This is a genomic window from Pyrinomonadaceae bacterium, assembly GCA_036277115.1.
In the GTDB taxonomy this organism is placed as follows: domain Bacteria; phylum Acidobacteriota; class Blastocatellia; order Pyrinomonadales; family Pyrinomonadaceae; genus UBA11740.
The window spans coordinates 1-40703 of the sequence record DASUNM010000030.1 but is presented as its reverse complement, the minus strand read 5'-3'; the positions used below and the strand labels follow the sequence as shown (position 1 = coordinate 40703).

Here is a 40703-nt window from a genome sequence, read left to right as displayed (position 1 = left end):
TCCTCCTGGCGCTTCCTGAAGGTGTACGGGAAGCGGACCATGGCCAGGCGACGCCACGTGGCGTGGTCGGTCTCCACCACGGCGGGGGCGAAGTTCGTGTTGACGAACAGGGAGTGGCTGGCCGCGAACGTGACCGAGTCCTGGCGGATCTTCCGGGCCGTGATCTCTGGGGTGCCCACCACCTTCTTGAGCTGCTGCACGTTCAGCTGCCGTGCCTCCGGGGTCTCCTCCATCAGCGCGTAGCGGGCGCCCTTCAGCTCCATCAGCTCCGTGGGGTGCTGGTCGTGGTTGCCGAGGATCACGCGGTCGGAGACCAGGCAGGCGTACGAGCCCGCCGCCCGCTTGAGCGGCACGGCCAGGGTCGACTTGCCGTTCTCCCCGCCGCCCTGCTGCACGACCATCAGGTCGTCCGGCGGCATGTGGCCGGTGAAGGCCTGCCCTACGCGCAGCTGGTACCAGGGGTGCAGCTCATCGGGGAGGGCGCGTAGGGCGGTGCGGAAATCCGGGTCGTCCAGCGCTGCCGGGTCGTACGCCACCCCCGTCACCTTGGTCATCAGGTACGACGGGTCCGGCTCCAGCAGCTCCCCCGTGGTCAGGTCGACGACTCCGTTGGGACAGTTGAGCAAGTCCGGGTGGTTGTCGAACTCGGTGGCCTCACAGTGCAGCGGCCCCTTGGCCAGCCCCGCCAGAGCCCGGAGACGGTTGCTGGTCAGCACCAGGTTCCAGGCCTTCATGCGCGCGCGCACGTCGCTGCTCTGGTCCGTCTTGAACTCTTCCACCACGTCCTCCCAGTGCCCCTTGGCCCACTGGCGGATCGCTTCGACGAGCACCGCGTCCCCGGTCTCGGTCCACCGGGACCCGTCGTACCTCATCCACCCGAGCCCACGGGCGAACAGGAAGGACCCGTCCAGAGCCTCGGCGCACACGGTGTCGGTGAGGTAGGCATCGGTGAAGGACGCGTCCGTCGACACGGGTGCGGCCGGGGCCTTGGCGCTGCGCAGGCGGCTGAGTTCCTCCAGCGTTCCGCCGGCCGCAAGATAGTCGTCCACCCCCTTCACCGGCACACCGTTGATCTCGGACGGCACCGGGAGGTAGGTCGGGACCGCGTTCTTGGACCGGAGCCACTCGACAAGCCTCATCATCGCGTGGCGCACCTGCGGGTTGGTCGGCGCGTCGGAGTCGAAGCACACGGCCACGTGCCGTCCCTGAAGGGGGACGTCCTCCCAGTCGGCCAGGGTCCCTTCCTTGCGGCGCCAGTTCCACACTCCGGTGAGCGCGACCACAGGGGCTCCGTGGGAGGCGAGAGCGTCCGCCTTCTTGATTCCCTCGGTGATGATGAGACCGGCGGACGGGTCACGGACCAGGTGCGCCACGGCGGGAGGCACGTCCAGCCGGTTGCCCATGCCCGCCGGGGTCGCGTACTTGACCGGCTTGTCCTTGCCGGGCTTGTGCTGGGGCACGGCGGGCTTGAACTGGAGTCCGATGTACTCCCCGGTGACCCGGTACATGGGCAGCACGAGCCCGGGGAACGCGCTGTCGTCGCGGATGGCCCACGCGGGGATGCGCGCGGCGGCCAGCTTCTCCCGCGCGTCCGTTCCGACCGTCCGGTATCCCCGCTGCTCGATGAGCACCGAGTCGATGCGTGAGCCGTTCAGCTCTTCCCGGTGTTCGGGAGAGAGCGCGGTCAACGGGTCACCCCCGCGCGCGCGTCCAGGAACGTCTTCACCAGGTGATCGAAGGTGTCGTCTCCCTCGTTCTCCCGGGCCCTCTTCTCCTCCGCCTTGAGAGCGGCTCGGAGCCCGAACGCGGCCCCCGTCTCCCCCTCGAGACAGGCCAGGGCTTCCGCCACGGCCCACTCACGGTCGTTCAGTCGTACGCTGCGCTCTCGGCGCGGCCCGGGTCGTGTGTTCATGGCGGAACCGTAACACGCTCATGCTACGGTTCCGTCATGGCGACAATGAGAGAAATCATGACGGAGAAAGAGCCCGTGTGCCGGGCCACGCTGGCTGTCAGCTGGGTGGTCAAGCACGCCTACGACTGCGTGCGGCCGCAGAACCACGAGGGGCCCCACCGGGACGCTGACGGGGACACCTGGGACATCACGTACCGGGACGTGCCGCAGTGCCCCGCCACCACGGTCTGCGGGGAGACGCTACGTGATCTGGGTGACCGGCTGGACCGGAACGTGCTCGGGATCATGGAAGAGATCCGGACCGTGGTACGCCGGATTGACAAGCTGGAACAGACCAGCGCGACCGGCGCCGCTGAACCCGGACATGCGTAGAGCCCCTCCGCGATCGATCGGAGGGGCTCTTGCCCGTTGCACGCGGTGCCTACTCTACAGGCTCGTACACGTTCATGGCCTTGATCTGGACCAGCGAGAACGCGACCCGCCCCCTGGCGTCCTCGTACTTGGTGATGTACCCCAGGGCAGCCCAGCGGCCGATGGTGCGCGGGTCCACGCCGCAGATACGCGCGGCCTCCGCACGCGAGACGACTTCCAGGCTGTCAGGAGCCAGGACCAGCTCCCCCCGCCGGCGCTGGTCCTGAGCCAGCACCCGGCGCACGGGTATGCCGGCCCCGTTGCAGCCCTTGTGCGGCAGCACCGTCTTCGTCTCCCGGTCCAGGGGCCGGACCTTCCTGCACTTCCCGCACACACCACTGGGCACGGGCGCGGTGCTGTGCCGTGGCTTCTCAGTCTCGTTCATGGCCACTACGTTACCGGCCGTGTCCCTATTTGACGAGTCGCTCAACTGCCTTTAACGTGGGATCCATGACGGAACTTACCCCAATCAGACCCCGGCACAGCTCCGTGCTCCCGTCCGGCAAGGGCCTTGACCTGCTGGTCATCTGGGCAACAGAGGGCCCCCGCAACCTGGCCCCGCCTCCCTCCCAGCACGACGGAGGGCGCCGCAACGAGAGCCGGGTGCACGCGCTGCAAGCGCTGCGGCGCCTGGTCAACACGCTGAAGATCGAAACGGCTGAGCTGGAACCGAACCGGGGCCAGGCCCGCAACTTCGGCGCTCTGTCCGACCACCTGCTGAACGAGATCGCGTGGCGCGCCCGGTCCTACGGCTACGTCACGGCCGGGTGCCGTGGCCGCGTCCCGCTCTCCCCGCTTCAGATCGACGTGCTGTACAGCGTGTCGTGGGGGATGACCCTGGCGGAGATCGCCCGGGAAAGCGGCTGGAAGAACTCCACCAGCGTGTCTGGAATCCTCACCCGGGCCCGGGAAGCGCACGGCTGCGCCACGGTGGCGCAGCTGGTGGCCACGGCGTACCGCAACGGGTGGTTTCCCGGGGCCGAGGAGACCCGCGTTCTGCTGCGCGGTCAGATGATGTGGGACCCGTCCCGGCCGGGCTACAACCGGCCTCCGTACAAGGGGAACGTGGAATGAACAACGACCTGTCGGCCCTGGCCGACTTCGACGACGACAACTTTGACGAGAACGCCATCCGGAACTGGGCCACGGAAACGGGTGGCCTCCCCGACGAGAGCGCGTTCCCGTTCGCTTCGTGGCTGAACGGTGTATGGAACGGCTTTGACGACGGCTCGGGCGCCCAGACCAACGAGGACATCCTGAAGAGCGCGCTGGGGTTCTGGACGGGCCGCTCATGATGAGCCACCGCCGGCGCCGGTCATGGGCGTACACCACGCTGTACGTCGTGTGGGCCGTCGTCACCGCAGTGGCCCTGGTGCTCGCTCTGACCGGGTGCCGGGGAGAGGACACACGCCCGCCGGGCAAGAACGACGTGGTGCGAGAGAGCGGTCACCCGTGCAGGTGCGGGGACCGGGACACACTGAAGAGGAGCGGACGATGAGTGAAGAGACGTGCGGGAGCCGGACACCGAACGGGGTGGCGCTCTGTACTATCCAGCCCGGACACGACGGGGACCACTTCGACCTGAAGCTGGACGTGAGCTGGCCGCCGGAGCCGGTCAGTCCGCCGCAACCGGAGGACGGCCCCGACTACGTGATCCCGGATTCGGTGCGCACGCGCGTGGAGCTGCACCGGGCACAGACCGCGTACGACTTGACCCTTCTGCGGGCGCAACTGGACACCAGCACGGTCAGTTCAACCGTCTCCCGGAGGCTGCGGGCCCGGCGTGAGCAGCTCACGGCGGAGCTGGACGCGTGGGCGTACCTGGCCAAGGTCTCGAGGAGCCCGAGATGACCGACCGGTGCTGGTGCGGGCGGGAGTATCCGTGCCTTGATCACCGCTGATTCTGCGGAGCCCCGGTCGCCGGTTGCGGGCCGGGGCTCCGTTGTGCTTATAATTGGGACAGACGGAGACACGAGAGAGGAGACGGACATGAGCAAGTGGACGCTGCGTCAGCAGCGCACCCGACAGTTGCCCGACGGCGAGACGCAGGAACACTCAGCAGCTCTACGCGCGGCCCGGTACGCGCTGCGGCACGCGTGGCAGTTCCACGGCGCTGGGGTGGCGGACGCGCTGTCGGTCCTGACAGCGCTCCAGGTTCCTGCGGAACGGGCGTTCGGGGATGCCGTGTGTCTGTGCACGCACCCCCGTTCCACCCACAACCTGAACGGTCTGTGCATCGCGCTTCCGGGCGTACTCGGGTGCGGGTGCATGGGGTGGTCGGAGAAGCGGCCCGCCGTGGCTCCGGCCCAGTGTCCCGACTGCACGCACGCGCACGTGGAGGGCCAGAACTGCATGGCCTCCATGGGCCCGGGTTTCTGTGGGTGCACGGGATGACGATCAAAGCAGTGTTCCGTGTCCAGTGCGACGGGCCGTGCAAGGGGTGGCTGAGCCTGCCCAGCAAGCACCACATGGGGCACGAAGACCTGATCGTGCGCCCCACGACCGTGACAGCGGGCCTGTGGCCGGGGGAGCGCGCGGCGCGGACCGCAGCCCTGAACAACGGGTGGGAGGTGACGGGCCTGTCCCGGAACCCGGTCAGCTGGCTCTGTCCCACGTGCAGGCTGAACCCGCTCGATATCCGCATCCCACACGGCCGGCTCGGTGCCCGGTGCATCGTTACCGGCAAGTACGCGTCTGGGATCAAGGGCATCCCCTACTCGTCGATCGACGTGCCCGTAGACATGTACCAGGACAAACAGCTTCGGTACAGCGTTGAACACGACGTGACCAAGCACTTCGAGGGTCACACCGCTGGGACCGAGGTCACGGACATCGAGATCTTCTGGGTGTGGATGCCGGACGGGGACCGGATCTTGGAACTGGACCCGGATGACGATGGAACCGACGCGTGCGGCCACGGCGACGACCCGGACGAGAACTGCGATGGGTGCTACGGATGAGCACGCAGCTGAAACTCCGGGACTACCAACGCGGGGCCATCGACGCGGTGTTCGACGCGTGGTCCGATGGCATGCGCCGGCCCGCGATCGTCCTCCCCACGGGCATGGGCAAGACCGTGGTGTTCGCTCACCTGATCCAAGAGTTCCGTGACCACTACGTGAGCGGCGGCATGGGCTCCCCGGCCGACTCCGCCCCCGGGGGCCGTGTCATCGTGCTGGTGCACCGTGACGAACTCGCGGACCAGGCGATCAACAAGATCCGTGCCGTGGCCCCGGAGCTGTCCGTGGGCAAGGTGAAGGCGGACGACAACGAGATCCATGCCGACGTCATGGTCTGCTCGGTGCAGACGATCAGCCGTCACGGCCGGCGCGCCACCCTGGTCGCCGCTCAGCAGCGCGCTGGTGCCGTGGGCCTGATCATCACGGATGAGTGCCACCACGCGGCGGCCGTGTCGTACCAGGAGGTCTATGCCGCGTTCCCGCACGCGCTCCAGCTGGGTGTCACCGCGACCATGGCGCGAGGTGACGGGGTCGGGCTCGGAACCCAGTGGGAGGACGTGGTCTATACCCGCTCGATCCTGAACGGCATCGCCAACGGCCACTTGGTCGACGTGAAGGCGCACAACGTGGACGTGGAGGGGTTCGCCCTGGACCGGGTGAAGGTGTCCCGGGGCGACTATCAGGCCAGTGACCTCGGAGAAGCGCTGGAGGACTCGGGCGGCGACCTGGTCATCGCCAAGGCGTACCAGGAGCACGCGAGTGACCGGCCGGGGATCGTTTTCACTCCCACTGTGGCCACGGCTGAGTTGACCCGGGACGCGCTGAGAGCCACCGGCATCACCGCCGCGTCCATCTCCGGCGAGACGCCCCGGGAAGAGCGGCTCGGGATCTTTGAGGACTTCCGCACGGGCCGCACCCAGGTGCTGGTGAACTGCATGGTGCTCACGGAGGGGTTCGACGCCCCGTGGGCCAGTTGCGCAGTGATCGCGCGCCCGACCCGCTCTCAGCCCCTGTATATCCAGATGGTGGGGCGTGTGCTGCGCCCGTGGCCGGCGGGCGGTAAGAAGGACGCGCTCGTTCTGAACCTGAACGGCGCCGGCGGGAAGCTGTCCACGCTCATCGACCTGGAACCCGGGCTCGTCGAAGAGATCCGGGAGGGCGAGACCCTCACCGAGGCCGTGGAGCGGGAAGAGGCCGAGGGCCACACGCTCATCACCCGGGGCCACCCCGCGTTCGGGCTCAAGATGAGCGAGGTGAACCTGTTTGCCGCGTCCGGCACCGCGTGGCTGTCCACGGCGGGCGGGATCATGTTCATCGGCGCCGGAGACTGGACGTACTTCCTGTGGCCGTCCAAGGCGGAGGCAGGCGGGTGGGACGTCTGCCGGAAACCGAAGCGGGGGAAGTGGGAGCGGACCGCTCACACGGGGCTCACGGCGGAGCTGGCCATGTCGTGGGCCGAGGCCGAGGCCGAGAACCACGGCTCGTTCTCGGTGTCCCGAAAGGCTTCCTGGCGGGGCGGGAAAGCGAGCGAGGCTCAGCTGACGTTCGCGTACGGGCTCGGCATCGACACCACGGGCATGGGCAAGGCGGACGTGTCCGACGCCATCTCCGTGGCGCTGGAGTCCCGTGCGTTGGACCCGTACATCGGTGTTGTCTGATGGACACTCCGGAGATTCGTCGTGAAGCCAAACGTCAGGCCGGTCTCATGCTCGTCGGTAACCTGAATGGTTGGGAACCGGATGATCTGGTGCGAGAGCTGGGCCAGGACAACGTGGACCGGATCGCGCTGGAGATGAGCATGTTGGCACGTCGTCTCATCCGGGACGGGAGTCCCAAGTGACCCGTCCGCTACTCCTGGACCTGTTCTGCTGCGCCGGCGGGATCGGAAACCGGTTCCTGGCACGTGCTTGACTCTCCCGTCCTCCCGTGTCCATAATAGAGACACAGCAGGACACGGGAACGGAACAGGGAGACGGACATGGCTGATCAGGTGCTGGGAGATATGGCGGTAACCGAGCTTCTCCGTAAGGCTCAAGAGGATCTGGCTGGTCTCCGTCTATCGATGGGCAGTGACGCAACGCTGGTTCAGCGCGCGTACCTCGCTTCCCTCGGAGCCAAGCTGTGTGTAGCTGAGGACAAGCTGACCGAGTACCTGGTCACGGACCGTTCCTGACCAGCAGACGCCCCACCGGCCCGGATACCCGCAAGGGGTCCGGGCCTGAGGCAGTGGAAGGGGTCGGGCAGACAGGTAAGGATCCGGGGGAGAGCGTCGGTCTGATCGGACGCTGCTCGTTCTCCGTCCCCCGGATCACCCCACCTTCGACGAAAGGAACACAGCATGGGCAAGCGCGCGCGCAGGAAGTCGGACCCGTACGTTCCGCCGAAGTTCGGTGAAGCCGGCAAGCCGGAAGAGGTCAAGAACTTCGACGGGAACGTGTCGAAGCACGCGGTAGCGGCGGCTGACAAACGGCTGACCGGGGCCTACCCGTACGACAAGGACCCGGGCAGCAAACCGGCCATCGACCCGTCCACGGGCAAGCGGCGCGAACAGTGAGCGAGCGCAAGCCGTCCAGCACGGTGGACGCACTGACCACGGCCTACTGCATCGTGCTCACCGCGTGGTGCTTCCTGAACGGCTACGCGCTGCAATGGCTGATCGGCGTGCCGTTGGGCTCGGTGGCGTATCTGGTGGGCCGCCGAGTCCGCCACTCGAAGAGGAAGGAGAAGTGATCATGTTCTTTCTGCCGTGGTGGATCTACGTGCTGCTGGGCACGGTGGTGTTCATCTGTGCGCTGCTGGGCCAGTGGCTGGCCAATGTGGCACAGCTCGGGGTCGAACAGCCGGACGACGGGCCGTTCCCCTGCTTCGAGCACATGGGCACGGACGAGAACGGACGGGAACTGTGGTGCTGGCTCCTGCAAGGGCACGAGGGACGCCACGAGGACCAGTCGGAGCTTCCAGAGACGGTGTTCACGCGGGCGGGACCTCCCGCGTTCCTGCTAGACGAAATGCTGGCTGAGGCCGGGGACTCTCCCGAGGACGTGACCCTCCCGCCCCTGCCTCAGCGGCTGAGCAAGGTGCCGGTCCAGACTGAGCACAACGATCCGTGGCCGCAGTGCGAGGAGACAAACGGCACGGACGAATGGACGTGCCGACTCGCCAAGGCCCATTTGGGTGATCACAGGTACTGACACGACCACGGGCCCGCTCACGGCAACTGAGCGGGCCCTTGCCCCATGATGAGGGAGACTTCTCCCGTGGACGACGAACGAGGAGCAGCAGTGGACGACATCGAGGCCGTAGAGCTGAACGGTCCCACCAAGCAGGAGAAGCCCCGGGGAAAGTGCACCGGGTGCGCGTTCAGCTACCAGCTCGGTACCGCGCGCACGGGCGAGCACAAGGGCAAGCCGGTCATCCGCAAGCACAACTCGCGCACGGGCCCGGGGCTCTGCTCGGGGGCGCAGCAGCCTCCGGAGGTGGAGCACACGACCGGTTGCACGGAAGAGCAGCGGTTCGGCCCGTCCGTGTGTGCGGGGTGCGATGACTGCCTTTCGTGTCAGGGGGACCCGGATCACTGCGAGGAGCACGCAGCCACGGGCTACAACGGGCTTGTTCCGAGCGACGTGGTGGGGGTGGCCCCCGGCGGCACGCCGATCGTCGCGGACCCGTGGACGGCCCCGCTGGCCGTGGCGGAAGGAGACGTCTCCGACAACATCACGCGTGGCCCCTGGGTGCTCGCCGCGTTCGACGGGGAGTGCGACGGCACGTGCGGCGGATCGATCCTGGAAGGTGGCGAGATCCGGGCGAACGGTGAAGGCGGATGGCTGTGCGGGGACTGCGGTGCCGACGAGCCGCTCCCACATGACCACGGTCCGCTACCGTATTCCCTCAGCGACGCCGTGGCCGCTGCTCCGCTGCACGAGCCGCTCCCGCATGACCAGTGGACACCCACTGGGACTGTGCTCGACCGCATGACCCCGGAGCAGCGCGTGGAAGCGCTGGGTGTCTCGCAAGTCGCGTACGGGGCTCAGACAGCCGCGTTGCCCCTGCCCTTCACCGCGCCGGCGGCCGCCTCAGACATCCCCGAGTCGACGACCACGGTGAGCGGTCAGCCGGAGCCGGTCAGGGACCGGTGGGGCCGGTACCTGATCATGGGCACGGCGCACACGCGCGCGACCACGTTCGCCAAGCTGGGCGCCAACACCAAGGCCATTGAGGCATGGAACGAGCGCAACGTCATCCGGGGTCTGACCCTGCGCCCAGACCTGCTGATGCTGGCCAACGGGCTGGAGGTCAAGCGGGACCGCAACGACCTGAACTCCATCGCGGCTCAGGCCAAGGACGCGGCCGGGTCAAAGGTCGCGGCCAACATCGGCACCGCGTACCACGCGTTCAGCGAGCGTATTGATGCGGGTCTCATGTCCCTGGCGGACGTACCAACCGAGTACCGTCATCGAGTTGACCAGTACTTGTGCCGTATCAATGGCGCCGGACTGCGCACGCGCCCGGAGTGGATCGAGCGCACCACGGCCGTGCGCGCGGATCAGGTCGGCGCGCCGCTCCCGGTGGCCGGCACCCTGGACCGGATCTTCCAGCTGCCCGACGGGTCGCTGGTGATCGGGGACCTCAAGACGGGCTCGGACCTCAGCTACGGAGAGATGGAGATCGAAGTCCAGCTTGCGCTGTACGCGCACGGGGTGAACACGCACGGGCTGTTCGACTGGAACACGAAGACCTGGGAGCCCCTGCGGCACTTTGACTTCCTGCCCGGGTCGGTGAAGGTGCGCACGGACATTGCGATCGTGGTCCACCTCCCGGCGGACGGGGACGGCTGCACGCTGTACGTGGCGGACATCGAGCGGGGCTGGAGGGACGCTCAGCGGCTCGGGCCGCTGCAAGCCAGCCTGAAGGAGAAGAAGCGCTTCCGGACTCTGATGATGGCCGATCTTCACGGGCCGGTTTCGGCGCCCGGGCCGACCACGGAACCGCTTCCCTACCCGGCGCCGCTTACTGCGGACGACGCGTGGGGGCTGGCCAAGGAACTGATCTCCACGGCCCAGGACCAGTTGGCCGTGTCCACGATCTATCAGTTCGCCATGGACAGCGGGAAGTTCCACCAGGACCAGCTGGCCGTGCTGGTGGGGCTCGGCAAGGACAGGCTGAACGCGCTCGCACGCGCCTGAACGAACACGCGGTGAGGGAAGTGTGAGGGGCACGGGCTCAGCTTGTGCCCCTCTGACCACGCGCGGGACACTGGAAGCCCCTCACGACTGGAGTTCCCCATGACGAAGATCTGCATCGAGATTGACCCCGAGGACTCCACCAACCCGCCGGCTCCCGCCGTACGGTCGTACACCCAGACCATCGGCAACGGGACGCAGACGTCGTTCAACATCGCCCACGGGCTGAACACGGCGGACGTGGTCTACTCCGTGCGCAACCTCGCAACCGGTGAGGTCGACACGTACGACGTGTCCGGCACCGCGTCGGTCTCCGGTCTGGCGCTGAACTTTGCCTCGGCTCCGGCGGCCAACGGCGCTCGGGTGACCGTGCTCGCTGTCTGACCCACTGCTCCTCGTACGGCCCCGGAAGAATCTTCCGGGGCCTACTTGCGTTCCGTGTCCTCTCGTGTCCATAATAGAGACACAGAGGGACACGGGAACGGAAACAGGGAGACGGACATGGCCGGTCGCAGCACTTACGTAGTCGCTCACCCGGACAACGAGCAGACGGTGACGGAGCTGAAGGGCGGGAAGGTCCCCACTTTCGCTACGTGGGCGTTCTACCCGGACACGAACGAGTGGAAGCGGCTCGGCTGGAGCTACCTGGCCACTCTGGAGGACGCCAAGAAGAAGGCTCTCCCCGACTTCCGCAAGCACGGCATGAAGGTGACCGCCACCCGGGTGCTTCCCACCGCTCCCTGAACGACACAGCCCAACCGGCCCGGATACCCGAAAGGGGTCCGGGCCTGAGGCAGTAGAAGGACACGGAACCGGACACAGGAGACGGACATGAGCGAGCGATACCCGGTCGGTACAAAGGTCCAGGTCAAGAACGACGGACACGGTTCGCAGTTCCGCAGCGAGTCGGAGCGTGTCGGCGAGTTCGCGGGAACGGTCGTCGACACCGGCGCTCTTGACCACAACGGGTGGAAGATCCCGGAGGTGTGCGTCGAGTCGGCCACAGGAGAGCGTCGGATGTTCCTGGTAGGCGATCTGGAAGAGGCCCCCGCCGCGACGGAGTCGGCCCCGGCCAAGAAGACCCCGAGCACGATCAGGATCTCGGACCGGATGGCAGAAGCGCTCACGGATGCGGCACGGACCGAGGACGGGCACGAGATCCGGGTTGGTACCCGCGTCGGAACCACGGTCGCGCTGATGGACCGGGGTCTCGTGGAGTACAACCGGGAGCTGACGCGGGAGAACGGGTACGAGACCCACACGCTGACCGCGCGTGGTCTCTGGGTGAAGGGCTACCTGGAAGGGAACCCGGACGCGCGGGAGTTCCTCACGTCGATGGTGGACGCGGCGGTGAGGAAGGTGGGATCGGACACGGGCGACAAGCGCACGGAGACGATGACCAAGACGCAGCCGGCCCCGGAGCCCACGGAGCCGGTCCGCTACTGCGGCGAGCGGGAGACACAGACCGGGTACGACTACACGTGCACGCTGAGCGGTCCCCACGACACGCACAAGGCTCAGGGAATGAACGACCAGACGGTGTACGAGTGGCCCACGGTCATCGAGTACAGCGTCAAGATCTGGTACCGGTCCGGGGCATACGAGGGAGTCACGCACAGCCCGGAGGACCTGGCTCGGGAGATCTTCGCGGACGCGGTGGAGAGCGACGGTGTGCAGTTCGCTGAGCTGCACGGGCCGTCCGGCAAGCTGGTGGAGAGCAAGGTGCCGGTCCCGTCCGAGCCGCTGTCCTGCGGGCGGCTGTCCTGCGGGCGGGTGTTCACCGAGGACAGCTCCCGCGCGTGCGTGCGCGTCCGAGGCCACTACGGTCTCCATCGGGACCGGATCAACGCGTCCAGTTCCCGGGTCGTGTCGTGGGGAGACAACGAGTGCCGTACGGCTTGACCTCAGGCCAGTAACCTGGCTACAGTGGGACACGCACCGGGAGCCGGAGGGCGAAATCCTGGCCCCCGGTGCGGCCAACTGAATATCAAGGGCGAGTAGCTTAAGCCGGGGTCGGACCGGACACAGTGAAAAGCCTTTCGGGCTCGTACCGACCGAGTATCCGAGAGAGATCCTGGGGCAGATCCAGGCTCGTCCACTGGGTGATAATGCTGGGATCGCAGCAGGAGACTTCCCAAGACACGAAGCCCACGGGTGGATACGTCAAAAGACAACAGCATCTGCGACGTGAGGACCGAACGAGACGGTGGTCCCGAAGGGAGAGGCTGGCCTTAGGGCAACAGGAGATTCCCGGGTGACTGGATAGCACTGTGGGTAGTGCACGCCCGACGGGCGGGGCGATGGTTCGAATCCATCTCCAGTCACGGTGGCGGCGCGGGTCAAACCGTAGGGCGCCTATTCCACGGATTTACGTGGAGCGCTGCCACGTTAAATCGAGTTGGCTGAGCGGCCTAAGGCGCCGGGGAAGCCCGGTAGGACGATGATGCTGGACGTGGGCCCGGGTAAACCACGGAGCGGAATCTGACTCGGGGGTTCGAATCCCTCACTCGATACGCATGCTGGGAAGCAAACCGAGGGGCTTGATCACCCCGAGAAGTAGCTTCACGTGGTGTCCTCTAACGGCTAGGACCCTGAGGTGATCAGGAAATGCGGGTTCGAATCCCGTCCACCACACGGATTGGCTGACCTAAGAGGAATCCGCTTAATGAATACCCCCGCGTCAGCCGGGGATTGACCAGCGGTACAGAGTGCGCGTCCATGCGGGCCTACGCGGCGCACTCTGTACCGTGAGCACCGCCTGAAACCGCAACCGAACACAGGAGCAGCAGTCGTGACCGACCCCTTTGCCGGACCCGCAATCCTTCCTTCCACCTTCCCCACGGTCGCTTCGTTCCGTGGCCGGCTGGTGCTGATCAAGCCGCTGAAGCAGGAGACCGTTCCCAACAACCTCGGCGCCCCCGGCTCCACTCAGGAGCGCGTCACGGCGGACATCACCGTCGTGGACGGCCTCGGCCCGGTGCCGCAGATGAAGGGCAACCCGCCCACCCCTACGGGCCAGATGTTCGACGGTCCCGAGTACCGGGGTGTGTACGTCCAGTCCGAAGTGATCGTCAAGCAACTGGCGGACGCTCTCGCCGCCCGCACGTCGGTCCTGGCGTGGATCGACACCCGCAACCCGGGTACCCAGCCCATGAAGGGCAACCCGTGGGGCCTGATCGACGCGACTCAGAACCCGGACGCGGTGAACACCGCCCGCCAGTTCCTGGCCACGCAGATGGTTGGCGCCGCGTCGGCCCCGGCCGCTCAGAACCAGGCTCCGGTCTACGCGCAGCAGACGCCCGCCGGGTACCCGGCCGCTGCTGCCACGATCACCCCGCAGGCGGCGCAGTACGTCCCGGCTCAGCCTGCCACCTACGCGGCGGCCACCCCCGCTCAGGCGGCACCAGTGGGACCGGCCACCAACCTGGCCACGGAGCTGGCCCACGAACAGCTCCGCCAGAGCGTCCCCCAGAACGTCCCGTACCAGGCGCCCCCGGCGGCACAGCCCCTGCCGCAGCCTGGTTCGGCCCCCGCCGGAGTCAACCCGTTCGCGTAGGGGTCCAGCCCTGAACGGATGACCCGCACCGAAGCCCCGTCGACTCCATGCGGCGGGGCTTCGGCCATGAACGGAGGACCGGTGGACGAGATTCGCTACCTGTGGAACGAAGAGCGTCTGACGCTCCTGTGGCTGGCCGGGAACTTGCTCGGGTTCCTGGTGGCCGCCGTTCTCATCACGGTCGCCTAGGCGCGGTCACAGACACACGAGAGCCCCGCTCGGGTTGATCCCCGGCGGGGCTCTCGTGCTGACGGAACAGACGCGAACGAGGTTCACGCGGACACGCTTACACCATACGTCAGGTGTTCGTGAGCCGGAAGCACGCCATGTGCTTGTTCGAGATCCGGTACTCGGACGTGGCCGCGATCGGGTTGAACGTCAGGGAGAAGTAGTCCGTGGTCCCGTTCGCGGTGCCGACCGAGCAGATCGTCCGCATGACCGTCTCCCCCTGCGGGTCGTCGTCGTGCGGGGTGTACCGCGTCAGTTCCAGCCCGTTCTTGCGGATCATGAACTCGTCGCCGTTGGCGAACGCGTTCGGCACTTCGATGGCCCCCCACACGCACCACAGGCCGGCGCTGGTGGGGGTCATGCGTGTGTTGAACGACCCGAGATCGACGATCCCCGCGTTGTCCACGTCAACGAAGTCGAACGTCAGCTCGGTCTGGACGGAAGCGGGGAAGAACTGCTTGACCGTGGAGAGGTTGCGGACGCGCGCCATGCGCCGGGGCAGCACGCTCGCCATCACGGCGGCCATGTCCAGGTCAATGGCACGCGCCAGGGCTTCGATGTCCCCGGCCACGTCGGCATCGTCCGTGGACTGGCTGTAGGGGTAGTTCCGGTTCGCGGTGAAGGCCACCATCAGAGATCACCCATCTTGGCCACTTGCAGCTGACGGAACACGGAGTTGATAGCACCACCTGTGTTCTGGCGCTGCACCATGGTCACGGTGGTGCCGGCCACGGCGTGGAACAGGGAGGCGATGTGCACGGTGGTGGTCGCGGCAAGTCCTTCGTTGCCCCGGATGGCCTTACGTGCCAGCACACCGAGCACGCCACTGGAGACGAGACGGATGCTGCGGCCGGAGGGGGCGGCGGCGGCACTGGCGAACGTGGCGCGGCCGATGGCCAGGTAGAGCCCGGTCACGACGATGTTGACCGTGGTGTTCGACACGCCCAAGTTGACCATGGCCCCGTTGTCGTACAGCTCCGTGTCGTACGTGGCCGTGACGTCGGTGTTGTTGGCGATGGCCTGGTTCACCCCGCTGGCCTGGACGGAGCACGCGGGGAAGTTGTACCCGGCCGCGATCCGCAGGTCCAGCGCTTCCATGTCCGCGTCAATGTCCTGCGCCAGATCCTGTATCTGTGCGGGGAAACTGTTCGCGTCGGTGAATACCGGATACGTGTAACCACGGCTTGTGTTCTCTGGCATGTCAGCCCACGATCCTTGCCGTTGCGAAGTCCCAGTGGAGTCCGGTGCCGTCCAGGAGCACGGACCGCAGCCCGACGCGTACCGCGTTGGTCGCGGCTGGCACCGTGGCCGTGCCGGAGAGGGAACGCATGGGTGTGTCCTCCAGCTCGGGGATGTTGGTGAAGGCTTCGATCACGGTGTCTGCGGCGGACGTGGTGGGGTAGGCGTCCAGCGCGTTGGCGAACCAGAGCGCGCGTAGATCCCCGTCAGCCGTGTTCGGTGAGGGGCTCGGGTAGTACCCGTTCACGTACGCGCTGAGTTCCACCACGTCGCCCGGGGCCACCGCCATGGGGCTGGAGTAGACGATCGATGTGCTGGTCAGTGCCGTGGCCGCGACGACTTCGAGCAGACGCGTGCCGTCGACCGCCTCTTCGGTGTCTTCGATGCTGGTGAAGAACGCGGTGTTCGTGACGTTGTACAGGGTCCAGCTGGACGGGGTGCCGATGTCCGTGACCAGCTCGAACGACCCGTTTTCGATGCCGTTGCCCCCGGTGGCGGAGGACGTGCCGAGGACGAACCAGGTCGCCCCCTGCCGGATCACGGCCACCAGGTCGTTCACGGATGGCCGGGACTGCACCACGTAGGCCGCTTCAATGACCGTGTCACCCACGTCCACCAGCACGAAGAACGGGTTGACCGAGGTGACCACACCCGTGCGCATGAACGAGAACCGGTCGATCATGGAACTGAGCTGCTGGTTTTGCCCGTTGATGGCCACGGCTCACACGTCCAGCGGGAGCAGCAGGATGCCGGACAGACGCGCTTCGAACGCGTAGGTGCCGTCCGCCGGGGACAGCTTGATCTGGGTGCGGACCAGATCCCCCGCGTTGCACGGGAAAACGTCCATCGTCTCCATGCTGGTCTCGTTCACGGTGTCCACGGGCAGCGACGGACCTTCGAACCGGCGCCCCTCCGTACGGGCCAGCCCGTTCCGCAGGTGCCGGACCTGAAGGTCAGTGGCCGCCGCGTTGGTGCAGCGCACGTACGAGGTGAACGCGTAGAACCCGCGCACGGGGATGCGGAGGCCGAACGCGGTGAGGTCTGAGAACGAGGCAGGCTGCGCGTACGTGGTGGAGCTGTAGGGGATCGTCAGCACCGCGTTGCCGAGGGAGGACTTCGTGATCACCAGGTTGCCGGCGAACGCCTGACGGGCCGCGTCCGGCTTTTCGATCAGGTCGACGATGGACGCGTCCAGCGCCGTGGCGTTGGTGTTCACCTGCTGCGCCAGGTCCCGCAGGAAACCGATGTCCGATCGGTCCTGGACCAGCGGCGGGTCGCACTCGGGGAAGCTGTACCCCTGGTTCGGTGTGCGGTCGGTCATGTGTGTCTCCTCTGTCGTCCCGGCCAGCCTACGCGGCCACCGAGGAGCGCGCTGTAAAGCTCATCGGTGTCTGCGGGGAGAGCGGGTAGATCAGGGAGTCGATCACCTGGGTATCGGTGAAGCCCCGCCATTCCAGCCCGGCCACGTCCCCCGGCTCAAGCGTCATGTCCGGCACGCACGTGGCCGTCCACTGGCGCTGTAGTGCGGCGGACGCGGCCAGCTGGGAGCGGGCCACGCGCTGGGCGTCGAAGAACGCCAGGGACTCCTGGGATCGGATCTTGCGCACGCGCTTGCCGAAGTAGCCATAGAAGTAGGCCGGGTCCGCCGGATTGAGCACGCGTTCGGTGACCCGGATGGGAGTGGCTGTGTCAGGCCGTTCGGCGAGCACGACGATCGAGTTGTAGGCACCGTCCGCCGTGACCGTGGTGCGCGCGTTGGACAGGATGCCGGACGGTCCGTCGGTGAGCGTGACCACGGCAGGCTGGCCCACGTAGTTCAGGGAGCGCACGACGAACGAGCCGTCCCCGAGCGTGTACCAGCGTCCTTCCACGGTGGCGGCCAGGTCATCCAGGGCCTTTCCCCGGTCGTCGTCCCATGCCAGCTTGGGCACGGTGCCGTCCACCACGTCATTGGTGCCGAACACGGCCCACTCGAACCCGGCCGTGATCAGCCGCTGCATCTCGGCCACGGTCGACGCGCCCAGCACGGAGCGTTCCGGTTGCTCGAAGTCTGCGGCCAGCACGTCTGCGGCCAGGTCGTCTGCGCGGAAGGTCACGGCGCCGTCGCCCTCCCGCGTCGCGTCGTACACGCGGCCGGTGAACACGGGGAACAGCTCTTCCTCCCCACTGGGATAAGCGATACCGGTCTCAATGGTGACGATCGCGTGGAAGGGACTCAGCGGGTCCGTGTCGAGAGCGGGGAACCACTCGTCGGACGCGGTGAACGTGGCCGTGCGTGTGACGCGGGAGGTGAGCCGGGCGTTGACCTGGCCCCCGCCGATCGGGACGTCCTCCGCCAGGAGATCCCCGTCCGGGTTGCGCACGGTGAAGCGGCTCACCCGGTGGTGGGACTGCAACAGGGCGATCTTGTACGCGGGGCTGGAAGTGAGCATCAGGCTGCCCCTCCCGCCGCGATCTGCCCCCACGTGAGCCCGGTCGCGGTGAGATCCGCGTACGTGGGGTACTTGTCCTTGACCGCGCACCAGTTCGCGTCGTCGGTCCCCTGGGGAAGTCCCACCGGCAGGTCCACGGCGGTGAGCGGGGCCGACCACAGACGGACCGGCTTGCGCTGGTCCTGGCTGATGTAGCCCTCGTTCAGGTCCCCGGGCTGGAAGTACCGGTCCTGCTGCCCGTACGGCTTGTCCATGCCGTAGATCTCGGGAGTCTGGAAGAGCAGCGGGCCCCCGGCGGTGTACAGCTCGTACACACGGTTGATCGCGTCCAGGGACCGGGAGAGGAACAGGCAGCTGGTGACGATGTCCTTGCGCCGGGCGTACACGTCCGCCGGCCGCTCACGGTCCAGTACGGGGAAGAGTCCCGCGTCCATCGCCCGGACCTTGTCCCGGTATCCGACCCACGCCAGGTCGTCTCCGATCGCGGACGGGGCCGGGAGAGCGCTTACTGACAGGTTGTCGTACAGCGCGAACGGGCCGGCGTTCGTGCCCGTGCTGAACGAGCGCATGCCCACGGACCCGGCTGCGGCGAATGAGGAGTCAACCGCGACCACGGCCCAGTCGTCGGGCTCGGCCGTGGTCGCGGGCCACACCCGGGCGCGTAGGGAGTTCCCTTCCACCTGCATGCGTACGGTGAACATGCCCCCGGCGGTGTACGGCAGCTGTGTGGACCATCCCGCGATCTGTGTCTGGACCCCTGCGACGATCCGGCGCAGGGAGAAGACCATCAGACCGGACGGGAGGAACTCCAGCCGTGTCATGTACAGGTTGTTCACGTCGACCATGCGCGCGATCAGGCACGCGCCGATGGAGTTGGTCAGTGCCAGCTCGTTGATGCCGACGTCGGCCACGATGTCCACGTCCGCTTGCGGCTGAGCCACGGAGGTATGCCGGACGACTCCGCCGGGCGGGATCAGGTGCCGTCCCTGGCCGCCGCTCACGCTGTAGTCCGCAGCCGCACCGCCCGCCGTGGTCCAGGCGAGCACGGCCCCCGGAGGCTCTGTGCTGCCCCATGATGCGGCTGTGGTGCGTGTGAACGTGTCGGTGAGGAGCGCCGGCACCGGGCACGGGTCCGCCACGGAGGGGGTGAGGCAAAGGTCGAGCCGGAGATCTGCCCACGGGCGCCCCGGGTCTTTCATCCACACGTAGCCGTTGGACGGGATGGTGAACGGGCCAGCGACCATGGTGTCGCTGGTCTGGTTGTTCACCGCCACGTACCAGATCTGCTCGTCCAGCGGTGCCTCGTGGTCCGAGACGTACGCCTGTTCCCCGAGCAGCGACGATCCGAAGTGCCCGCGCACGTATTCGTTGTCCGCGTCCGGGCCCCCGACGCGGCGGTGGAGCGTGCCGGAGGTCTGTGTTCCCGCCGTAGCGGTCCAGTCGATGAACAGGTCGATGCGTGCGTTGGCCACGTCGACCGTTCCGGTCAGCGGCATCAGAACCTCACTCCCTGGCTTGCCTGACGGTCCCGGTCCCGGTTCGCGTCGTCAACGACCACGCGCATGCGGTCGGTGAGCAGCTCATTGCCGAGGTAGACGCTCACGTTCGGTGCGGCCACGGTGGTGCTCAGCGCGCCACTGACGGCCCGGCCGAACCCTCCGGAGGTGCTGGTGCCCGCGAGTGCGGGCGCGGCCAGGGGGGAGCCGCTGAGAGCCGACTGCATGGCGGCGGACACCAGCCCGGAACGGGAGGTGATGCCCTCCGCCAGTGACTCCATGATCGCTTGCCCGGAGTAGAGCGGGTAGCCGCGCCCGGAGAACGGTCCGCGTTTGGCCGGCGAGAACGGCAGCAGGTCCCGGGCCCGGCCCACCGCGTCCCCCACGGCGGAGACCACGGAGCCGATCTGGGAGACGATGCCGGATGCGAGCGAGAGCATCAGCCGCTGGCCGGCGCTGAAGAAATCCCCGGCCGCGTCGAAGATCCGGGCAACCGCGTCGAAGGTGAAGCGACGGATCACGCTCAGGGCGCCTGAGCCGCCGGAGCGGAACGCGTTGATCACCCCGCTCATCGCGGTGTTGACCATGCCCGGCAGGCGGATGGACAGGAGAATGAACTGGTTCTTGATCCCGTCCAGCGTGTCTCTGACCGAGGTGGCCATGCCGATGCCAGCGGTCACAGCCACGTTCTTGGCCCCCTCCCAGGCTTTTTTGTAGTCCCCGTCCAGGAAAGCCACCAGCGCACGGAACGCGGGGAGCAGGATCCGTTCGATCGTCTTACCCGCTAGTTCCTCGTATTTCGCGGCCAGATCCCTGATCCAGTCGATCACTTCGATCAGAGCTTCAACGAGCTTCTCCGTGAGGAACGCTGCGAACTCAAGGATCTTGTCGATCAGGGGCGTGAGTTCTTCCAGAACCTTGGCGATCACGGGAGCCCACCGGGTGAACCAGTCCACGACGATCGGCAGGATCTCCTCGATCAGCGGGGCGATGGCCACCACCACGTCGGCGATGAACTGTGCGAGCAGCGTGATGATCGGGATGAGTGCTTCGATCACCGGGACCAGCGCCGCACCCAGTTCCTCGGCCAGCACCTGGATGATCGGTGTCAGGGCGATGATGATCTCGTTCAGCGCGCTGAGCAGCGGATTGAGCACGGGCAGGATGGCATTCAGCAGCGTGAAGAACAGATCCACGATCGGGCTCAGCGCCGTGATCAGGTTGGCCACGGCCTCACCCAGAATGGCGAAGGTGGGTGCGAGCAGATCAAGAGTCTCGATCAGCCGCGCGCCGATCAGGTTGATCAGTGCCTGGACCGGCGGGGCGAGTGTCGTGATGACCGGCCCGAGGATCTCGAACGCGCGCTGGAGCAGCGGCAGGATGTTGGTGATGAGGGTCTGGCCCGTGGTGATGAGCGCGGTGAGGACGTCCTTGAACCCGTCCGTGGCGGTGAGGTCCTCCAGTGCTTGAGTGATCCTCTCCAGCGAACCGAACAGGCCTCCCCCGGCCTCCGACGCGGTCTCCATGATGTTGCCGAGGGCACCGAACACATTGCCCGCGATGCGTCCCAGCTGCCGGATGGTCGCCGCAGCTTCGTCGATGGCTTCCTTCAGCGCGCCCGACTTCGCCGCCTGGTCCAGCTTGGCGGTGAGGGAGTCGGCCACGTCCGCGATGCGGTCGGTGAGCCGGATCAGCAGCGGGCCCCCGCCTACGGACAGCTTGATGATCGCGTTCAGCAGCTGGCCGGGGATGCGTGCCAGGTTGTTGAACGCGATACCGCCCGAGCGCAGCGCGCGCCCGAGCGCTCCCGACTCACTCAGCCCCTGCGCTGATGCGGCGGTGTTGGCGGCCACCGTGTTGAACGTTCCGGCGAAGTCGAGAGCGGCCCGGCGCAGCACGGGCAGCGATGAGGTGGCCGTCTCCTTCAGCTGCTCGTCAAGGTCCCGGAACAGGCGGTTCTGGACGTCAAGCCGGATATCGTCCAGTGCGGGCCGGAGCCGCTGCATCTCCAGCACGAACGCTCGGGCCTCCGGAGCGAGCCGCTCGAGAGCATCGGCCAGTGCTTCCGCGTCGGGCTCGGCCGCGAACACCTGGCCAAGCGCGTCCTCAACACCGATGAGCCCGACCTTCAGCGACAGCGTGGCCGCCTTCAGCCCGACGAACGCGGTCACTCCCGCAGCTGCGGCGGGGGCGATGTTCAGGAGGCCCGCTACCAGCGCGCCCACTGCCGGGAGAGCGGCGGCGGCGAGCGAGGAGATGGCCCCGAGCCGGGCCGCACTGGTAACGGCGGACAGTGCGGAGCGCCCGAGCCGGGAGAACGTGTCCCCGAGCCGGGAGACCTCATTGTCCGCGTCCCCGGCCCGGCGGCTGGTCTCGTCCAGCTGGTTGATGGTCTGGTTCAGCGTGTTGTTGACGGTGCGCTGATCAATGACCAAGTTGATGTTGACTGGTGGTGCGGTGCGTTCCGCGTCGTTGACTATCTGAGTGAGCTGTGCGCGTACTTCCGCTTGCGCTCCGGTGGCATCGACCACCAGATTGACTACGGCGTCCGATGCCATCCGCCCCACCTCCGTCTCAGGTGCAGTGTCTCATCCGATGCTGACCCCGGGCATGCCCCGGAGCCGTTCGACCATCGGTCCCATGTCGTCGTCTATGTCCGCACGCTCTTCAGGTGTCGCTTCTGCGGGCGGGATCAAGAGTTCCGCCTCCAGCTTGACGATCTGTGTGGCGTCGGCCCCCTTGGTCAGGGTGGCCCACACGCACGCCAGGAACGCGGCGAGCGTCATGCGTTCCGGGTCGGCCCCGGACAGCAGCGCGGTACCCAGCAGCCGCCCGTTGTCGTTGAAGCACGCACCGGACAGACGCTGCGCTTCCCACCACGGGCGCCCGGCCGCGCCCGCGAGAGCGGCATGCGCGAACGCGCGCACGTGCGCGGGCTCCAGCTCGCCGCTCTCCACCAAGTCCACGAACCGTTCGTGGGTCTCTTCGTCCAGCTCACCGACCGTTGCCGAGACCCAGTTCTCGGATGACAGCAGAGTCAGCCACTGGCGGCCGGTGAGGGAGGGGAAGTCGAAGGTGTGGCCCCCGGCCGGGACCGGGAACGGGCTGTGGCGGAAAACGGCGGAGCCGAAGTCAGCCACCGGAGATGATGCGCGGGCCGGCGTCGGGTGCGGCGGGGGTGCCCACGACGTCCACGGGGGCGGCCACCGGCTTGCGATGGTCGGCCCACGGGAACTGAAGGACGGCCGAGGCCATTTCCATCAGCTGCGTGGGGGAGATCTCCCCGTTGATCAGGCCGTCTTCGATGACGTCGTACCACTGCTCAGGCCCGGTGAGCGTTTCCAGCACCCGGCACAGGCGCCGGACCAGATACGCCTGGTCCGCGTCACTCGACTTGCGGGAGAGACCGAGGGCGAAGAGCTGGCTCGGTGTCGGCTCACTGACAACGATCTTCAGGTCCCCCAACGGGAACTCTGCCTTCAACTGCTGCGTGTCGTCCATAGTCCCGATTCTAGTTCGTGATCCGGTATCCGCGCCCGGCCGTCTCTTCCCGGAGAGCACGATCAAGGAACGGGCGCGCGCGCGTACCCGGGTGGTGGACGACTTTCGCGAACACGACCTGGCCCCCGACCGTGAACTTGAGGGCCTGTTTGGTCCTGGGGCGGATGATGTGCGGACGTGTGCCGTCGTGCACCATCTCCGCGTAGTCGACGTTCGACGACACGGTGAACTGCGGGCGCAGGGTCCAGGTCCGGTTGGCCTTTCCCTTGATCGACGCGCGGAGCCGTCCGGTGTCAACCGGGCACAGGATCTTCCCCCGGTTCACCACCCGGCGCCCCGTGTTCTCCAGCTCCCGCAGGCTCGCTCCCCGTATCACCCGTCTCAGGTCCGCCTGATCGATCTGGATCCTGGCCATCGTCGATCACCTCCAGCAGTCCAGCCCCCGCGTACGCGCGCGCCCGCGCGGCCGATCCGGCACCGTGGGCGGTACCCGTGGCACCTTTGACCAGCCCGTTGAACGAGACCAGAACCCGGAACCTCAGCATTCGGAGCACTCCATCCATACGGCCACGGTCATGATCCCGCCCGCGCACAGGCCCGACGCTTCGAGCGGCTCCCACGCCCCGCCACGCACGCCGGGGATCTGCTCCCCGGGGCCGACGTTCGGCAGCTGGGAGAAGCAGCAGACGGCCCGGCGCATGGCGGACGCGTCCAGGTCCATCCGCAGGGCGAGTTCCGTCCACGCCCCGCAGTCAGGCCCCTTGGCCGCCGTGCCGAACGGGTTGCACCGGGCCACTCCGAGTTCCAGCGTGACGCGCTTGCGGAATACATCGCAAGGACTCGCACCGGGCTCTTCGAAGCCGAGCGGATCCTGTACCGGATCGATGCCCGCGATCCGCACCCATGCCAGTCCGGAGCAGCACTCATCCTGGGAGAGGCCGAAGCTGAGCGGGGCTTCCCCGCCCGGCCTGTGGCAGATCTCCGCCGGGGCTCCCTCGTCTTCCTCGAACGCGGTGACCAGGCACGCTCTGAAGGCGTCCGCAATCTCGAACGGGGTCATCCGTAGTTCACCGGAGCTTTCGGGAGGTCCGGGCTCAGCACGCGTGAACGGCGCTGGAGACCGGAGGGGTTGACGGCACGTACGAACAGGTCCACGTCACGGATACCGGTCAGCCCGTCCGTGAGCACGTCCGTGGGGCTCACGAACTCCACGTCCACGCCCTGGCGAGAGAGACTCGCGACCTGGGCGGGGAGCCCGCACGCGGCGCCGGCGCACGCCTTCAGGAACTCGGCGGCCAGGGCGCCGGCCGCGATCTCCCCCGCGCGCGGGAGCAGACGGCCGGGCTGGAGGGTGACGGAGAACGTGCCGTCCTCGGTGTCCGGCACGGCCGGGTCCTGGCAGGATGGCCAGCACTCTCCCCCGTCCACGCGTGCCAGGTGCTGTCCGACCATGACGTAGGCGGACGGGTCGAGAACGAGCCCGTTGACCTTGACCTCGGTGATCTCCGCCACCGGGGCACCGAGCAGCGCGCGGCACGCGGGCAGGCAGGAGCATCCGCCCCCGCACATGCAGTTACGCCACGCCCCGGTGGACCCGATGTAGGGCGTCATCCACGGCCCCGGGGTCCCGGCGGGCCACGTCTGGTAGCCGGACGCGGCGCGGCATCCGTCGCCGCACGGGCGCACGGTGACGGGACACTGGCCGAACTGATGGCCTGTGAGGCCGTCCAGGATGAACGTGGCCCACACGGTGGCCCGCTCGATGTCCTCGGCCGAGTAGTCAGCCAGGTTGGGGATACAGCCCGTGTCGATGGTCCATGAGCACGGCCCCGGGGGAGGGGGTGTCGTCATACCCTGTTCCTCTCTCCTTACGGGAGAGGGTCCGTGCGACGCTCAACCACGCGCACGGACCCTCTCACCACAGACTACGCCAGGGCCACGGCTCCACAGGCTGCGGCGGGCGGGGCCACGGTGACCACCTCGTAGTGCATGTGGGTGTCGTCCGTGATGGCCGTCAGCAGGACCTCGGGCGCGTCGGACACGGCGTCCCGGCGTACGAGGTACGCGGCCGGACCGGTGCCCCACCCGGAGTCGATCTCCGTGCGCGCGGTGAGGGTGAGGTTGACGGCCGCGTTCGCGAACGACCAGTCCCCGAGCCGTGCTTGCTTGACGTACGGGAACAGGAAGTACCCGTACTCCCGGTTACCTTCCGCGTCGCAGGGCTGGCCGGGAATGCCGACCCACACTTCGAGAGCGAAGTTGGCGGTGCCGGTGAGCGAACCGTCCAGTCGGAAGCCGACCGTGTTCGGTGCCACCGCGTCGTCAACCACCAGCGGGTTACCGGTGATGATGTTGACCGCGTCCGGGTCGATCTGGCAGATCACCATGGTGAGGTTGACCCACCGCAGCTGCGGGGTGCCCTGGTCGGAGATGCAGATCTCGCCGTTGCCGTTGAGCTGAGTGATCTCCTCCGGGTCCAGGTACTGGGGGGAGCCGTCGATGTTCACGTACGCGCTGGATACCAGCGTGCCGGTGGGGCCCGGGTCGGGAGCGCCACACTCGTCCAGCCGCGTCAGACGGACGCGTGCCAGGCGCGAGAGCGAACGACAGAGCGTAGCCATGTGTCATCCCTCCATATCTACGCGCGGCGCGCGGCCACGTCGCTTGACCGGGCGGGCGGGCGCCGCGTCCGGTGTCTTGTCGGCCGAGACCGGTGTGTGTACGGGGTCCCGGCCGTGGTAACGGTCTGCCAGCTCGTCAGGGACTTCGAACTCGGTCCCGTTGCCGGTGGTGCGCACGTCTCGCGGGTTGTCCGCGAGATCGAGCAGTACGCGTGCGGTCTCTTTGAGCTTGCCCTTGGCAGGTACGACGATGGCCATCACACCACCACACTGACCACGGCGGGGGCCACGATCGGCACCTCTACCGCGAACACCGAGTCGCACGCCCACGTGTGCGCGTACACGCGCTCGGCCAGGGCCATGAACTGGTTCGTCGACCGGTCCAGCGTGGCCACGCCAGGGGGAGTGATCACGGAACTGCGCCGGATCAGGACCGGGGGCGTCATGAACGCCCACACGTTCCCGGCCGCCGGGGCGACCCCCAGCGGGCCCGTGATGCCGTACCCGGCACCGATGGACCAGACGGATCCCATGGGGGTGGTGAGCTGGCCGCTCCGCCGCTCCAGCATGTTGCCGTAGGCCAGGTTGCCGTACGCGCGCATGCTGATGTGGATGGTGCCCACGTACCCGTAGGTGTCGTAGAAAGCGTCCTCCAGCGCCGCGATGGCGGCCGAGGAGCCCACCGCCGTGGGAACGACCGTGGTGACGCCTACGGCTGTGGTCAGCTGCGGGTCGGTCGCCAGGGTGCCGCCGCCCCACAGCTGCTCTTCCACGGCGCGCTGCTCGCCGGACGCCAGGCGCCGGCGCACGGACGCCTCCATGGCGCCGGCGGACGTACCCACGGCGCCGCACTGACGCGTGGCGTACACCCAGTAGGGGTCCGCTTCCTGGTAGCCGAGTCCCTCGTCGAACGTCTTCTCGTCGAAGGGTCGCACGCACGTCGCGTCGTACGGGCGCACGGTCCCGCAGTCCTCGGCCGGGAACTGGAACCCGGACGCGATCTCGCGCGGGCCGAGGTCATCACTGACTGTGGCCGCACTGAAGAGCCCGTAGCGCGTGAGCCCCGGGGGCGGTGCGCTGGTCTCCTGCGGGTTGCTGATGATCGCCATGTCGTCCACCTCCTTTCTGTGGAAGAGCGGGCCCCTGCCTGGACGACAGAGAAGGGGCCCGCTCAGTCAGGGGAGGGTTACGCAGCGTCCAGGCAGTCAATGTTCTGGACGCCCGTGGGGCCGGCGATGCAGCCCGTGATCGTGTAGAGCCGCTGACCGGGGCACGGGTAGACGGGGGCGAACCCCTCTTCCGCGAACAGAGCCGTGAACTCGTTGGTGGAGAGGCTGGCCGCGTCGTAGACGTTGGTCAGGGTGACCACATCCTGGCGCGCGACGGCCACAGACCCGGCCGGGTAGGCCAGGAAGCTGACCGTGGACGGAAGCGCAGTGAGGAACGGGGTGGCCGCGTCGCCGCCGGGGAACGCCGCGTTCAGCGCGCCACCCGTGATCAGGCCATCCTGCCAGCCCCGCACGAACTGCACGCGGACGTTGCGCACTGAGAACATGTTCGCGATCTCGCTGTCGGTCACCGCGAGCATGCTCACGCCGTTGCGGCGCGAAAGGTCGGCCCGGATCTGGGGGAGGACCCAGTGCGGGAGGACGATCTCCACCGTGGCGCTCCACGGCATCATGAACCGGTAGCGGATGTCCTCGGCGGCCAGCTCCACGCCGGCAAGCAGCGCGCTGGTGAAGCTGTCCGTGCCATCCGGGTCCACGGCGGCGGCCACCGTGGCCGCGCCCGCGCGCGCGATCAGGTCCGCCAGGATGAGGCGATTCATCTCCTGGCCGTGAGCGGCGAGCAGACCATCCTGCCACGCGTTGACGACCTCGGGGTAGCCAGCCGCCTGAAGGAAGCTGACGCGGATGCACAGCGCCATGACGTCCAGGCGCCGGTTCTCGAAGGTGGGACAGGGGATCTCCGAGCACGTCTTGACCGTGTCGGCGATCACCTGCGCTTCCGTCAGGAAGTTGGAACCGCCGCCCGCCGCGACCGCGTTCGCGTAGATGGTGGGGAAGTCGGGCTCGTCGGTGTAGTTCAGGCCGCCGCGCGTGACGGTGACGGTCGGAAGGTCCAGGATGCCGACCCCGTCTGCCCACTGGCGGCACAGGTCGTAGTCGTTCTCGGACGGAGCACACCAGCCGGCGGCGGCGGTGAGACTCACGCCCTCATCGATGTTCTTCTGCCACTGCTTGGCCAGCGACCCGCCGTGCAGACGGCTCTCGTCGCGCGCGTGCTTGAGCTTGGAGTAGGCCTCCGACTCGCTGTCCGTGTCGATGCGGAACTCGGTTCCCCGGTCCCGGCGGAACTGCGCTATGGCCTGACGCGATCCCTGGCCGCCGCCCACGCGGCCCATGGACTGCGCGTTGGCGATGAGGGCCTTGCTGATGTCGGTGAGGCCGTCGAACTCTTCGTTGACCTGCTTGCCCGCGTACCCGGCCGCGCCCGAGGACACGAACGCGCTCACGATGCCGCGTGAGGGGCGCACGGGAGCGACGGGAGCCGGCGCCGGGGGAAGCTGAGCGACGGAGGGAACGGACGCGGTGACCACGGCGGTCGGCTCGATGACCGGCTCGGCCGGAGCAGCGGGCGCGACCGGTGCAGGTACGGCGGCCGGGGCCAGGTCGGGCAGCGTCGCGAACGTCTCGCGCGTGGCCTGAAGAGCGGCGGCGGCCTCGGTGCGCGCGCTCAGCTCGGTGTTCACGGCGGTGACGTGAGCGGCCAGGGAGGTGAGCTCGGTCGTCTCCTCCGGGGTCAGCGTGTCCTTGGCGGACAGCTCCGTTCCCCGGTCACGGACGCGCGTGTACTCACTGCGCAGTTCCTCGTCGGAGAGAACGGAAGCGTTGAAGGCTTCCGGTGTGGTCTCGTCGGCCATGGCTGACTCCTCGGGTCGGCTCGGACGGATGGTCTACACGTCAGAGCCGCACTCCCAGTACAGCACTCCTGATCGGATGGTAACAGGAGAAGCCCCGCACACCAGAGCACTGGTAATGCGGGGCTTCGGGGCGTCCCGGACTGGACTGCGGTCAGCCTACTTCTTGTCCGCGTCAGGCTTCACTGGTACCGACCGGTAACTTCCCCCGCCGCCGGCGGCCAGCTTGAGCTTGACTTCGGCCATGGTCGTGACCCGCTCCACGCCGTTCTTGGCCGTGGTCACCTCGTACTCCAGCTGAGTGGCCGCTTTCCTGTTCCCGCAGCATCCCATGATCAGCTCTCCCTCGCGATGGCGGCGTTGGCCCAGAACATGGCCTCTTCCAGCTTCGTCATGGCGACGCTCTTCTCGCGCCCGGCCGGGAGTTCTTCGTCGAACTTGCCCGCAACCCAGCGCAGGGTCTCCCGCACGAACTCATGCGCCTTGACCGTGTTCTCGTCCCGGGGCGGGTGGTGCTTGAACCGGTTAGCGATCTCTTCTGTGGGCATGTGGTCTAGGCCACCTTCCAGTTGGCACGCGCCCATGCGGCGCGCGCGTCGTCCACAACCGGACCGGGGTCCGGTGCCGATGTTTCACGTGAAACATCGTCCGACCGACGGGCGAACCGTCCGATCAGAGTCTGCTGCCCCCCGAGTTCCAGGCTGAAGTACACGTGGCGGGGCTGAGTGTAGGCGCCGGTGTTGACCGCGCACGCGGCAATGAGTTCCAGGTTGCCGCCGGTCTGGCGCCAGTCCCCGGACACGTCCAGGTCCTTCAGCATCTGGACACGGGTCGGGTCCGCGTACGGCAGGATCCACCCGCTCACCCAGATGCCGTGCTCGTCCTCCCCGGCGAACACCTTCGCCACGGCCAGCTCCGGCCGGTCGTAGTGATCCTGCGCCGGCCGGATACCGAACTTCGGGTCCGCGTGCCCTTCCCCGGCGGTGAGCACGCCCACGGGCACCGTGGTGCCGTCCGACGTGCGCTGTGGCTTGGTGAGGAAGTGCGCGTACCCGGTCATGGATGCGGGCGCCGTGGTGCAGCCCGGGAGACCGAGGTGGCAACTGGTCCAGTCGGCGATGTGACCGCTCACCTTCGTGCCCCACGCGAATTCCTCGTACCGCAGGTGCGTGTACTCGGTGAAGCCCGGGTTGGCGAACGCGTCCAGCGGGGGCAGTGTTTCACGTGAAACATCGGCCGCACTTGCGAGGACCGGGTGCGATGTTTCACGTGAAACATCGTCCAGCAGCGTGATGGACACGTCCGCGAACGCGGGGATCTGGACCAGGGTCGCGCCCGCGATGCGCGCGTTCGTGATGACAGTCATGTCGTTCTCGTCGACCACATACTCGATGTCGTCGAAGTTGCCGGTGAGGTCCGGCCCGACAACCCGGGCTTCGATGAGTGTCTGCACCTCGGCGATGTCGAAGTCGTCGAACAGGTCGACGCTCGGGCCCGTGACCCCGGCCTCGGTCTGGCGCTCGGCATCATCGGCCCCGCGCACGTCCAGGAAGTGACCGGTACCGGTGACCATGCCCGACTCGTTGTCGATGGTCAGTGTCTCGATGGCACCGACCGTGACGGCCCCGCCGTGGCCCTCTCCGCTCACGCGCTGCCACATGAGCGGGAGCGGGAGCGCGCGCGTGGTGAGGGCGCCGGGTGCGATGATGCGCCGGTCCCCGGTCGGTGTTCCGATACGCGCGAGAACCGCGCTCCATGGCCTACCCATGCTGCATCCCTTCCCCGCACGGGCACTTGGGCCCACAAGCGAACCCGTGCCGATGTGGCTCCGGGTAATCGCACTTAGAGTCGTGACAGTCTGTGGTCATGGGTCCTGCCTGTCTGTCCAGTCGATCGTCTCACCGAGAGTGACGGGTAGAAACGTACAGCGACAGTTGATCACTTCCTGAGCGGGCCCGCGCGGGTCGCCCGGGAACTGAAGCTGCGCCCCTCCCACGATAAACGGGGACGTGAGCAGCGTGCGTTGCTTGTCAGCTTCGTGGTGCGTGGGACGCGTGCGCGTGTCCTCCGTGGCCAGCCAGACCTTGAACGGCGCCGGGTCACCCCGGCGCTCGGCGTCCCGCACGGCGCCCGCGTACGCGCCCGCGTTCACCGCCGCCATGACCTCGGTGCGCGCCACGGTGACGGCCCGGTGCGGCCAGCGTTCGGACCCGGTGGCGGTGAGCACGGTGTTGACCCGCTGGGTGACGTCGGGGATCGACTCCCCCCGCGCGACGCCCTCTTCCACCTCTCGCACGATCAGCGCGTACACCTCATCGGGCAGCCGCTTAAGCCGGTTGCCGGCCTCGTTCAGGAACTGAGCGGCCGTGGGATCGGTCACCGGCTCGGCGCGCCCCGTGATGCGGCCCCGCACACGCGCGAACAGGGACGCGGACTGCGGGAGGACTTCCTCCGCAATGAGCTGCCCCCAGAATGCCGTGTGCTGGCCCACGTTCTGGGGCTGGACCTGGCCGCCGCCCGTGACCGTGGGCCGCACCCGGTCCATCCACCGGGTGGCGGACCGGAACCAGGCCTGTTGCATCCTCCGCTCAGCGTCACGGATGAACGCGCTCGCTCGCATACGAGCGGGGAGGTCCGGGTCATCCGGGGGCGTGGTCACTGGTCCCGGACCTGGTACAGGTAATCGGCCAGCACCTGACGGTCATGTGGCTGGCCTGTCCGCAATCGCATGGTCACGTACGCCTGTACGTTCTGTCGCAGGTTAACCGGGTCCAGCCCGAAACCGGAGGCGATCAGGTTGACGTGCTGGAAGCTGCCTGTCAGCAGCGACATCACGTCATCCGGCCGTGGGATGACCGTGTGCAGTGCCCAGCGGTCGACGTCCTTGAACTGGCCCCGGTACGTGGGCGTGAGCAACCGCCCGCCGGCGCGCCCGAGCGCGTCCAGCGCCACCAGTTCGGCGGCGGCCACAAGCGCAGCGTCCGGCTCGTTGTCCCGCGTCTGGGGCAGCGCGCGGGGACCCCCCTCCGGCGCGGCCTCATCGCTCGGCAGCCCTCCGGCGCCGACGGGCTGCGGCTGCACCGTGGGCTCGAACCCGAGAGCTGCGGCGATGCTCTCGTTCTCCAGAATCGACGGAGCAGCAGAGGCCAGCACACGGGCCAGGTTCTTGCGAGACTCCTCTTCGGACGGGATCGCGTCGTCAGGCACGCCGAACTTCGAGCGAGCCCAGTCCACACTGACCATGTCGTTCTCTACGAGGTACTTGACGTCCTCCTTGTCGTCCGGCCGGGCAACGACTTCGGTGATGTCCCAGGCGAGAACGAACCGGTCCGGGTTGGTCTCGCCCATGGCGACGAGTGCGGGACGGAACCAGGTCTTGGTCAGAGCCATGCCGAACTTCAGCAGGAACGGTTCCACGTGGATCTTGTACGTGGACTCCTCAATCAGCCACCCGGACCAGTGGTTGGCCTGAGCCAGCTCCCCCATGGCCATCTCACGCGGCATGTCCAGGGTGCGCCCGACGCGCTGAAGAGCATCCTGGCGCAGCTCCGTGATCGCAGCGTCCATCGCCGTGGCGAAGTCGACGTGCGCCCCGGACATGGCGGCCAGCCACTCTCCCGGTACCTCGGCCACGACCGGCGCCTGAGCCAGGGCTGTGCCCGGGTTGGTCAGTGAGGCGGTCATCGCGTCCATGAGCATCTGACGGAAGCTCTCCGCACTGCTCATCTCGCTCTCGGCCGAGGAGAAGTCGACTTCCTGCGGAACGAGGTAGAGCCCGTTGCTCATGATCCGGGAGTCGAGCCGCGCGATGATGTTCTGGGAGGCTTTCTCGACTTCGGTGAGGATCGGGATCGCTGCGCGCATGGCGGAGTCGGCATGGGTCTGCTCGTCCGGGTGCGGCGACCACACCCGCATGACCATGTCCTTGGGCCCGAGTTTCGTCCACACGCCTGTGAGCGGGTCCTTGTACGACCACGTGCCCCCGCGTTCCCGCATGCTGCGGCGGCTGAGCGTGAGCCAGCGGTCCGGTGCCGCTCTCTGCGGCAGCACGAGAACGAACGTCTCACCCGACACCTGCCACTGAAGGGCCATGGTGGACTGCAACTGCGGCCGGTCGTCCGAGCCCCCGAGCACGGACTGAGCAGCTGCCTGAGCGCGCGTGTCGTCAGTCGGGCCCGTGATCTTGCCCGTGTTCGAGTCGACCTCGGCCGCGAACAGGCTCGCACGACTGATCGCGTTGGCCAGCCAGTTGAACGCGAACCGCAGCTCCCCCACAGCGTCGTAGAAGTACCAGGCCTGAGCCTGCCACCCCGCGTCGCTGGAAGCCGCCTGCCACGCCTGTTTGCCCTCGGGACCGGCCAACGGCATGACGGAGGCCACCAGGGAGCGGCCCTGGGGCGTGTGTGCTGACGTGCGGCTGGTGGCGTCCGTCATGCCGTCCTTGTCGCGCCTGAACAGACCCATCCGCTACTCCTCCGTGACCGACGTCAGGAATCCCGTGACGTACGAGGCTGCGAGTGCAGCGGTGATGACCATAAACGGCATGGTCCCATGCCACGCGTACCATGCGCCCGCTCCCACCGCGCCCACGTACACGCTGGCACACCAGTCGCAGACGATCAGGTAGGCGAGCTTGGCCCGGATCTCGCTCGGCGGCCCGTCATGCTCGATGAGTTTGCGCACGAACCAGCCACGCGGTACCTCGAAGAGCACGTCGGTGGTGATCAGGCGCGTGAGGCGGGCAACGGCCAGCGTCATGATCACGAAAGAAAGGGTCATGCGGTGTGCCTCCGGATCATGGTCTGCGGGGGCCGCACCATGGCTGTGGTGCGAGCGATCCCGGCCGCGCGCCCGACGCCGGCCCCGTGGGGAGAGGACATGCGACCGCGCCCGCGTTCCAGTTTCATCAGGTACGTGGCCCCGTGGACAAGCGCGTCCACCCGGTCCGGGGACTCGTTGGGCGTCTCGTGGGGGTTCCAGGTCGTCTCCTGGTCCTCCAGCTCTGGGAACGTGCCGACGTGGTGCACGCGCCCCTGTTCGTAGCGCATGGCCACGGGCTGAGCACGGAGCACCTTGCCGTGCTGCGCCGTGACCTTGCGCAGGATGGTGAACGGGGACACGATCACCTTGGCTTCAATCGGCTCCCCATTCTCGTCTTCCTCCTCGATGACCAGGTCCTCGGGCTTGTCCTCGGACCCCTCACGCAGCGCGCGGCGCTGCTCCGTGTCCAGGTTGTGATAGTCCGCGTACGCGTCGATGAGCCCGTCCCTCAGCCACTGCTTGCCGAAGTTGTCCTCGTACACCACGTAGTCCGCCTCGTGTTCGTAGAACGCTTCCCAGACAGTGAGACCGGTCTGACGCGCGCTCATCTGTGCCGAGTAGTCGGCCAGGATGTACACGTCCTTGACCAGGGAACCGAGCCCGGCCACGATCACTCCCGCTTCGTCGCCCGTGCCGGTGCCGGCCGGGTCGACGGCCACAACCTTGGTTGCCAGGTCCGGTGCCTCGTCCACGCGCGCGCTCTCGATGGAGGCGCGCCGTACCAGGGCGCCGGGAAGATCTTCCAGGATCTCGGCGTCCAGTTCCTGGCGCCCGAGCACGGTGCCCGCGTAACGGTCCAGGACCGTGCGCCGGAACGTGGGGGCCAGGTTGTGCAGGTTGTCGTACGTGGAGCCGCGCACCACAACGCTGCGGTCGCTCTTGACCAGTTCCTTGATCAGCGGAAGCGGGCGGGGGGTGGTGGTCACGCAGACGCGGGGGTGGTCACCGAGCCTAAGACCCATCATCAGCATGTCCCACGCGTACTGCAAGCGCTTCCACGCTGCCAGCTCGTCTGCCCACGCGTAGTGGTGCTGGGGGCCGCGCAGACGGTCCGGCTCATCGGCCGAGTACACCGCTTGCTGCGCCCCGTTGGGGTACGTCAGGCGCCGCTTGCTGGGCTCGTACACGGGCCGGAACGCCGTGGGGGCGCACGCCATGATGCCGCTCTCGCCCTCAACGAGAACGTCACGCGCGTCACCGGCCGTGGGCCCGACGAGAGCGCCACGGTCGTACACGCGTGCCTGAGCGATGGCCCACTCGGCCCCGGTGCGGGTCTTGCCCCACCCACGGCCGGCGAGAGCCACCCACTGGTCCCACTCGTCCCCGTCCGGGGGCCGCTGGTCCGCTCGCGCGTGCGGGCCCATGCGCCCCTTGTGGGGCAGGCCGTCGCACCCGGGGACCGTGCACAGCCACGGGACCTTCCCCGCGTCCCGCTCCTGCGCCAGGGTCTGAAGGCGGGTGAGCAGTTCCGCGCGCTGCTTTTCGGGCCACGTCTGCCAGTCCGGGGGCAGGAGCGGGGCCGTGCTCATGTAACACCTGGCTTGTCCAGTTCTGGGCACGAGTAGCCACGCCCGCAGGTACTCCTGTCCCCCTGGCACGTGGGGTAGCCGTCGTTGTCGGAGCCGCACGCGAACAGAACGTTTGCCTTGTCGTACCAGCGTTTACAGTGCACATCACGCGCCTGACTGGACATGTGTTCGTGATGCGTGTTGGCCAGTTTCACGCACTGCTGCCCTGTCTCGGGATGCGTGGCCGGGCACTGCACATAGGCACCGTCCATGGCTCACTCCCCCGCGAGCTTGTTCAGCAGGTTCTCGATGGCCTTGTTGATCTCGTCGTTCGCCTTGGACTCGGGCTTGACCAGATCGGTGGCCAGGGCATGGCCCTGACGCGCGGCGCCGTGGGCCGTGGACCAGCGGATGGTGGGGTCGGCCCCGTCCGGCAGCAGGTCCAGGTTCCGGCTCAGCTTGGCCATGAGCTTGTCGCTCAGTTCCCGGTGCTGCGCCGCGATATCGGCGGCCATGTCCGCGTAGGCCTCGGCCATCGCTCTGCCCGGAATGGAGTCGAACGCAGCCGCGCGCGCCACCCAGTTGTTCTTGCCAGACCAGCCGTTGATCAGCTGCTGACTTTTGTTCAGGTGTTGCGCTACGCGTCTTACAGTCCGTTGTGCCCCCATATCACGGTATATGGAGAACGCTTCGTAGGCCTTGGACGTCTCGCCCGGTTGGCGGTCCCAGGGATCCAGTTCCGCCATGGGATCAACCTCCCCGGACCAGGGTGAATGCGGACATACTGAGAGCAGCGACGCTCACCAGACCTCCGATGACCGGCAGGGGCCAGCGGCGCGCCTTCAGCTCCGCCACGTCGGTGACGAGCTGGCCCACGGTGCTGCTCATCGCCGTGTCGTCCCGGCGCAGCAGGTTGATCTCGCCCTGAACGGTGGCGAAGCCCGTGTTCATGGACCCCTCCATCCGCAGCACGATGTCTCGCAGCGTGTCGTTGTCGCTCATGAGCCGGACCTCTTTTCCAGGTCGATCAGCTTCTCGGCGATGAACCTCAGGTAACTCTCCCCGGTCCAGAACTTGTGCGTGGCGTAGTCCGGGTGGTTGCGGGGCGCCGGAATGGCGTCCGTCTCCAGCACCTCGCGATAGGCATTCGGCTTGACGGGCTCCGTGTTCAGCCCCGGTACCGGCTCGGTCACGATGGCTCCCTTCGCTCGGTCCAGGATGGCACGCATGGGAAGGGCGCCGGGGTCGCCGTGCAGATTCTCGGGCGCGTGCTGGTGCCCGCAGTGCCCCGCGTAGCCGTTCCACTTCGCCTGAGACATGCGCACGCCGTTGGACGATCCGTACGAGGCCGGGTACGGCTTGAACGTCACGTCCGAGGTGAGCGGCACCCCGTGGTGCTCGTGCATCCACTTCGCGAACTCGGCCAGGTCCCGTACCGCCCAGTCCGGCAGGTTCGGCGTGTACAGACCCGAGCCGCCCCACTTGGCGCTGGTGGCCGGGTCGCACGTGCCGACGATCTCCACCTGGCACACATTGAGCGTGTTCGTCTGGACGCCCCCGTCCTCGTTCACCAGCGCGCGGGCCGACCGGTCCACGTCGAAGTGCTGGAACCAGCGCAGCCGGCGGGCTCCGAAGTCCGGCAACGCGGTGAGGTTCGGGGCCGACGCTCCGCCGCCGTACGAGGGCAGCGTGCGCCCCTCCGTGCTGTGCCACAGGACCGTATTGGTGTCCATGACCGAGCCGGGGTACGTGTCCTGGTACCAGTGCGTGAGCGATGCGCCCGGGTATTTCTGGGGTCCTGTGCCCATGTCTGTCTCCCTGTCGTCGTGTACAGGGTAAACGACTCCGGCCCCGCATCCGGGTGGGATGCGGGGCCGACAAGGGCACAGTCTACCGGCCGTAATGCACCGGGTGGCCCGGCGGGTAGGTGAGCGGGGGCCGGGAAGGGTCGTAGTACCGGTGCCCGTTGTACGGGTTCACCGCGTTGGGCACGGGCGCCGGGACCGCGTGGGGGCCGCCCTGGACCAGAGCCGGCGGGTACGCGCCCGGACAGGTCACCGTCTCCCGGCGCCCCAGCACGGCGGCGACGGCCCACACGGGGAGCCACATGCCGAACGTGATGATGCTCAGGACCAGGTGCAGTACGTGGTTGCACTGTCTGCGGGTCGTGATCCGGTTATTCATCGTCGTCCTCCCGGAGGGCCCTCATCGCGTTGCCGTAGCCCTCCCAGTTGTCGACCCCGGCGGCCTCCAGAGCATTGAGCCGGTTCTGATCCGCCAAGAGTTGCTGGTACTCCTGGTGCCCCAGGGTCCAGGTCCCGTTGTTGTTACTCGCTGCCATCGTCGTCCTCTTCCTCAGGCTCGTTTCCCCCGTCATCGATCCGGTCGTGCTGCTCGCGTTGTCCAGGGTCCCGGTCAGCACACGCGCTCCGGAGAAGTGGAGCACGTCACTGACCTTCCGGTTCCAGTTCACGTCGATGTCCGTGACCCAGAACACGATCGTCTCGGGCCCGAGACCGCGCAGCCTCTCCGGCTCCGTGACGAACTTCGGCACCTCCCTCAGCAGATCTCGGGTTTCCAGGGCGAACCGCTGTGCCTGGCGCAGCGTCGGCGCCGCCACGACCACCTTCACGACGGCCCCTCCTTCACGCTTCCCGTGGGAATCCAGCTGTGCCGGTCCTCGGGCCCGGCTCCGGTCAGCTGCCACCAGGAGGTACGTCCCGGCCGGGAGCCGGCGCCGGGGTGGCGCTGAGCGACGACCGGGAGGGCCCCGCACCGGGCGGCGATGCGCACCAGCTCCCGGCGCTCGGCCGGGGCCGGTTGCTGGTAGCTCTTCTCCGGCCGGCAGATCTTGACCTGGACCAGGATGACTTCCCCGTCGTGGATGCCGACGAGATCCGCCGCCCCCTTACTGGCAGCGCTACGGGTGACGTCGTACCCGTACGAGCCGAGTTCGTCCACGATCGCGTTCTCCGCACGTGTGCCACGCGCCGCGTTGTTCACCTCTCGCCCCCGTTGTCGTGCAACGGGCGTGCGGTCACCCAACCAGTAGGGTGTTGCGCGCGGGGCCGGTAGCAGTGACGGCAGATCCACCACCGCCACCCCTTACGTGACCAGTCGTGAGGTCCTGATTGCGTGTTCATTCCTCGTCCGGCAGGGAGGGCTCCGCGTCCGGGTCCACAGCCACGTTCAGGTGTGTGTACGCGGCCAGCACGGGCCCCGTCTCGTGGTACTGGCTCAGCAGTGCGGCCCCCACGGCGACGAGGGTCGCGTCCCGCAGTTCCTCCAGCGGCCGGGCGTCGTCCGCCGGGTACGTGACTTCGATACGGGCCGTGACCCTCTTCAGTCCCATGTCTCTCCTCGTTGTGTGTCTTCCTCTGTCCACGTTACCACGGGATCAGGCGTACAGAGCGTTCCAGTTGTCCCCGAACGTGAACGGCTTGCCCTGGCCGGCCGTGATGGCCACCGGAATACTCGCACCCGCCGGGGCCCACATGCGGGACATGCACGACTGAAGGATCCGCGCGCACTCCACGGCGTCCTTGACCGGCACCGACGCCACCACCTCATCGTGAACGATCATGCGCAGCATGGGCAGCATCTCCGGCGCGCGCCGGGCCAGGTCCAGCAGACCCTCCGCCACCAGGTCCCGGGTCGTGGACTGGCCCACGGCGCCGGGGGCCTGGGTGAAGGCCCGGTCCGGCTCCACCCGCAGGTTGCGGCCGAAGCCGTTGCCCAGCAACAGGCCGGCCTCCCCACGCTCACGCACCTCTCGCTGCCATCGGCGCACGCCCGGGTAGCTGGTGTCCATGAACCCGGAGACCCGCTCGGCGGCCTCCCGTGTCATCCCCGGTGTCTGGGCCAGCCCGTTGACCGTGCGGCCGTACAGCCACCCGAGGTCCAGGGTCTTGGCCAGCTTTCGCTCCACGCCGGACAGAGTGGAGATCTCCGTGTGGATGTCCCGGTCCGGGTCGTTGAGCAGCGCGATGAGAGCGGGATCCTGAGCGTGGGCCGCCGCCGCCCGGATGTCGATCTGGTCCAGGTCGATGGAGACGAGCACGTGGCCGGGCTCGGGCAGCAGGAACGCGCGCTCGGAGTCCTCGGACCCTTTCTTCAGCACGGAGAGCCCGTTGGACCACCGGCCGGTGGCCTGGAACGGCTCGAAGGTGTAGTACGCCCGGCCGTCCGTGACGTGGCTGAGCAGATTGGCGGCCGAGTTCCTGATCCCGTTCATGTCCTGGACGGCTTCGATCACCGGGAGGGCGGCCGGGTGCTCCCGCTCCGCATGGTCCCGGGCGAACGCCATCGTCTCCTTCGAGAGGGAGAGGCTCCCGTCCACCCCCCGGGGCCAGCGGTCCAGCGGGAAGCCGAAGGACGTCAGGGCCGTCTCGAGCGCCCTCTTGCCCGCTTTGGTGCGCTGGGGTGCTGCCGCCGGCTTCCCCGCCTCGTTGGTGAGCGGGAAGCCGAAGCGCTCAGCGAGCATCTGGCGGCCGTCCACGCCGCGCTTGGCCAGGGAGGCCGCCCGGGCCGTCAAACCCGCTGTGTCGACCCGGAAGCCGTTCAGGGTGGCCCGTGCGGTGATGGTGGCCACCCACGCCTCCCGCTGCTCGTACGGGTCGTAGGGGATCGCCCCGTTCAGGCGCCGGGTGTTGTCCAGGTCTGAGCGCAGGTACTCGGCATAGCGCGGATCGCTCGGGTCGATCTTGTCCCACCCGCCGTACTCCTTGGCCAGTTCCTTGCCCGCGTCCGACTTGGTGTCCTCTCCCAGGTACCGCTGGGTGAGCGCCGCCATCGAGTAGGGCTTGAAGCCGGGACCGGATTTGGTCTGGTAACTGGTGGGCGGGTCGTGCTGGAACGCGGCATAGCGCAGGTCCCGGCTGAACGGGATGGTCTGCTCCACGGGGATCCCCGCGTGCCGGTCCAGGGCGGGGAAGTCGAACAGGTGGCCGTTGACGGTGACGCACGGGTGCTGTGAGGGAATCACCCAGCACGCGGGCTCGCAGCGTCGCCGCGCCTCGTCACCGAGCCCGAGCAGCCGGATGTACGAGGGGTCCGGGGGCAGCCGGTAGAGGTCCTCGGCGTTGCCCGTTTCGATATCGAGTGGGGTGTATTGCGGTGTTGTGTCGTCCATGTCCGCCTCCAGTTCTGGTTACTGACGGGTATCAAACACGTGATCATGGTCTGACCTGCGCGGTGACGCAGGTGACGTCAGTTCCGGATAAACGGCTTGTGTAAAGCCGTAGGGTCCGTTCTATCGGAACTTGCCGTCACCTGCGTCACCGTTGAACTTTCAACTTCCGAATGGGTTGTTACCGGGCGACTGGAACTGTTCCACCTCTTTCGGCTTAACCCGGACACCCGTCCAGAACCTCTTGACCGAGCCGTTCACCTTTGCGCGCGTCAGCTCGATGTGCTGCGCCACCACCCGGTCATGACCCCCGAACCGGTCCGCGAACAACCGCTGTGACCATGGCTTGTGCTCCGTGGGCGTGAGCCATTCCCCGAACGCCTGGTGGAGTTCCGCAGTGGTCGCCGTGTGCCCGGCGCCGGCCTCCAACCGCTCTTCCATGAACGCCAGGAGCAAGTCGCCCTTGCGGCGCCAGGCGTCCGTGTCGGCCCGCACCAGCTCCGGCAGCTCCGGCATGACCCGCTCGTTCTCGTACCAGCGCACAGCCCCGGCCACAGCCCACGCCAGGGCCGCCTGTGCGGGCCGCTCCCGCGTCGTACAGCGGTCACGGAGCCCCGCGTCCCCGAGACGGTCCAGCGGCCCCGTGACGTCCTCCTGGCGCTTCCTGAAGGTGTACGGGAAGCGGACCATGGCCAGGCGACGCCACGTGGCGTGGTCGGTCTCCACCACGGCGGGGGCGAAGTTCGTGTTGACGAACAGGGAGTGGCTGGCCGCGAACGTGACCGAGTCC

The 40703-nt window shown here is 67.7% G+C and carries 51 protein-coding genes and 3 tRNA genes; 20 read left to right on the top strand and 34 right to left on the bottom strand.

The genetic code is table 11. The features are described 5' to 3' along the window. On the bottom strand, positions 1–1688 hold a 1688-nt coding region (locus tag VFX97_20770; GenBank protein ID HEX5705645.1), incomplete at its 3' end, for a phage/plasmid primase, P4 family. Positions 1689–1969: 281 nt separating this feature from the next. Between VFX97_20770 and VFX97_20765 the strand changes: the two genes are divergently transcribed. Further along, on the top strand, positions 1970–2284 hold the full coding sequence (locus VFX97_20765; GenBank protein HEX5705644.1) for a hypothetical protein: 315 nt from the start codon (positions 1970–1972) through the stop codon (positions 2282–2284). A gap of 49 nt (positions 2285–2333) precedes the next feature. Here the strand turns inward: VFX97_20765 and VFX97_20760 are convergent, their stop codons facing one another. Then, positions 2334–2708, bottom strand: coding sequence for a hypothetical protein (locus VFX97_20760; protein ID HEX5705643.1), 375 nt, complete (start codon positions 2706–2708; stop codon positions 2334–2336). Positions 2709–2773: 65 nt separating this feature from the next. Between VFX97_20760 and VFX97_20755 the strand changes: the two genes are divergently transcribed. The 19 genes from VFX97_20755 (at position 2774) to VFX97_20665 (ending at position 14208) form a co-directional block, all read left to right on the top strand. Beyond that, on the top strand, positions 2774–3397 hold the full coding sequence (locus VFX97_20755) for a hypothetical protein (GenBank protein HEX5705642.1): 624 nt from the start codon (positions 2774–2776) through the stop codon (positions 3395–3397). Continuing rightward, positions 3394–3618, top strand: a complete 225-nt coding sequence (locus tag VFX97_20750; GenBank protein ID HEX5705641.1) for a hypothetical protein — start codon at positions 3394–3396, stop codon at positions 3616–3618. The genes VFX97_20755 and VFX97_20750 overlap by 4 nt, the downstream gene beginning before the upstream one ends. 199 nt (positions 3619–3817) lie before the next feature. Beyond that, a complete protein-coding gene (locus VFX97_20745) occupies positions 3818–4174 on the top strand; it encodes a hypothetical protein (protein ID HEX5705640.1) in 357 nt (118 codons plus the stop codon). A 539-nt stretch (positions 4175–4713) separates the two neighbouring features. Beyond that, the gene (locus VFX97_20740) at positions 4714–5283 is read left to right on the top strand and encodes a hypothetical protein (GenBank protein ID HEX5705639.1); all 570 of its coding nucleotides are present in this window, start codon (positions 4714–4716) and stop codon (positions 5281–5283) included. Then, positions 5280–6941, top strand: coding sequence for a DEAD/DEAH box helicase (locus VFX97_20735; protein ID HEX5705638.1), 1662 nt, complete (start codon positions 5280–5282; stop codon positions 6939–6941). The genes VFX97_20740 and VFX97_20735 overlap by 4 nt, the downstream gene beginning before the upstream one ends. After that, positions 6941–7123: a hypothetical protein gene (locus VFX97_20730; GenBank protein HEX5705637.1), complete on the top strand. Its 183-nt coding sequence runs from the start codon at positions 6941–6943 to the stop codon at positions 7121–7123. Before VFX97_20735 ends, VFX97_20730 begins: the two co-directional genes overlap by 1 nt. Positions 7124–7261: 138 nt before the next feature. Beyond that, the gene (locus VFX97_20725) at positions 7262–7456 is read left to right on the top strand and encodes a hypothetical protein (protein ID HEX5705636.1); all 195 of its coding nucleotides are present in this window, start codon (positions 7262–7264) and stop codon (positions 7454–7456) included. A gap of 165 nt (positions 7457–7621) precedes the next feature. After that, complete coding sequence (locus VFX97_20720) at positions 7622–7837, top strand: hypothetical protein (GenBank protein ID HEX5705635.1); 216 nt, start codon at positions 7622–7624, stop codon at positions 7835–7837. Next, on the top strand, positions 7834–8013 hold the full coding sequence (locus VFX97_20715; GenBank protein HEX5705634.1) for a hypothetical protein: 180 nt from the start codon (positions 7834–7836) through the stop codon (positions 8011–8013). Before VFX97_20720 ends, VFX97_20715 begins: the two co-directional genes overlap by 4 nt. Next, positions 8010–8474, top strand: coding sequence for a hypothetical protein (locus VFX97_20710; protein ID HEX5705633.1), 465 nt, complete (start codon positions 8010–8012; stop codon positions 8472–8474). The genes VFX97_20715 and VFX97_20710 overlap by 4 nt, the downstream gene beginning before the upstream one ends. A 90-nt stretch (positions 8475–8564) precedes the next feature. Beyond that, a complete protein-coding gene (locus VFX97_20705; protein ID HEX5705632.1) occupies positions 8565–10466 on the top strand; it encodes a hypothetical protein in 1902 nt (633 codons plus the stop codon). A gap of 99 nt (positions 10467–10565) precedes the next feature. Then, positions 10566–10847: a hypothetical protein gene (locus tag VFX97_20700; protein HEX5705631.1), complete on the top strand. Its 282-nt coding sequence runs from the start codon at positions 10566–10568 to the stop codon at positions 10845–10847. Positions 10848–10964: 117 nt separating this feature from the next. Then, on the top strand, positions 10965–11207 hold the full coding sequence (locus VFX97_20695; protein HEX5705630.1) for a hypothetical protein: 243 nt from the start codon (positions 10965–10967) through the stop codon (positions 11205–11207). Positions 11208–11294: 87 nt separating this feature from the next. Next, complete coding sequence (locus VFX97_20690) at positions 11295–12365, top strand: hypothetical protein (protein ID HEX5705629.1); 1071 nt, start codon at positions 11295–11297, stop codon at positions 12363–12365. A gap of 354 nt (positions 12366–12719) precedes the next feature. Next, positions 12720–12787: transfer RNA gene (locus VFX97_20685), tRNA-OTHER, on the top strand. A 68-nt stretch (positions 12788–12855) separates the two neighbouring features. Further along, positions 12856–12976 (top strand) — tRNA-OTHER (locus VFX97_20680). Positions 12977–13029: 53 nt separating this feature from the next. Next, positions 13030–13097 (top strand) — tRNA-His (locus VFX97_20675). Between the two features lie 157 nt (positions 13098–13254). After that, positions 13255–14019: a hypothetical protein gene (locus VFX97_20670; protein HEX5705628.1), complete on the top strand. Its 765-nt coding sequence runs from the start codon at positions 13255–13257 to the stop codon at positions 14017–14019. A gap of 66 nt (positions 14020–14085) precedes the next feature. Beyond that, positions 14086–14208, top strand: coding sequence for a hypothetical protein (locus VFX97_20665; protein HEX5705627.1), 123 nt, complete (start codon positions 14086–14088; stop codon positions 14206–14208). Between the two features lie 109 nt (positions 14209–14317). Here the strand turns inward: VFX97_20665 and VFX97_20660 are convergent, their stop codons facing one another. From VFX97_20660 to VFX97_20505, 32 genes are all read right to left on the bottom strand, one after another. After that, positions 14318–14878, bottom strand: coding sequence for a hypothetical protein (locus VFX97_20660; GenBank protein ID HEX5705626.1), 561 nt, complete (start codon positions 14876–14878; stop codon positions 14318–14320). Beyond that, positions 14878–15447, bottom strand: coding sequence for a hypothetical protein (locus tag VFX97_20655; protein ID HEX5705625.1), 570 nt, complete (start codon positions 15445–15447; stop codon positions 14878–14880). The genes VFX97_20660 and VFX97_20655 overlap by 1 nt, the downstream gene beginning before the upstream one ends. Before the next feature lies 1 nt (position 15448). Continuing rightward, complete coding sequence (locus VFX97_20650; GenBank protein ID HEX5705624.1) at positions 15449–16204, bottom strand: hypothetical protein; 756 nt, start codon at positions 16202–16204, stop codon at positions 15449–15451. Between the two features lie 3 nt (positions 16205–16207). Beyond that, the gene (locus VFX97_20645; GenBank protein ID HEX5705623.1) at positions 16208–16807 is read right to left on the bottom strand and encodes a hypothetical protein; all 600 of its coding nucleotides are present in this window, start codon (positions 16805–16807) and stop codon (positions 16208–16210) included. 28 nt (positions 16808–16835) lie between these two features. After that, entirely contained in the window at positions 16836–17918 is a 1083-nt protein-coding gene (locus tag VFX97_20640) for a hypothetical protein (GenBank protein ID HEX5705622.1), read from the bottom strand. Then, positions 17918–19414 (bottom strand): hypothetical protein, encoded by a 1497-nt coding sequence (locus VFX97_20635; GenBank protein HEX5705621.1) that lies wholly within the window; start codon positions 19412–19414, stop codon positions 17918–17920. Before VFX97_20635 ends, VFX97_20640 begins: the two co-directional genes overlap by 1 nt. Beyond that, entirely contained in the window at positions 19414–21972 is a 2559-nt protein-coding gene (locus tag VFX97_20630) for a hypothetical protein (GenBank protein HEX5705620.1), read from the bottom strand. The genes VFX97_20635 and VFX97_20630 overlap by 1 nt, the downstream gene beginning before the upstream one ends. Before the next feature lie 30 nt (positions 21973–22002). Further along, positions 22003–22554, bottom strand: a complete 552-nt coding sequence (locus tag VFX97_20625) for a hypothetical protein (GenBank protein HEX5705619.1) — start codon at positions 22552–22554, stop codon at positions 22003–22005. Then, on the bottom strand, positions 22547–22915 hold the full coding sequence (locus VFX97_20620) for a hypothetical protein (protein ID HEX5705618.1): 369 nt from the start codon (positions 22913–22915) through the stop codon (positions 22547–22549). The genes VFX97_20625 and VFX97_20620 overlap by 8 nt, the downstream gene beginning before the upstream one ends. Positions 22916–22925: 10 nt before the next feature. Next, the gene (locus tag VFX97_20615) at positions 22926–23330 is read right to left on the bottom strand and encodes a hypothetical protein (GenBank protein ID HEX5705617.1); all 405 of its coding nucleotides are present in this window, start codon (positions 23328–23330) and stop codon (positions 22926–22928) included. 123 nt (positions 23331–23453) lie between these two features. Then, positions 23454–23975, bottom strand: coding sequence for a hypothetical protein (locus tag VFX97_20610; GenBank protein ID HEX5705616.1), 522 nt, complete (start codon positions 23973–23975; stop codon positions 23454–23456). Beyond that, positions 23972–24766 (bottom strand): hypothetical protein, encoded by a 795-nt coding sequence (locus tag VFX97_20605; GenBank protein HEX5705615.1) that lies wholly within the window; start codon positions 24764–24766, stop codon positions 23972–23974. Before VFX97_20605 ends, VFX97_20610 begins: the two co-directional genes overlap by 4 nt. Positions 24767–24840: 74 nt before the next feature. Continuing rightward, positions 24841–25536 carry a hypothetical protein gene (locus VFX97_20600; GenBank protein HEX5705614.1) on the bottom strand — a complete coding sequence of 232 codons (696 nt, stop codon included), beginning with the start codon at positions 25534–25536 and terminating at the stop codon, positions 24841–24843. Positions 25537–25539: 3 nt separating this feature from the next. Beyond that, complete coding sequence (locus VFX97_20595) at positions 25540–25794, bottom strand: hypothetical protein (protein ID HEX5705613.1); 255 nt, start codon at positions 25792–25794, stop codon at positions 25540–25542. Beyond that, positions 25794–26645: a hypothetical protein gene (locus VFX97_20590; protein HEX5705612.1), complete on the bottom strand. Its 852-nt coding sequence runs from the start codon at positions 26643–26645 to the stop codon at positions 25794–25796. The genes VFX97_20595 and VFX97_20590 overlap by 1 nt, the downstream gene beginning before the upstream one ends. Before the next feature lie 77 nt (positions 26646–26722). Beyond that, complete coding sequence (locus VFX97_20585; GenBank protein ID HEX5705611.1) at positions 26723–28459, bottom strand: major capsid protein; 1737 nt, start codon at positions 28457–28459, stop codon at positions 26723–26725. Positions 28460–28615: 156 nt separating this feature from the next. After that, positions 28616–28789 (bottom strand): hypothetical protein, encoded by a 174-nt coding sequence (locus VFX97_20580; protein HEX5705610.1) that lies wholly within the window; start codon positions 28787–28789, stop codon positions 28616–28618. A 2-nt stretch (positions 28790–28791) separates the two neighbouring features. Continuing rightward, positions 28792–29004 (bottom strand): hypothetical protein, encoded by a 213-nt coding sequence (locus tag VFX97_20575; GenBank protein ID HEX5705609.1) that lies wholly within the window; start codon positions 29002–29004, stop codon positions 28792–28794. A gap of 5 nt (positions 29005–29009) precedes the next feature. Beyond that, positions 29010–30224 (bottom strand): hypothetical protein, encoded by a 1215-nt coding sequence (locus VFX97_20570; GenBank protein HEX5705608.1) that lies wholly within the window; start codon positions 30222–30224, stop codon positions 29010–29012. A 96-nt stretch (positions 30225–30320) separates the two neighbouring features. Next, on the bottom strand, positions 30321–31037 hold the full coding sequence (locus VFX97_20565) for a phage minor head protein (GenBank protein ID HEX5705607.1): 717 nt from the start codon (positions 31035–31037) through the stop codon (positions 30321–30323). Between the two features lie 74 nt (positions 31038–31111). Further along, on the bottom strand, positions 31112–32920 hold the full coding sequence (locus tag VFX97_20560) for a hypothetical protein (protein ID HEX5705606.1): 1809 nt from the start codon (positions 32918–32920) through the stop codon (positions 31112–31114). A gap of 3 nt (positions 32921–32923) precedes the next feature. Then, complete coding sequence (locus VFX97_20555) at positions 32924–33235, bottom strand: DUF1360 domain-containing protein (protein HEX5705605.1); 312 nt, start codon at positions 33233–33235, stop codon at positions 32924–32926. Continuing rightward, positions 33232–34806 (bottom strand): terminase family protein, encoded by a 1575-nt coding sequence (locus VFX97_20550; GenBank protein HEX5705604.1) that lies wholly within the window; start codon positions 34804–34806, stop codon positions 33232–33234. The genes VFX97_20555 and VFX97_20550 overlap by 4 nt, the downstream gene beginning before the upstream one ends. 254 nt (positions 34807–35060) lie before the next feature. Further along, complete coding sequence (locus VFX97_20545; protein HEX5705603.1) at positions 35061–35531, bottom strand: hypothetical protein; 471 nt, start codon at positions 35529–35531, stop codon at positions 35061–35063. Positions 35532–35535: 4 nt separating this feature from the next. Beyond that, positions 35536–35787, bottom strand: a complete 252-nt coding sequence (locus VFX97_20540; protein HEX5705602.1) for a hypothetical protein — start codon at positions 35785–35787, stop codon at positions 35536–35538. After that, positions 35784–36593, bottom strand: a complete 810-nt coding sequence (locus VFX97_20535) for a hypothetical protein (protein ID HEX5705601.1) — start codon at positions 36591–36593, stop codon at positions 35784–35786. The genes VFX97_20540 and VFX97_20535 overlap by 4 nt, the downstream gene beginning before the upstream one ends. 82 nt (positions 36594–36675) lie before the next feature. Beyond that, a complete protein-coding gene (locus tag VFX97_20530) occupies positions 36676–36969 on the bottom strand; it encodes a hypothetical protein (protein ID HEX5705600.1) in 294 nt (97 codons plus the stop codon). After that, positions 36962–37417, bottom strand: a complete 456-nt coding sequence (locus tag VFX97_20525; GenBank protein ID HEX5705599.1) for a hypothetical protein — start codon at positions 37415–37417, stop codon at positions 36962–36964. The genes VFX97_20530 and VFX97_20525 overlap by 8 nt, the downstream gene beginning before the upstream one ends. Then, the gene (locus VFX97_20520; protein ID HEX5705598.1) at positions 37414–37788 is read right to left on the bottom strand and encodes a hypothetical protein; all 375 of its coding nucleotides are present in this window, start codon (positions 37786–37788) and stop codon (positions 37414–37416) included. Before VFX97_20520 ends, VFX97_20525 begins: the two co-directional genes overlap by 4 nt. Positions 37789–37924: 136 nt before the next feature. Further along, positions 37925–38137: a hypothetical protein gene (locus tag VFX97_20515; GenBank protein ID HEX5705597.1), complete on the bottom strand. Its 213-nt coding sequence runs from the start codon at positions 38135–38137 to the stop codon at positions 37925–37927. A 45-nt stretch (positions 38138–38182) separates the two neighbouring features. After that, on the bottom strand, positions 38183–39916 hold the full coding sequence (locus tag VFX97_20510) for a DNA polymerase (GenBank protein HEX5705596.1): 1734 nt from the start codon (positions 39914–39916) through the stop codon (positions 38183–38185). Between the two features lie 159 nt (positions 39917–40075). Continuing rightward, positions 40076–40703: hypothetical protein (locus VFX97_20505; protein HEX5705595.1), on the bottom strand; the 628-nt coding region annotated here is incomplete at its 5' end.

What these genes read in the sequence shown, in the direction of transcription:
- VFX97_20765 (HEX5705644.1), top strand. Translation starts at nt 1,970, where the DNA reads ATGACGGAGAAAGAGCCCGTGTGCCGGGCCACGCTGGCTGTCAGCTGG.
- VFX97_20760 (HEX5705643.1), bottom strand. Translation starts at nt 2,708, where the DNA reads ATGAACGAGACTGAGAAGCCACGGCACAGCACCGCGCCCGTGCCCAGT.
- VFX97_20755 (HEX5705642.1), top strand. Translation starts at nt 2,774, where the DNA reads ATGACGGAACTTACCCCAATCAGACCCCGGCACAGCTCCGTGCTCCCG.
- VFX97_20750 (HEX5705641.1), top strand. Translation starts at nt 3,394, where the DNA reads ATGAACAACGACCTGTCGGCCCTGGCCGACTTCGACGACGACAACTTT.
- VFX97_20745 (HEX5705640.1), top strand. Translation starts at nt 3,818, where the DNA reads ATGAGTGAAGAGACGTGCGGGAGCCGGACACCGAACGGGGTGGCGCTC.
- VFX97_20740 (HEX5705639.1), top strand. Translation starts at nt 4,714, where the DNA reads ATGACGATCAAAGCAGTGTTCCGTGTCCAGTGCGACGGGCCGTGCAAG.
- VFX97_20735 (HEX5705638.1), top strand. Translation starts at nt 5,280, where the DNA reads ATGAGCACGCAGCTGAAACTCCGGGACTACCAACGCGGGGCCATCGAC.
- VFX97_20730 (HEX5705637.1), top strand. Translation starts at nt 6,941, where the DNA reads ATGGACACTCCGGAGATTCGTCGTGAAGCCAAACGTCAGGCCGGTCTC.
- VFX97_20725 (HEX5705636.1), top strand. Translation starts at nt 7,262, where the DNA reads ATGGCTGATCAGGTGCTGGGAGATATGGCGGTAACCGAGCTTCTCCGT.
- VFX97_20720 (HEX5705635.1), top strand. Translation starts at nt 7,622, where the DNA reads ATGGGCAAGCGCGCGCGCAGGAAGTCGGACCCGTACGTTCCGCCGAAG.
- VFX97_20700 (HEX5705631.1), top strand. Translation starts at nt 10,566, where the DNA reads ATGACGAAGATCTGCATCGAGATTGACCCCGAGGACTCCACCAACCCG.
- VFX97_20695 (HEX5705630.1), top strand. Translation starts at nt 10,965, where the DNA reads ATGGCCGGTCGCAGCACTTACGTAGTCGCTCACCCGGACAACGAGCAG.
- VFX97_20690 (HEX5705629.1), top strand. Translation starts at nt 11,295, where the DNA reads ATGAGCGAGCGATACCCGGTCGGTACAAAGGTCCAGGTCAAGAACGAC.
- VFX97_20665 (HEX5705627.1), top strand. Translation starts at nt 14,086, where the DNA reads ATGAACGGAGGACCGGTGGACGAGATTCGCTACCTGTGGAACGAAGAG.
- VFX97_20660 (HEX5705626.1), bottom strand. Translation starts at nt 14,878, where the DNA reads ATGGTGGCCTTCACCGCGAACCGGAACTACCCCTACAGCCAGTCCACG.
- VFX97_20655 (HEX5705625.1), bottom strand. Translation starts at nt 15,447, where the DNA reads ATGCCAGAGAACACAAGCCGTGGTTACACGTATCCGGTATTCACCGAC.
- VFX97_20645 (HEX5705623.1), bottom strand. Translation starts at nt 16,807, where the DNA reads ATGACCGACCGCACACCGAACCAGGGGTACAGCTTCCCCGAGTGCGAC.
- VFX97_20640 (HEX5705622.1), bottom strand. Translation starts at nt 17,918, where the DNA reads ATGCTCACTTCCAGCCCCGCGTACAAGATCGCCCTGTTGCAGTCCCAC.
- VFX97_20635 (HEX5705621.1), bottom strand. Translation starts at nt 19,414, where the DNA reads ATGCCGCTGACCGGAACGGTCGACGTGGCCAACGCACGCATCGACCTG.
- VFX97_20630 (HEX5705620.1), bottom strand. Translation starts at nt 21,972, where the DNA reads ATGGCATCGGACGCCGTAGTCAATCTGGTGGTCGATGCCACCGGAGCG.
- VFX97_20620 (HEX5705618.1), bottom strand. Translation starts at nt 22,915, where the DNA reads ATGGACGACACGCAGCAGTTGAAGGCAGAGTTCCCGTTGGGGGACCTG.
- VFX97_20615 (HEX5705617.1), bottom strand. Translation starts at nt 23,330, where the DNA reads ATGGCCAGGATCCAGATCGATCAGGCGGACCTGAGACGGGTGATACGG.
- VFX97_20610 (HEX5705616.1), bottom strand. Translation starts at nt 23,975, where the DNA reads ATGACCCCGTTCGAGATTGCGGACGCCTTCAGAGCGTGCCTGGTCACC.
- VFX97_20605 (HEX5705615.1), bottom strand. Translation starts at nt 24,766, where the DNA reads ATGACGACACCCCCTCCCCCGGGGCCGTGCTCATGGACCATCGACACG.
- VFX97_20600 (HEX5705614.1), bottom strand. Translation starts at nt 25,536, where the DNA reads ATGGCTACGCTCTGTCGTTCGCTCTCGCGCCTGGCACGCGTCCGTCTG.
- VFX97_20595 (HEX5705613.1), bottom strand. Translation starts at nt 25,794, where the DNA reads ATGGCCATCGTCGTACCTGCCAAGGGCAAGCTCAAAGAGACCGCACGC.
- VFX97_20590 (HEX5705612.1), bottom strand. Translation starts at nt 26,645, where the DNA reads ATGGCGATCATCAGCAACCCGCAGGAGACCAGCGCACCGCCCCCGGGG.
- VFX97_20585 (HEX5705611.1), bottom strand. Translation starts at nt 28,459, where the DNA reads ATGGCCGACGAGACCACACCGGAAGCCTTCAACGCTTCCGTTCTCTCC.
- VFX97_20580 (HEX5705610.1), bottom strand. Translation starts at nt 28,789, where the DNA reads ATGGGATGCTGCGGGAACAGGAAAGCGGCCACTCAGCTGGAGTACGAG.
- VFX97_20575 (HEX5705609.1), bottom strand. Translation starts at nt 29,004, where the DNA reads ATGCCCACAGAAGAGATCGCTAACCGGTTCAAGCACCACCCGCCCCGG.
- VFX97_20570 (HEX5705608.1), bottom strand. Translation starts at nt 30,224, where the DNA reads ATGGGTAGGCCATGGAGCGCGGTTCTCGCGCGTATCGGAACACCGACC.
- VFX97_20565 (HEX5705607.1), bottom strand. Translation starts at nt 31,037, where the DNA reads ATGCAACAGGCCTGGTTCCGGTCCGCCACCCGGTGGATGGACCGGGTG.
- VFX97_20560 (HEX5705606.1), bottom strand. Translation starts at nt 32,920, where the DNA reads ATGGGTCTGTTCAGGCGCGACAAGGACGGCATGACGGACGCCACCAGC.
- VFX97_20555 (HEX5705605.1), bottom strand. Translation starts at nt 33,235, where the DNA reads ATGACCCTTTCTTTCGTGATCATGACGCTGGCCGTTGCCCGCCTCACG.
- VFX97_20550 (HEX5705604.1), bottom strand. Translation starts at nt 34,806, where the DNA reads ATGAGCACGGCCCCGCTCCTGCCCCCGGACTGGCAGACGTGGCCCGAA.
- VFX97_20545 (HEX5705603.1), bottom strand. Translation starts at nt 35,531, where the DNA reads ATGGCGGAACTGGATCCCTGGGACCGCCAACCGGGCGAGACGTCCAAG.
- VFX97_20540 (HEX5705602.1), bottom strand. Translation starts at nt 35,787, where the DNA reads ATGAGCGACAACGACACGCTGCGAGACATCGTGCTGCGGATGGAGGGG.
- VFX97_20535 (HEX5705601.1), bottom strand. Translation starts at nt 36,593, where the DNA reads ATGGGCACAGGACCCCAGAAATACCCGGGCGCATCGCTCACGCACTGG.
- VFX97_20530 (HEX5705600.1), bottom strand. Translation starts at nt 36,969, where the DNA reads ATGAATAACCGGATCACGACCCGCAGACAGTGCAACCACGTACTGCAC.
- VFX97_20515 (HEX5705597.1), bottom strand. Translation starts at nt 38,137, where the DNA reads ATGGGACTGAAGAGGGTCACGGCCCGTATCGAAGTCACGTACCCGGCG.
- VFX97_20510 (HEX5705596.1), bottom strand. Translation starts at nt 39,916, where the DNA reads ATGGACGACACAACACCGCAATACACCCCACTCGATATCGAAACGGGC.